The 57021-nt window shown below is 66.3% G+C and carries 55 protein-coding genes and 1 riboswitch (2 of these 56 only partly in view); of the genes, 18 read left to right on the top strand and 37 right to left on the bottom strand.

Annotated features, from left to right (window positions below; all coding sequences use genetic code 11):
* From HH800_RS03575 to HH800_RS03565, 3 genes are all read left to right on the top strand, one after another.
* Positions 1-133, top strand: partial view of a GntP family permease gene (locus HH800_RS03575; protein WP_169860207.1) — the end only. 1328 nt of this gene lie to the left of the window's left edge; only the last 133 of its 1461 coding nucleotides appear in the window; its start codon lies beyond the left edge, outside the window; its stop codon occupies positions 131-133.
* A 45-nt stretch (positions 134-178) separates the two neighbouring features.
* Positions 179-1081, top strand: a complete 903-nt coding sequence (locus HH800_RS03570; RefSeq protein ID WP_169863217.1) for a DMT family transporter — start codon at positions 179-181, stop codon at positions 1079-1081.
* A 72-nt stretch (positions 1082-1153) separates the two neighbouring features.
* Positions 1154-2128 (top strand): cupin-like domain-containing protein, encoded by a 975-nt coding sequence (locus HH800_RS03565; protein ID WP_169860206.1) that lies wholly within the window; start codon positions 1154-1156, stop codon positions 2126-2128.
* A 6-nt stretch (positions 2129-2134) separates the two neighbouring features.
* On the opposite strand, the gene HH800_RS03560 is transcribed toward HH800_RS03565, so the two are convergent.
* Positions 2135-2413: a chorismate mutase gene (locus tag HH800_RS03560; RefSeq protein ID WP_004207932.1), complete on the bottom strand. Its 279-nt coding sequence runs from the start codon at positions 2411-2413 to the stop codon at positions 2135-2137.
* 161 nt (positions 2414-2574) lie between these two features.
* Here HH800_RS03560 and HH800_RS03555 point away from each other — a divergent pair, with 161 nt between their 5' ends.
* The 8 genes from HH800_RS03555 (at position 2575) to HH800_RS03520 (ending at position 12884) form a co-directional block, all read left to right on the top strand.
* Positions 2575-3600 carry a polyprenyl synthetase family protein gene (locus HH800_RS03555; RefSeq protein WP_169860205.1) on the top strand — a complete coding sequence of 342 codons (1026 nt, stop codon included), beginning with the start codon at positions 2575-2577 and terminating at the stop codon, positions 3598-3600.
* A 100-nt stretch (positions 3601-3700) separates the two neighbouring features.
* Entirely contained in the window at positions 3701-4480 is a 780-nt protein-coding gene (locus HH800_RS03550; protein WP_010336303.1) for a TSUP family transporter, read from the top strand.
* Positions 4481-4601: 121 nt separating this feature from the next.
* The gene (locus tag HH800_RS03545; RefSeq protein ID WP_169860204.1) at positions 4602-6119 is read left to right on the top strand and encodes an arylsulfatase; all 1518 of its coding nucleotides are present in this window, start codon (positions 4602-4604) and stop codon (positions 6117-6119) included.
* Between the two features lie 118 nt (positions 6120-6237).
* Complete coding sequence (gene hrpB / locus HH800_RS03540) at positions 6238-8688, top strand: ATP-dependent helicase HrpB (RefSeq protein WP_169860203.1); 2451 nt, start codon at positions 6238-6240, stop codon at positions 8686-8688.
* Positions 8689-8744: 56 nt separating this feature from the next.
* Positions 8745-9023: an ETC complex I subunit gene (locus tag HH800_RS03535; protein WP_004207936.1), complete on the top strand. Its 279-nt coding sequence runs from the start codon at positions 8745-8747 to the stop codon at positions 9021-9023.
* Between the two features lie 164 nt (positions 9024-9187).
* Positions 9188-9430 (top strand): acyl carrier protein, encoded by a 243-nt coding sequence (locus HH800_RS03530; RefSeq protein ID WP_017501760.1) that lies wholly within the window; start codon positions 9188-9190, stop codon positions 9428-9430.
* A 107-nt stretch (positions 9431-9537) separates the two neighbouring features.
* Positions 9538-10770, top strand: a complete 1233-nt coding sequence (gene spt / locus HH800_RS03525; protein ID WP_004207938.1) for a serine palmitoyltransferase — start codon at positions 9538-9540, stop codon at positions 10768-10770.
* Between the two features lie 122 nt (positions 10771-10892).
* A complete protein-coding gene (locus HH800_RS03520; RefSeq protein ID WP_169860202.1) occupies positions 10893-12884 on the top strand; it encodes an ATP-binding protein in 1992 nt (663 codons plus the stop codon).
* Here the strand turns inward: HH800_RS03520 and HH800_RS03515 are convergent.
* From HH800_RS03515 to HH800_RS03475, 9 genes are all read right to left on the bottom strand, one after another.
* Complete coding sequence (locus tag HH800_RS03515; protein WP_169860201.1) at positions 12841-13722, bottom strand: hypothetical protein; 882 nt, start codon at positions 13720-13722, stop codon at positions 12841-12843. The two genes, HH800_RS03520 and HH800_RS03515, sit on opposite strands and share 44 nt — an antisense overlap.
* Before the next feature lie 76 nt (positions 13723-13798).
* On the bottom strand, positions 13799-14443 hold the full coding sequence (locus HH800_RS03510) for a DUF938 domain-containing protein (protein ID WP_169860200.1): 645 nt from the start codon (positions 14441-14443) through the stop codon (positions 13799-13801).
* A 73-nt stretch (positions 14444-14516) separates the two neighbouring features.
* Entirely contained in the window at positions 14517-16088 is a 1572-nt protein-coding gene (gene gcvPB / locus HH800_RS03505) for an aminomethyl-transferring glycine dehydrogenase subunit GcvPB (protein WP_169860199.1), read from the bottom strand.
* A complete protein-coding gene (gcvPA, locus tag HH800_RS03500) occupies positions 16085-17443 on the bottom strand; it encodes an aminomethyl-transferring glycine dehydrogenase subunit GcvPA (RefSeq protein WP_169860198.1) in 1359 nt (452 codons plus the stop codon). The genes gcvPB and gcvPA overlap by 4 nt, the downstream gene beginning before the upstream one ends.
* 114 nt (positions 17444-17557) lie before the next feature.
* Complete coding sequence (gene gcvH / locus HH800_RS03495) at positions 17558-17929, bottom strand: glycine cleavage system protein GcvH (protein ID WP_004207946.1); 372 nt, start codon at positions 17927-17929, stop codon at positions 17558-17560.
* Between the two features lie 26 nt (positions 17930-17955).
* Positions 17956-19119 (bottom strand): glycine cleavage system aminomethyltransferase GcvT, encoded by a 1164-nt coding sequence (gene gcvT, locus HH800_RS03490; protein WP_048937461.1) that lies wholly within the window; start codon positions 19117-19119, stop codon positions 17956-17958.
* Positions 19120-19295: 176 nt separating this feature from the next.
* Positions 19296-19396: riboswitch (glycine riboswitch) on the bottom strand.
* A gap of 99 nt (positions 19397-19495) precedes the next feature.
* Positions 19496-19780 (bottom strand): hypothetical protein, encoded by a 285-nt coding sequence (locus tag HH800_RS03485; protein ID WP_169860197.1) that lies wholly within the window; start codon positions 19778-19780, stop codon positions 19496-19498.
* Between the two features lie 131 nt (positions 19781-19911).
* On the bottom strand, positions 19912-20589 hold the full coding sequence (locus tag HH800_RS03480; RefSeq protein ID WP_017501752.1) for a FadR/GntR family transcriptional regulator: 678 nt from the start codon (positions 20587-20589) through the stop codon (positions 19912-19914).
* An 84-nt stretch (positions 20590-20673) separates the two neighbouring features.
* Entirely contained in the window at positions 20674-22020 is a 1347-nt protein-coding gene (locus HH800_RS03475; RefSeq protein ID WP_048936503.1) for a gluconate:H+ symporter, read from the bottom strand.
* A 296-nt stretch (positions 22021-22316) separates the two neighbouring features.
* Here HH800_RS03475 and HH800_RS03470 point away from each other — a divergent pair, with 296 nt between their 5' ends.
* Genes HH800_RS03470 through HH800_RS03460 form a run of 3 tightly spaced genes read left to right on the top strand, consistent with a single transcriptional unit; the run spans position 22317 to position 24725 of the window.
* Positions 22317-22586: a helix-turn-helix domain-containing protein gene (locus HH800_RS03470; RefSeq protein ID WP_004211034.1), complete on the top strand. Its 270-nt coding sequence runs from the start codon at positions 22317-22319 to the stop codon at positions 22584-22586.
* A 28-nt stretch (positions 22587-22614) separates the two neighbouring features.
* Entirely contained in the window at positions 22615-23718 is a 1104-nt protein-coding gene (locus HH800_RS03465) for a Gfo/Idh/MocA family protein (RefSeq protein WP_169860196.1), read from the top strand.
* A complete protein-coding gene (locus HH800_RS03460) occupies positions 23715-24725 on the top strand; it encodes an SMP-30/gluconolactonase/LRE family protein (protein ID WP_169860195.1) in 1011 nt (336 codons plus the stop codon). Before HH800_RS03465 ends, HH800_RS03460 begins: the two co-directional genes overlap by 4 nt.
* A gap of 18 nt (positions 24726-24743) precedes the next feature.
* Here the strand turns inward: HH800_RS03460 and HH800_RS03455 are convergent, their stop codons facing one another.
* The gene (locus HH800_RS03455) at positions 24744-25445 is read right to left on the bottom strand and encodes a glutamine amidotransferase (protein WP_169860194.1); all 702 of its coding nucleotides are present in this window, start codon (positions 25443-25445) and stop codon (positions 24744-24746) included.
* A 115-nt stretch (positions 25446-25560) separates the two neighbouring features.
* Here HH800_RS03455 and HH800_RS03450 point away from each other — a divergent pair, with 115 nt between their 5' ends.
* Together HH800_RS03450 and HH800_RS03445 are read left to right on the top strand one after the other, a co-directional pair.
* Positions 25561-27888, top strand: coding sequence for a GH92 family glycosyl hydrolase (locus HH800_RS03450; protein ID WP_169860193.1), 2328 nt, complete (start codon positions 25561-25563; stop codon positions 27886-27888).
* Entirely contained in the window at positions 27885-28115 is a 231-nt protein-coding gene (locus HH800_RS03445) for a hypothetical protein (protein ID WP_169860192.1), read from the top strand. The genes HH800_RS03450 and HH800_RS03445 overlap by 4 nt, the downstream gene beginning before the upstream one ends.
* 422 nt (positions 28116-28537) lie before the next feature.
* Here the strand turns inward: HH800_RS03445 and HH800_RS03440 are convergent, their stop codons facing one another.
* The 22 genes from HH800_RS03440 to HH800_RS03335 all read right to left on the bottom strand — a co-directional run bounded on the left by HH800_RS03440 (position 28538) and on the right by HH800_RS03335 (position 53627).
* On the bottom strand, positions 28538-29689 hold the full coding sequence (locus tag HH800_RS03440; RefSeq protein ID WP_169860191.1) for a deoxyguanosinetriphosphate triphosphohydrolase: 1152 nt from the start codon (positions 29687-29689) through the stop codon (positions 28538-28540).
* 9 nt (positions 29690-29698) lie between these two features.
* A complete protein-coding gene (locus tag HH800_RS03435; protein ID WP_169860190.1) occupies positions 29699-31675 on the bottom strand; it encodes a tetratricopeptide repeat protein in 1977 nt (658 codons plus the stop codon).
* A gap of 127 nt (positions 31676-31802) precedes the next feature.
* Positions 31803-33269 (bottom strand): cell division protein FtsZ, encoded by a 1467-nt coding sequence (ftsZ, locus tag HH800_RS03430; RefSeq protein ID WP_017501206.1) that lies wholly within the window; start codon positions 33267-33269, stop codon positions 31803-31805.
* 108 nt (positions 33270-33377) lie between these two features.
* Positions 33378-34661 carry a cell division protein FtsA gene (ftsA, locus tag HH800_RS03425; protein ID WP_004207952.1) on the bottom strand — a complete coding sequence of 428 codons (1284 nt, stop codon included), beginning with the start codon at positions 34659-34661 and terminating at the stop codon, positions 33378-33380.
* Positions 34662-34664: 3 nt separating this feature from the next.
* Positions 34665-35627 (bottom strand): cell division protein FtsQ/DivIB, encoded by a 963-nt coding sequence (locus HH800_RS03420; RefSeq protein WP_037510504.1) that lies wholly within the window; start codon positions 35625-35627, stop codon positions 34665-34667.
* Positions 35620-36576 carry a D-alanine--D-alanine ligase gene (locus tag HH800_RS03415; RefSeq protein WP_169860189.1) on the bottom strand — a complete coding sequence of 319 codons (957 nt, stop codon included), beginning with the start codon at positions 36574-36576 and terminating at the stop codon, positions 35620-35622. The genes HH800_RS03420 and HH800_RS03415 overlap by 8 nt, the downstream gene beginning before the upstream one ends.
* A gap of 121 nt (positions 36577-36697) precedes the next feature.
* On the bottom strand, positions 36698-37588 hold the full coding sequence (gene murB / locus HH800_RS03410) for a UDP-N-acetylmuramate dehydrogenase (protein ID WP_169860188.1): 891 nt from the start codon (positions 37586-37588) through the stop codon (positions 36698-36700).
* 5 nt (positions 37589-37593) lie between these two features.
* Positions 37594-37791, bottom strand: coding sequence for a hypothetical protein (locus HH800_RS03405; RefSeq protein WP_169860187.1), 198 nt, complete (start codon positions 37789-37791; stop codon positions 37594-37596).
* Complete coding sequence (gene murC / locus HH800_RS03400) at positions 37791-39218, bottom strand: UDP-N-acetylmuramate--L-alanine ligase (RefSeq protein WP_007711639.1); 1428 nt, start codon at positions 39216-39218, stop codon at positions 37791-37793. Before murC ends, HH800_RS03405 begins: the two co-directional genes overlap by 1 nt.
* Positions 39219-39357: 139 nt before the next feature.
* On the bottom strand, positions 39358-40524 hold the full coding sequence (murG, locus tag HH800_RS03395; RefSeq protein ID WP_004207959.1) for an undecaprenyldiphospho-muramoylpentapeptide beta-N-acetylglucosaminyltransferase: 1167 nt from the start codon (positions 40522-40524) through the stop codon (positions 39358-39360).
* Entirely contained in the window at positions 40521-41723 is a 1203-nt protein-coding gene (locus HH800_RS03390) for an FtsW/RodA/SpoVE family cell cycle protein (protein ID WP_010336276.1), read from the bottom strand. Before HH800_RS03390 ends, murG begins: the two co-directional genes overlap by 4 nt.
* A 62-nt stretch (positions 41724-41785) precedes the next feature.
* Positions 41786-43159, bottom strand: coding sequence for a UDP-N-acetylmuramoyl-L-alanine--D-glutamate ligase (gene murD, locus HH800_RS03385; protein ID WP_169860186.1), 1374 nt, complete (start codon positions 43157-43159; stop codon positions 41786-41788).
* A 4-nt stretch (positions 43160-43163) separates the two neighbouring features.
* Positions 43164-44237 carry a phospho-N-acetylmuramoyl-pentapeptide-transferase gene (gene mraY / locus HH800_RS03380; protein ID WP_017501213.1) on the bottom strand — a complete coding sequence of 358 codons (1074 nt, stop codon included), beginning with the start codon at positions 44235-44237 and terminating at the stop codon, positions 43164-43166.
* Positions 44237-45628 (bottom strand): UDP-N-acetylmuramoyl-tripeptide--D-alanyl-D-alanine ligase, encoded by a 1392-nt coding sequence (locus tag HH800_RS03375; RefSeq protein WP_069336258.1) that lies wholly within the window; start codon positions 45626-45628, stop codon positions 44237-44239. Before HH800_RS03375 ends, mraY begins: the two co-directional genes overlap by 1 nt.
* The gene (locus HH800_RS03370; RefSeq protein WP_169860185.1) at positions 45625-47067 is read right to left on the bottom strand and encodes a UDP-N-acetylmuramoyl-L-alanyl-D-glutamate--2,6-diaminopimelate ligase; all 1443 of its coding nucleotides are present in this window, start codon (positions 47065-47067) and stop codon (positions 45625-45627) included. Before HH800_RS03370 ends, HH800_RS03375 begins: the two co-directional genes overlap by 4 nt.
* Positions 47067-48770 carry a peptidoglycan D,D-transpeptidase FtsI family protein gene (locus tag HH800_RS03365; protein ID WP_169860184.1) on the bottom strand — a complete coding sequence of 568 codons (1704 nt, stop codon included), beginning with the start codon at positions 48768-48770 and terminating at the stop codon, positions 47067-47069. Before HH800_RS03365 ends, HH800_RS03370 begins: the two co-directional genes overlap by 1 nt.
* A complete protein-coding gene (locus HH800_RS03360) occupies positions 48770-49423 on the bottom strand; it encodes a hypothetical protein (RefSeq protein ID WP_004207966.1) in 654 nt (217 codons plus the stop codon). Before HH800_RS03360 ends, HH800_RS03365 begins: the two co-directional genes overlap by 1 nt.
* Positions 49420-50367 carry a 16S rRNA (cytosine(1402)-N(4))-methyltransferase RsmH gene (gene rsmH, locus HH800_RS03355; RefSeq protein WP_169860183.1) on the bottom strand — a complete coding sequence of 316 codons (948 nt, stop codon included), beginning with the start codon at positions 50365-50367 and terminating at the stop codon, positions 49420-49422. The genes HH800_RS03360 and rsmH overlap by 4 nt, the downstream gene beginning before the upstream one ends.
* Positions 50364-50861 (bottom strand): division/cell wall cluster transcriptional repressor MraZ, encoded by a 498-nt coding sequence (locus HH800_RS03350; RefSeq protein WP_004207968.1) that lies wholly within the window; start codon positions 50859-50861, stop codon positions 50364-50366. Before HH800_RS03350 ends, rsmH begins: the two co-directional genes overlap by 4 nt.
* 183 nt (positions 50862-51044) lie before the next feature.
* Entirely contained in the window at positions 51045-52268 is a 1224-nt protein-coding gene (locus HH800_RS03345; protein ID WP_169860182.1) for a Gldg family protein, read from the bottom strand.
* Between the two features lie 6 nt (positions 52269-52274).
* The gene (locus tag HH800_RS03340; RefSeq protein ID WP_004207970.1) at positions 52275-52592 is read right to left on the bottom strand and encodes a hypothetical protein; all 318 of its coding nucleotides are present in this window, start codon (positions 52590-52592) and stop codon (positions 52275-52277) included.
* Between the two features lie 42 nt (positions 52593-52634).
* Positions 52635-53627, bottom strand: coding sequence for a cysteine synthase A (locus tag HH800_RS03335; RefSeq protein ID WP_169860181.1), 993 nt, complete (start codon positions 53625-53627; stop codon positions 52635-52637).
* A 197-nt stretch (positions 53628-53824) separates the two neighbouring features.
* Between HH800_RS03335 and HH800_RS03330 the strand changes: the two genes are divergently transcribed.
* Complete coding sequence (locus HH800_RS03330) at positions 53825-54802, top strand: cell wall hydrolase (protein ID WP_169863215.1); 978 nt, start codon at positions 53825-53827, stop codon at positions 54800-54802.
* Between the two features lie 374 nt (positions 54803-55176).
* Positions 55177-55305: an entericidin A/B family lipoprotein gene (locus tag HH800_RS03325; RefSeq protein ID WP_004207973.1), complete on the top strand. Its 129-nt coding sequence runs from the start codon at positions 55177-55179 to the stop codon at positions 55303-55305.
* Between the two features lie 35 nt (positions 55306-55340).
* Here HH800_RS03325 and tatC read toward each other — a convergent pair whose 3' ends face one another.
* The 4 genes in view from tatC to scpB are tightly spaced (at most 28 nt apart) and all read right to left on the bottom strand, a layout consistent with a single transcriptional unit that may run on beyond the window.
* Positions 55341-56132, bottom strand: coding sequence for a twin-arginine translocase subunit TatC (gene tatC / locus HH800_RS03320; RefSeq protein WP_097384203.1), 792 nt, complete (start codon positions 56130-56132; stop codon positions 55341-55343).
* Positions 56129-56593, bottom strand: coding sequence for a hypothetical protein (locus tag HH800_RS03315; RefSeq protein WP_004207975.1), 465 nt, complete (start codon positions 56591-56593; stop codon positions 56129-56131). The genes tatC and HH800_RS03315 overlap by 4 nt, the downstream gene beginning before the upstream one ends.
* Before the next feature lie 26 nt (positions 56594-56619).
* Positions 56620-56859: a twin-arginine translocase TatA/TatE family subunit gene (locus HH800_RS03310; protein WP_004207976.1), complete on the bottom strand. Its 240-nt coding sequence runs from the start codon at positions 56857-56859 to the stop codon at positions 56620-56622.
* Between the two features lie 28 nt (positions 56860-56887).
* Positions 56888-57021, bottom strand: partial view of an SMC-Scp complex subunit ScpB gene (gene scpB / locus HH800_RS03305; RefSeq protein ID WP_010336265.1) — the 3' portion only. The gene runs 448 nt beyond the window's last position; 134 of the gene's 582 nt are visible here — the last part of the coding sequence; the start codon falls outside the window, past its right edge; the stop codon is at positions 56888-56890.

Genomic DNA, 57021 nt, shown 5'->3' with positions numbered 1-57021 from the left:
CGTCACCCTGCTGGCGCTGAGCGGCGTCACCCACCGCGAATCCTATCTGGATATCGCCATGGCCGGCATCGTCAGCTCGCTTGCGGCACTGGTCGCCGTCATCCTGATCGGATCGACGATCGGCAGCTTCTGATCCCTTCGCTCCTTGGCCGGGTCGACAGGCGCGCGCGCATCGGCCATGGGCTGCGCCATGTTCGGCATTATCGCATCCCTGTTGTTCGTCCTGATCTGGTCCACCGGCTTCATCGTCGCCCGCGCGATGGTGCCCCATGGCGCGCCGGAGCTGATCCTGGCCGCGCGCCTGTGCCTGACCGCGCTGCTGCTGGGCGCGCTGGCGCTGCATGGGCGCCAGCCCTGGCCGCGCGGCCGGCAATTGGGGCTGCATCTGGCGGCAGGCGCGATGCTGCATGGCCTTTACCTGACGCTCAGCTGGTGGGCGGTCAGCCATGGCATGCCGGCCGGCATCATGTCGCTGCTGGGCGCGACCCAGCCGCTGATGGTCGCGGTCGCCAGCGTCGCGATCCTGGGCGAGCGCTTGCCCGCGCGCGCCTGGACCGGCCTTGCCATCGCCATCCTGGGCGTCGGCTGCGTGCTGATGCCGGCGATCGCCAAATCAGGCGCGGGCGCGATCACCCTGATCCCCGCCGTTGCCGGCATCGTCGCGGTGCTGGCGATGACCGGCGGCACGCTGATCCAGCGCGGCACGATCGGCGGCGATCCGATCTGGGTGTCGGGCGCGGTGCAGAATGCCGGCGGCGCGCTGGTGGCGATCGCCGCCACCCTGATCGTGGGCGAATGGCGCTGGGACAACAGCCCGATGATGTGGATCGGCCTTGGCTGGTCGGTGCTGGGCCTGTCGGCGGCCGGCCTGTCGCTGCTGGTCTGGCTGGTGCGCACCCAGGGGCCGACGCGCATGTCGATGCTGTTGCTGCTGGTGCCGCCGCTCGCCGCGGTCGAGGCCTGGCTGCTGTTCGGCGAGAAGCTCGGCCCGGTGCAGATCGCCGGCTTCGCGCTGGCGTTGGGCGGCGTGCTACTGGGCCGGTCGCAGCCCAAGCGGACCGAGGTGGTGGAGCCAGCCTGAACCGCCACCGCGCCGTCACAGGTTCGTCACATCCTGCAACATGGCGGTCATGATCGCGCGCTAGGGCGGGTCATGAGCAAATCCGGCCGCACCCCGCCGCTTCCCTCGATCCTGTCGCAGGCGACGGACATGCAGATGCAGATGACCCTGCGCCAGGTCGGCTTTGGCGCGCCGTCCGCCAATGCCGTGCCCCATGTGCCGCCCAAGCCGGCTCCAGCGCCGCGCGACGACAGCGCGCTCGCGCTCAAACGGCGCGACTGGCTGCTGAATGTCATGGAGCAGCAGCGCGCCCTGTCCCCCTACGCCTCCGGCCTGCTGACCGCCGACGCGCTGTCGGGCGAGGATTTCCTGCATAATTTCTATGCGCCCGGCCGCCCGGTCCTGATCAGGGGGGCGATGGACGGCTGGCCCGCCCGCGCAAAATGGACGCCGGATTATCTGGCCGATGCCATTGGCGGGGCGGAAATCGAATATCAGGGCGGCCGCGCACAGGCCGCCGACTATGAGCTGGCCAAGGACCGGCACAAGCGCCGCGCGCCCTTTCGCCAGTTCATCGACCTGGTGCGCGACGGCGGCAATGACGCCTATCTGACCGCCTATAACAGCGCGGCGAACGGCCCGGCCCTTGCGTCGCTACAGGCCGACCTTGGCCATCCCGACGCCTATCTGGCGCCGACGCCCGGCATGTTGTGGATCGGCGGCGCGGGCGCCTTCACCCCGCTGCATTTCGACCTCACCAACAATCTGCTGGCGCAGGTGACGGGCACCAAGCATGTCATCCTGGTGCCGCCATCGCAGACCCATCGGCTGGCGCATAACCGCCATGTCTTCAGCGATGTCGGCGACCTCACCGATCCGGCGCGGCTGGCTCGATACCCGCGCGCCCGCGACGTTCTGCGCTACGAGGTGCGGCTGACGCCGGGCGACCTGCTCTTCATCCCGATCGGCTGGTGGCATCAGGTCCGGTCGGAAAGCTTCTCGACCATGCTGACCTACACGCATTTCCACTGGCCCAATGCGGGCCATGAAAATTATCCGAAGGATTAAAGCCTCTTATCCTTCCCGCAGCCGCTCATGATGGCGGATCACTTCATCGATGATGAAGCGCAGGAACTTCTCGGTGAAGTCGGGGTCGAGATTGGCGTCGAGCGCGAGCTGGCGCAGGCGCGAAATCTGGCGTTCCTCGCGGCCCGGATCGGCCGGCGGCAGATCGTGGGTCGCCTTATATTCGCCCACGGCCTGGGTGACCTTGAACCGTTCCGCCAGCATGAAGACAAGCGCCGCGTCGATATTGTCGATGCTCTCGCGATAGCGCTTCAAAGTCTCATCCACCTGGCATTCTCCACAGCGGCATCGCGGCGGGAAAAGGCGTGGCTTTTCCGTTACTGCGATGCGTCAATCAATCGTCCGGCGCGCTTTTTGCGCCATTGCGCCGCGCAGGCAAGCTATTCCCGCTTGCCATCTGCTTTTTGCCCCGCCAGAGGACGCTTGTCATGACTGCATCCTCCCCCGGCAACGTCCACCCGATCGGCCGCTCCAGCGCCCCTTCGCTCGCTCCCATCATGGCGCTCGTCGCCGATGGCATGAACCAGGTGAACAGCGTGATCCTGGACCGGATGCAGTCGCGCATCCCGCTGATCCCGGAACTGGCCGGTCATCTGATCGCCGGCGGCGGCAAGCGGCTGCGGCCGATGCTGACGCTCGCCTGCGCCGACCTGGTCGGCTATGCCGGATCGCGCCATTACAAGCTGGCCGCATCGGTCGAATTCATCCACACCGCCACGCTGCTGCATGACGATGTCGTCGACGGATCGGGCCTGCGCCGCGGCCGCAAGACCGCCAACATCATCTGGGGCAACAGCGCCTCGGTGCTGGTCGGCGACTTCCTCTTCTCCCGCTCGTTCGAGCTGATGGTCGAGGCCGAGTCGCTCAAGGTGCTCAAGATCCTGTCGGGCGCATCGGCGATCATCGCCGAGGGCGAGGTCAACCAGCTGACCGCCCAGCGCAAGATCGACACCAGCGAAGAACAATATCTCGACATCATCGGCGCCAAGACCGCCGCCCTGTTCGCCGCCGCCTGCCGCATTTCCGCCGTGGTCGCCGACCGCAGCGAAGCGGAGGAACATGCGCTCGACGTCTATGGCCGCAATCTTGGCATCGCCTTCCAGCTGATCGACGATGCGATCGACTATGAATCGGACGGCGCCACCATGGGCAAGGATGCCGGCGACGATTTCCGCGACGGCAAGGTCACGCTGCCGGTGATCCTGGCCTATGCGCGCGGGTCGGACGAGGACAAGGCCTTCTGGAAGGCCGCGATCTCGGGCCATCGCATCAGCGACGAGGATTTGGCCCACGCCACGCAGCTGCTGCGCCAGACCGGTGCGATTGCCGACACGCTGGCCCGCGCCCGCCATTATGGGCAGCGCGCGATCGATGCTCTGGGCATGTTCGATGCCGGCAAGGCCAAAGCGGCCCTTACCGAAGCGGTCGAATTCGCGATAGCACGGGCATACTGAGGAACGAGCGGACTCGCTCGTTCCTCCCATCATCGTCCCGGCCTGACCGCGAAGTCCTTTCGCATCCTTTCGGCTGCGGAAATTTAGGGCTGTTGCGCGCGTGATCCTCTCCCCCGAAACCATCGCCTTCCTCATGGCCGCCGCCTTCATGGCCGGCTGCATCGACGCGATGGCGGGCGGGGGTGGCCTCATTGCCCTGCCCGCGCTGCTTGCCGCCGGCGTGCCGCCGGTGCCGGCGGTCGCCACCAACAAGCTGCAAAGCTGCCTCGGCACCTTCGGCGCCTGCGTCGCCTATGCCCGGCGCGGACATATGGACCTTGCGACCTACAAGGGGCCGGTGATCGCCGCCTTCATCGGGTCGATCGGCGGGGCCTGGCTGCTGCAACGGGTCGATCCGTCGATCCTGGCCGGACTGATGCCCGCGCTGCTGATCGCCATGGCGGCCTATTTCACCTTCTCGCCCAAGCTCAGCGATGCCGATCGCCATGCCCGCGTCGGCATGTGGGGCCTGTCCGGCATGATCGGCGTGGTCGGCTTCTATGACGGCTTCTTCGGACCCGGCGCCGGCGCCTTCTACACCACCATCTTCATCGCGCTGGGCGGCCTGTCGCTGCTGCGCGCCACCGCCCAGACCAAGGCCGCCAATTTCGCCTCCAATGTCGCGGGATTGCTGACCATGGTGGCGGGCGGCCATGTCATCTGGATCGCCGGCCTCGCCATGGCGGTCGGATCAATCACGGGCGGCCAGATCGGATCGCACCTTGCCATGCGGTTCGGCTCGAAGCTGATCAAGCCATTGCTCATCATCATGTCGCTGGCGCTGACGACCAAGATGCTGCTCGATCCGAAAAACCCGATCCACATCTATCTGTTCGGCTAGGCCCCCGCCCCTTCGCCGGGCATAGGGGATGTCCCCGTCGCTTCTCGGGATTATCCCCATGCAGCGTCGCGGCCCGCCCACCATTAGCCTTCCGCCGATCCATCATGGTCGGAGACTCGGCATGGCAAAGAAGAAACCCAATATCCTGGTCATCTGGGGTGACGATATCGGCTGGCAGAATGTCAGTGCTTATGGCCTGGGCACGATGGGCTATACCACGCCCAATATCGACAGCATCGGCTATGGCGGCATCCGCTTCACCGATCATTATGCGCAGCAGTCCTGCACCGCCGGCCGCGCCGCCTTCATCACCGGCCAATATCCGATCCGCTCGGGCATGGTGACGGTGGGCCAGCCCGGCGATCTGCTCGGGCTCCAGCCGGCCTCTCCCTGCCTCGCCGAAGTCATGAAAGGCGCGGGCTATCGCACCGGCCATTTCGGCAAGAGCCATCTGGGCGATCGCAACGAGCATCTGCCGACCAACCATGGTTTCGACGAGTTTTTCGGCAATCTCTACCATCTCAACGTGTCGGAAGAGGAAGAGCAGCGCGATTACCAGAATTTCGCCAAGGCCCATTCGGGCAGCGTCGAAGCCTATATGAAGAAATTCGGGCCGCGCGGCGTGATCCACAGCTGGGCCACCGATGTCGACGACCCGACCGAGGATCCGCGCTACGGCAAGGTCGGCAAGCAGAAGATCATCGACACCGGCCCGCTGCACCAGGAACGGATGCACGAGGTGGACGAAAAGGAATTCATCCCGCCCGCGCTCGATTTCATGCAGAAGGCCAAGGATGCCGACGAACCCTTCTTCGTCTGGCTCAACACCAGCCGCATGCATCTCTACACCCGGCTCAACGACAAATGGCGCTATGCGGCGGAGAAATACACGTCGGATGCGGACCTGCACGGCTCGGGCATGCTGCAGCATGACCATGACATCGGCATCGTGCTCGACTGGCTCAAGGAAAGCGGCCTGGAGGAGGATACCATCGTCTGGTATTCGACCGACAATGGCCCGGAACATTCCTCCTGGCCGCATGGCGCGACCACGCCCTGGCGCGGCGAGAAGATGACCACCTATGAAGGCGGCGTCCGTGTCATCTCGATGCTGAAATGGCCCGGCGTGATCGAGCCGATGCAACTCAAGAACGGTATCCAGTGCCATCAGGACATGTTCACCACCCTGGCCGTCGCCGCCGGCGTCACGGACGTGAACGAGAAGGTTCTCAAGGAGAAGAGCCAATATATCGATGGCGTCAACAACCTCGACTATTGGACGGGCAAGGCCGAGGATTCGGCGCGGAACCATGTGTTCCACTATAATGAATCGAAGCTCACAGCGTTGCGCATGGGGCCGTGGAAATGGCATTTCTCGACCAACGAGGATTATTACGGCACCATGGTCGGCCGCTCCAAGCCGATGGTCTTCAACATCCGCATGGATCCGTTCGAAAGCTATGACAACAGCGACTCCTACGGCCATCTGATCCAGAAGGTGGCGTGGCAGAACGGGCCGCTGGGCGAATTGATGAAGGAACATCTGACGACGCTCGCCCAATATCCGCCGGTCCAAGGCGGCAAGAGCTTCGACATGTCCAACGTCGTCGAACAGTTCATGAGCAAGGGCCACGACTAACCGTCGCACGCCAGCGCCGGAATAGACGCAATGCCCGGAGCCGCACGGCTTCGGGCATTGCCGTTTCTGCCCGGCGCGCCTTGCGCTCTGCCTGGATTGGCGCGAGAGGGGGCGGATCATGACTGCCCCTGCTTTGCCGATCCATGCCGTCCTGCCCGACCTGCTCGCTGCGCTGCGCGCCGGCAGCAATACCGTGCTGGTGGCGCCGCCGGGTGCGGGCAAGACGACGGCGGTGGCCCCCGCCCTGCTCGACCAGTCCTGGTGCGAGGGGCAGGTGCTGCTGCTCTCCCCCCGCCGCCTCGCCGCCCGCGCCGCGGCCGAGCGCATTGCCGAGATGCTGGGCGAGCAGCCGGGCGGCACGGTCGGCTATGCGACGCGGATGGACAGCAAGGTCAGCGCGAAGACGCGGCTGCTGGTACTGACCGAGGGCATTTTCGTCCGCCGCATTCAGGATGATCCCGAACTGGCGGGCGTGTCGGCGGTACTGTTCGATGAGGTGCATGAGCGCAGCCTGGACAGCGATTTCGGCCTTGCCCTGGCGCTCGATGCGCAAGCGGCGCTGCGCCCGGACCTGCGTATCCTGCCGATGTCGGCGACGCTCGACGGCGCGCGTTTCTCGACGCTGCTCGATGGCGCGCCCGTCATCGAGAGCGAGGGCAAGATCCAGCCGCTCGAACTACGCCATATCGGCCGCCATGCCGAAAAGCGGATCGAGGATGAGATGGCCGCCGCCATCCGCCGCGCGCTGGAGGAAGAAACGCAGGGCGACCTGCTCGCCTTCCTGCCCGGCGTCCGGGAAATCGAGCGCACCGCCGAACGGATCGAGGGTGGCGCGTTCGAGGTCCACATGTTGCACGGCTCGCTCGATCCGGCGGCTCAGCGCGCCGCCATCCGCCCGTCGCGCGAAGGGCGGCGCAAGGTGATCCTCGCCACCTCGATCGCCGAAACCAGCCTGACCATCGACGGCGTCCGCATCGTCGTCGACAGCGGCCTTGCCCGCCGCCCGCGCTATGACCGCGCCGCCGGCGTCACCCGCCTCGTCACCGAGCGCGCCAGCCAGGCGTCGGCCACCCAGCGCGCCGGCCGTGCCGCGCGCCAGCGCCCCGGCGTCGCCTATCGTCTGTGGGAAGCGGCGGCGACCGCGGGCATGCCCCCCTTCGACCCGCCCGAAATATTGGAAAGCGATCTTTCCAGCCTGCTGCTCGACTGCGCGCTTTGGGGCGTCAGCGACCCGGCCAGCCTGCGCTGGCTCGACGCGCCGCCCGCCGCTGCCGTGGTCGAGGCGCGCAAGCGCCTGACCGCCCTGGAGGCGCTCGACGCCGATGGCCGCATCACGGCCCATGGCAAGGCGCTGGCCACCCTGCCGCTGGCGCCGCGCATCGCCCATATGCTGGTGCGCGCCGGTGAGCGCGGCCTCGCCCGCACCGCCGCCGAGATCGCCGTATTGCTGGGCGAACGCGGCCTGGGCGGGCAGGACACCGACCTTACTCTGCGGCTGCAGCGCTGGCGCCGCGAGGGTGGCAAGCGGGCCGAGGCCGGACGGGGATTGGCGAAACGCTGGGCCAGGCTGGTCGATGGCCGCCCGCCCGCAGAGGGTGGACTGCACGATGTCGGCCTCTGCCTTGCCCTCGCCTTTCCCGATCGCGTCGCCAAGCGCCGCTCCGCTGATGGCGCCGACTGGGCCAGCGTGGGCGGACGCGGCTTCCGGCTCGATCCGCTCTCGCCGCTGGCCAGCGAAGCCTGGCTGGCGGTGGGCGAAGTGCAGGGCAGCGCCGCCGGCGCGCGCATCCTGTCGGCCGCCCCCATCGGCGAGGCGGAGGTGATCGCTCTGTTCGGCGAGCGCATCGCCGAGCATCGCACGGTGAAGTTCCGCCCCGCCAATGGCGGGATCGAGGCGCTGCGGGAGCGGCGGCTGGGCGCGGTGCGCCTGTCCTCCGGCTCCGATGACCGGCCCGACCCCGACGCGGTGGCTGCCGCACTGGCCGATGGCGTGCGGCAGGGCGGCCTTGCCCTCCTCCCCTGGTCGGAGGCGGCGCAATCGCTGCGGATGCGGGCGGACTTCGCCGGGATCGACGCATTGTCCGACGCCGCCCTGATCGACACGCTGGACGACTGGCTGCCGCCGCTGCTGGCGGGCAAGCGCCGCCTGTCCGACATCGACCGGTCGCAGCTTTCGGGCGTCCTAGAAACGCTGATCGGCTGGGACGGCAAGCAGCAGCTCGACCGGCTCGCCCCGCCCGATTTCCGTTCGCCCGCCGGCTCCACCCATGCGATCGACTATGCGGCCGAAGGTGGCCCGCGCGTGGAATTGCGGGTGCAGGCGCTGTTCGGCCTGTCGCAGCATCCGACCGTCGGCAACCAGCGCATCCCGCTGATCCTCTCGCTCACATCGCCCGCCGGCCGGCCGATCCAGACGACGCGCGACCTGCCCGGCTTCTGGGCCGGCAACTGGCGCGACGTGGCCAAGGAAATGCGCGGCCGCTATCCCCGCCACCCCTGGCCCGACGATCCGGCAAGCGCCAATGCCACATTGCGCACCAAAAATGCGGACGCGCGCCGGAACTCTTGACTTCACGGCGACCGCTGGTGCAACGCACAATGACGATTTTACGGAGTTCCATCGCGATGACCGCGCGCATTTACCAGATCCAGAAGAACGCCCTCCAGTCCGGCAAGGCGCTGACTCACAAGTGGGTGCTGGAATATGCGCCCGCCGAAGCGAAGAAGGCCGATCCGCTGACCGGCTGGGCCGGCTCGGGCGACACCAAGCAGCAGCTGAAGCTCAGCTTCTCCTCGCAGGACGCCGCCGTCGCCTATGCCGAGCGCGAGAAGATCGCCTACACCGTCATCGCGACCCCGCCCAAGACGCTGAAAATTCAGGCCTACGCCGACAATTTCCGCTGATCCTTCAGCCCGTTGGAGGCTGGAATAGCAGAGCGCGGCGCGACACGGCGCGCCGCGAACAAGGCATTTTGCCCCAGATGCTGCCCGATTGACGCCTTATTCGCTTGCCAAAGAGCAAGCCAAGGCGGCAAAAGCCGTGCTTTCATGGAAAGATTGAAGAGATAATGACCGATCGCAGCGAGATTTTCGACAGCGTCGCAGCGCAGATCGCCCCCTTCAACAAGAAGGGCGTCGAGCTGACCGAAGCCACCACCTTTGCCGGCGACCTGGAATGGGACAGCCTGACCGTGATGGATTTCGTCGCCGCCATCGAGGACGAGTTCGACATCATCATCACCATGAACATGCAGGCCGAGATCGAGACCGTGGGCCAGCTGGTCGACGCGGTCGCCAAGCTCAAGGGCTGATAGGCTCTTACTCCCCCCGTTCGGTTCGAGCTTGTCGAGAACCATGTGCTGATGGTTCTCGACAAGCTCGAACCGAACGGCGGTTTTGACTTGAACGGAATTTTTCTATGACCGACGCCGCCATCGCCACCGAAACCCGCGATCTCTTCTCCAAGTTCGATCCGCTGATCAACGAGCGCGAGGCGCTGCTGGCGACGGGCGTGCGCGATCCCTATGCGATCGTCATGGACCAGGTGCTCTCGCCCACCCGCGCGATCATCAAGGGCAAGGAAACCATCCTGCTCGGCACCTATAATTATATGGGCATGACCTTCGACCCCGACGTGGTGGAAGCCGGCAAGAAGGCGCTGGACGAGTTCGGCGCCGGCACCACCGGCAGCCGCGTCCTCAACGGCACCTATCAGGGCCACAAGGAAGTCGAGGACGCGCTCAAGGAATTTTACGGCACGAGCGGAGCCATGGTCTTTTCGACCGGCTATCAGGCGAACCTGGGCATCATTTCCACACTCGCGGGCAAGGGCGACTATGTCGTGCTCGACGCCGACAGCCACGCCTCCATCTATGATGGCTGCGCCATGGGCAATGCCGAGATCGTCCGTTTCCGCCACAACAGCGTCGAGGATCTGGACAAGCGCCTGGGCCGCCTGCCCGCCGACGCGCTGAAACTGGTCGTGCTGGAAGGCGTCTATTCGATGCTGGGCGACGTCGCGCCGCTGCCCGAGATGGTCGCCGCCATCCGCAAGCACCCCAATTGCATGATCCTGTGCGACGAAGCCCATGGCATGGGCTTCTTCGGCCCCAATGGCCGTGGCGCCTATGAGGAACAGGGCGTCGAGGGCGAGATCGACTTCGTGGTCGGCACCTTCTCCAAGTCGGTCGGGACGGTCGGCGGCTTCTGCGTCTCGAACCATCCCAAGTTCGAGATCCTGCGCCTCGTCTGCCGTCCCTATGTCTTCACCGCCTCGCTGCCGCCCAGCGTCGTCGCCACCGCCGCGACCAGCATCCGCAAGCTGATGCATGCCGGCGAGAAGCGCGCGCATCTGTGGAAGAACAGCCAGCGCCTGCACCAGGGCCTCACCGACCTCGGCTTCAAGCTGGGCAGCGCCACGCCGCAGTCGGCGATCATCGCCGTCATCCTGACCGACCAGATGCAGGCGGTGGCGATGTGGCAGACGCTGCTGGAGCTGGGTCTCTACGTCAACATGGCGCGCCCGCCGGCAACCCCGGCCGGCACCTTCCTGCTGCGCTGCTCGCTCTGCGCCGAACATAGCGACGAGCAGGTCGAACAGATCATCGCCATGTTCGAGACCGCCGGCAAGGCCACCGGCGCGATCAACTGATCGCGCTTTTCGACACTCCGACGATCGACCGGGTATTTCCTGCGATAGAATCTGCTACAGCAGCGGAACCATCTAACCTGCATATTCGCGCGGTTAACATAGTTCGGTTAGTGTAACGGTATATGGCGGAACGCGACGTGATCGATGAACAGGACCGGGGCTGGCGCGCCGCGGCGCGGCGCTACATGCCCCTGGTCCTTGGCATATTGCTGATCGGATCGCTCGGCGCCCTGCTCTACAGCGCCAGCAGCGCCTCGCGCGATCATCAGCGCGCCCTTGCCGAACAGCAGCGCAGTTGGGAAATCATGGCGCTCGCCCGCGCCTTCGAGGCCAAGACCGCCCGCGCCGAAGTGACGCTGGCCCGCTATGTCATCAGCCTCGATCCCGACACCGGCCGCCTGTTCCAGGACCAGTGGCGTACCGCCGCCAGCCAACTCAAGTCGCTGACCTATGCCACCCGCAAGTCCGACTGGCAGCGCGGCAATGTCCGCGCGCTCCAGTTCGCCTTCGAACAGCGCGGCAAGACGCTGAGCGAAATCGGCCTGCGCACCACCTATGACCAGAAGATGGGCGCGCTGGCGCAATTCCATCAGGCCGGGCGATCGCAGGATATCAAGCGACTGACGGCGCTGATCGATCTGGTCATCCAGGCCGAAAATGCGCGGCTGCGCGAACGCAGCCTGGCCGTCAGCCTGGCGGGCGATCGCACCGAATTTGTTGGCAAGACCTCGCGCATGGTCGGCCTCGCCCTGCTGGTCTGCGTGCTGTTCGCGCTGTGGCTGGTCAATGCGGCCTATACCGAACGGCGCAACGCACGCCGGATGGCGGATATGGAGGCCGAACGCGCCGACCGGCTGGAAGAGGCCGTTTCCGCCCGCACCAGCGAATTGTCGGACGCCTATGAGCAGTTGAAGCGCGAATCCGCCGAGCGCGCCGCCGCCGAGGATAATCTGCGCCAGATGCAGAAGATGGACGCGGTCGGCCAGTTGACCGGTGGCATCGCCCATGACTTCAACAATATGCTGGCGGTCGTCGTCGGCGGGCTGGAACTGGCCAAGCGCAAGCTGCGGCTGAAACCGGCCGAGGCCGGCCATCATCTCGACAATGCGATGGAGGGCGCCAACCGCGCCGCCGCGCTGACCCGCCGCCTGCTCGCCTTTGCCCGTTCCGAACCGCTGCTGCCCAATGCGGTCGATCCCGACAGCCTGCTGCGCGGCATGGCCGATCTGGTCGATCGCACGATCGGCGACCAGATCATCGTCAGCTTCGCCCACAAGGCGAGCGGCTGGCGCATCTTCGTCGACCAGCATCAGATGGAAAATGCCCTCCTCAACCTGTGCGTCAACGCCCGCGACGCGATGGAGGGCCGGGGCAAGCTGACCATCTCGACCGGCCAGGCCCAGCTTGCCGCCAACCAGATCGGCGAATGCCCGGCCGGCGACTATGTCACCGTCAGCGTCACCGACAATGGCTGTGGCATGACGGCCGAGGTCGCCGCCCGCGTTTTCGAGCCCTTCTTCACCACCAAGCCGGTCGGCAAGGGCACCGGCCTTGGCCTCAGCCAGATTTTCGGCTTCGTACGCCAGAGCCAGGGCGAAATCCGCATCGAATCCGAACTGGGCACCGGCACCAGCGTCCATATTTACCTGCCGCGCCGCATCCTGACCGAGCAGGAGGCCGCCGCAGAGGCCCCGGCGAGCGAGCAGCTGCATACGCTCCATCCCCCGACCCGCATCCTGGTGGTGGAGGATGATCCGCGCGTGCTCAACCAGACCATGGCGGCGCTGGCCGAACTCGGCCATCTGCCGATCGCCTGCGACCATCCCAGCAAGGCGGCCAAGCTGCTCAGCAACAATGCCGATATCGGCCTGATCATGAGCGACGTGCTGATGCCCGACATGACCGGGCCGGAAATGATCCGCACCCTGCCCGCCCATATGCGCCATCTGCCGGTGCTGTTCGTCACCGGCTTCACCGGCGACGCGACCGACAGCGACGATTTCCGGGGGCATGAAGTGCTGCGCAAGCCCTATACGCTCAATGCCCTGGGCCTTGCGCTGTCGAACGCGCTCAGCGGATCGAACCACCCAGGAACAGCCGCGGCAGCAGAGTGACCGCGCCCAGCAGCGGCCAGCGCCGCTGCCAGGGCTTGATCTCGATTGCGGTGCCGGCATGGCGGTTGATCTTCCACGCCAGATAATCGATCCCGCCGGCATAGGTGAAGCTCGCCTTGGCGAGGCGCACCACCGAGAGATATTTGCCGCGCCGCTGCAGCCCGCGCCACAGCTTGTCCGCATGGTCGGGCGACGGCGGCAGCCCCTCGGCCAGCGCCGCCGCGCCGAAACGGCGATAGCGCTCAGGATCGGCATCGACGATCGAGAGCGAACGCCCCGTCTTCTCCGCCCGCAATTCGGCATTATAGGTGAGGGTGAAGCCGGTCTTCCACAGCTGGATCGGGTCATCCCCCTGCCCGTCCACCATCGGCCGGGCCAGCGACAACAGCGTCGGCGCGGCCTGCGCCACCGCCGCCAGCGCGCGCTGGCGCGCCAGATCGTCCGCCGACCACAGCAGCCGCGAGGGCTGGGCAAAGCGCGCCCAGACCGAGACATTGTCCGCCTTCATGCTGTTCAGCCGGGCAAAGTCGGCCTCCGACAGCACGGCATATTTGGCGATCAGGCCACCATGTTCGAACGGAAACACATTGGGCGGGATCGCCCGGTTGGCGCGCGCCAGCCAGCCCTTGCCATAGGCCGCCTCATAATCGGAGACGATCAGGTAGAAATCGAGCATGAGCCCGTCGAGGTTGGCCTCGCGCAGGCAGGAGCCGTAGAAGAGCACCGCCCGCGCCGCGCCGGGATATTTCGCCGCCAGCGCCCCCGCCATGGCGGCCGCGCGCGGATCGGCCGGCGCGGACAGTTCGGCAGCGACGAGCGAGAACAGGCTGTTGGTCATCGCCAAGCGCTTTAGAGCCTGATCCCGCCCGGTGGAAGCGTCTTGCGCGGATCATGCGCGGACGACCATATGCACCCTATCCCCGACGATAGACCAGCATCAGATTATTGGCCGGCATCGCCACCCGCCGGGTGCGGCCGAACCCGACATCGGCCGCCGCCCGGTCGACATCGTTCAGGGTCCGAAGGCCCCATTGCGGGTTGCGATCCTTCAGCGATCGGTCGAACGCCAGATTGGAGGGGGCGGTCGGCACATCATCCTCGACATAGGGGCCGTAGAGGATCAGCGGCGCGCCCAGCGCCAGCAATTGCGCGCCACGCGCCAGCAGCCCCAGCGTCGCGCCCCAGGGGCTGATATGCACCATGTTGATGCACAGGAGCGCGTCGGCCGCATCGATCGGCCAGTCGGCGCCCGCCGCGTCGATCAGCAGCGGCGTGCGCAAATTAGGCAGATTAGCGTCGCCGCGCAGCGCCGCGATCGAGGCCAGCGCGGCGGGATCGGGATCACTGGGCTGCCAATCGAGCGCGGGGAAGGTGACGGCGAAGTGGACGACATGTTCGCCACTGCCGCTCGCCACTTCCAGCACCAGCCCGGCATCGGGCAGTTCGTCCCGCAGGACAGCCGCGATCGCATCGCGGTTGCGCAGCGTCGCGGGGGCATGGCGGCGCGGATCGGGGCCGTCGCCCTGCGGCGTCCAGGGTGCGGGGGCATCCTGTGTCATGGACAAATCCTTGTCTGTGGCCGGCCGATGCAAAAAGGGCGGTGGAGATCCTCCACCGCCCTTTGCTTCCGGCTTATTCGGCGGCGACCGCCAGATCCGGTTCGGACCAGGTCAGCACCGGCTTGCGCGCCGCCAGCGTCTCGTCGAGGCGACGACGCGGGGCGTGATAGGGCGCGCCCTTCAGCGCCTCGTCACCCGCCTTGGCCCGCTCGGCGAGGCTGCGCAGCGCCATGATGAACTGGTCGAGCGCGGCCTTGCTCTCGGTCTCGGTCGGTTCGACCAGCATCGCGCCATGGACGACCAGCGGGAAATACATGGTCATCGGGTGGAAGCCCTCGTCGATCAGGCCCTTGGCGATGTCGAGCGTGGTGAAGCCTTCGGCCAGCCCCTTGTCGCTGAACAGCGCCTCATGCATGCACGGACCAGCACCGCCGAAGGGCGCGTCGAGCACGTCATCCAGGCTGCGCAGGATATAGTTGGCGTTCAGCACCGCGTCGCTCGCGACCTGGCGCAGGCCATCGGCACCGTGGCTGAGGATATAGGTCAGCGCGCGGGTGAACATGCCCATCTGGCCATGGAAGGCGACCATGCGGCCAAAGGTCTGGGCGTGGTGATCCTCCGCCGTTTCTTCCTCGACCAGAACGAACTTGTCGCCCTGCTTTTCCACGAAGGGCAGCGGCGCGAAGGGCGTGAGCGCTTCGGACAGCACCACCGGACCCGAACCCGGACCACCGCCGCCATGGGGCGTCGAGAAGGTCTTGTGCAGGTTGATGTGCATCGCGTCGACGCCCAGGTCACCGGGACGGACCCGGCCGACAATGGCGTTGAAGTTCGCGCCGTCGCAATAGACGAAGGCCCCGGCGGCATGGACCGCGTCGGAGATCGTCTTCATGTCGCGCTCGAACAGGCCGCAGGTGTTGGGGTTGGTGATCATCACCGCCGCAACGTCCGGGCCCAGACGGGCCTTCAAGGCTTCCAGATCGACGCGGCCATCCGGGGTCGCGGGAATATCCTCGACCTTGTAGCCGCAGAAGGCGGCGGTGGCGGGATTGGTGCCATGGGCGCTTTCGGGCACCAGGATGACGCTGCGGGCGTCACCACGGGCTTCGAGCGCGGCGCGGATCGCCAGCAGGCCGCACAGTTCGCCATGGGCGCCCGCCTTGGGCGACATGGCGACCGAGTGCATGCCGGTCAGCGTCACCAGCCAGGCGGCCAGTTCATGGATGACAGCCAGTGCGCCCTGCACCGTCGACTGCGGCTGCAGCGGGTGGATGTCGGCGAAACCGGGCATCCGCGCGACCTTTTCGTTGAGGCGCGGGTTGTGCTTCATGGTGCAGCTGCCAAGCGGGAACAGGCCAAGATCGATGGCGTAATTCTGGCGCGACAGGCGGGTGTAATGGCGCACCGTTCCCTGTTCCGACAGGCCGGGCAGGCCGATGCTGTCGGTGCGGGCGAGCGAACCCAGACGGCTGGCCACCTTGGGCGCCGGCGCGAAATCGACGCCGGTGGTGTGGCAAGAGCCGATCTCGAAGATCAGCTTTTCTTCCAGCATCAGCGCGCGGTTGCCGGTGGCGGTTTCCGGGGTCATATGCTCCTGCGCGACGGCCTGCGGGGTGGTCGGGCGACCTTCCTTCAACATGGTCATGCCAGTTCCTCCTCAAGCGCTGCGGCAAGCGTTTCGATATCCTCCGCCGTGACGGTTTCCGTCACGGCGACGACCAGGCCGTTGCCGATCTCCGGCGCGTCCGGGAACAGGCGGCCGAGCGAAACGCCCGCCAGCACGCCCTTGTCGGCGAGGTTGCGGACGACGTCGCGCGCATCCTTGGTCAGGACCAGCGTGAATTCGTTGAAGAAGCCGTCGTTGAGCAGGGTCACGCCCGGCACCTTGGCGAGGCGATCTGCAGCCTGCACGGCCAGGCCGTGGTTCAGGGTCGCCAGCTCGCGCAGCCCCTTCTCGCCCAGCAGGGTCATGTGAATGCTGAACGCCAGCGCGCACAGGCCCGAGTTGGTGCAGATGTTCGACGTCGCCTTCTCGCGGCGGATATGCTGCTCGCGGGTGGAAAGCGTCAGCACGAAGCCGCGCTTGCCGGCCGCATCGACCGTCTCGCCGCACAGGCGGCCCGGCATCTGGCGGACATATTTCTGCTTGCAGCCGAACAGGCCGAGATAAGGACCGCCAAACTGCAGGCCGACGCCGATCGACTGGCCTTCGCCCACGACGATGTCCGCGCCCATATGGCCCGGCGCCTTGATCGCACCCAGCGCGACCGGCTCGGTGACGACCGCGACCAGCAGCGCGCCGGCGGCGTGCGCCGCTTCGGCCAGCGGGGTCAGGTCGGCGATGCGGCCGAGGATGTCGGGATATTGGACGACGACGCAGGACGTGTCCTTGTCGATCGATGCGATCAGCGCGTCGATGTCGGTCGCGGCGTCCAGCGTGGGCGCCTGATGCACCAGCGCGTCGCCGGTGAACTTCGCCATGGTGTTGGCGACCGAGACATAATGGGGGTGCAGGCCGGACGACAGCAGCGCCTTGCCGCGCTTGGTGATGCGGCGGGCCATGCCGATCGCTTCCCAGCAGGCGGTCGAGCCGTCATACATGGAGGCGTTGGCGACATCGACGCCCAGCAGGCGGGCGACCTGGGTCTGGAACTCGAACAGCACCTGCAGCGTGCCCTGCGCGATTTCCGGCTGATAGGGCGTGTAGGCGGTCAGGAACTCGCCGCGCTGGATCAGATGATCGACGCTGGCGGGAACATGATGCTTGTAGGCGCCGGCGCCCAGGAAGAAGGGCGCTTCCCCTGCCGACAGATTTTTGCGAGCGAGCGCGCCCATATGGCGCTCGACCGCCAGTTCGCTGGCATGATCGGGCAGGCCGGCGATGGTGCCGCTCAGGCGGGCTTCGGCGGGCACGTCGATGAACAGGTCATCGATCGTCTCCGCGCCGATGACGGACAGCATTTCCTGCCGGTCGGTGTCGGTAAGGGGTAGGTAGCGCATGATATTTTCCTGCGGCGTCGTTCCCGCGGAGGCGGGAACCCATCTCCGGACCTTGCACCACGCGGGACGCTGGAGAGATGGATCCCCGCTTTCGCGGGGATGACGATGATAAGATTAAAGCGAGGCCACGAACTTCTTGTAGGCGGCTTCGTTCATCAGGCCTTCCAGCTCGCTCGCATCAGCAATGCGCAGCTTGAAGAACCAGCCATCTTCCTCGGCATCGCTGTTGACCAGCGCCGGCTCGTCTTCCAGCGCGCCATTGGCTTCGACGACTTCGCCCGAGATCGGGGCATAGACGTCGGACGCGGCCTTGACCGATTCCACCACAGCGGCGTCGTCGCCCTTTTCGAAGGTCGTGCCTTCGGCGGGCAATTCTACGAACACGATGTCGCCCAGCTGTTCCTGCGCATAGTCGGTGATGCCGACGGTGGCGATGTCGCCTGCAACGTCGATCCATTCATGTTCGTCGGTGAAATAGCGGCTCATGCTTGCTCTCCTCGAAAAGCGGTAATTCAGGCCTTGCGGCGATAACGATGCGGAACGAACGGCATCGGCGCAACCGCCGCTGCAATCCGCTTGCCGCGCACCTCGATCTCCAGCGCGGTGTCCAGCGCGGAATAAGGCAGGCTGACCCAGCCCATGGCGATCGGCGCGCCCACGCTCGGCGCGAAGCCGCCCGAGGTGACTTCGCCTACCAGCACATCGCCGGCATAGATTTGTGCGCCCTCGCGGGCCGGCAGGCGGCCTTCGATCTTCAGGCCGACGCGCTTGGAACCGGGGCCTTCGGCCAGTTCCTTCATCACGCGGGCATGGCCGATGAAGCCGCCTTCCTCGCGGCGGCGCTTCTGGATGGCAAAGCCCAGGTCCGCGCCGATCGTGCTGACGGCGGGCGACAGGTCATGGCCATAGAGCGGCAGGCCGGCTTCCAGACGCAGCGAGTCACGCGCGCCAAGGCCGATCGGCTTGACCTGCGGCAGGGCGCACAGCGCATCGGCCAGCAGCGCCACGGAATCGCCCGGCACGCTGATTTCAAAGCCATCCTCGCCGGTATAGCCCGAACGGCTGATCCACAGCGGCACGCCGCGCCAGGTGAAGGGACCGGACTGCATGAAGATGAGGTCGGCGGTTTCCGGGATCAGCGCGGCCATCGCCTCGCCCGCTTCGGGGCCCTGCAGCGCCAGCAGCGCCTGGTCGGCCATATGGTTCATGGTGACGTCGTCGGGCAGATGCTCGATCATCCAGCCGATATCGTCATATTTCGTCGCGCCATTGACGACCATGTAGATCGCCGCGCCTTCGAACGCGCCGTCGCCGGGACGCGAGACCATCAGGTCGTCGAGGATGCCGCCTTCCGCGTCCAGCAGCATCGAATAGCGCTGGCGGAAGGGTTTCAGCCCCTTGATGTCGCTGGGCAGCAGGGTTTCGAGCGCCGCGTCGACGCTGGCGCCGCCGGTCTCGTCGGAAAAGGTCAGCTGGCCCATATGGCTGACGTCGAACAGGCCGGCATGTTCGCGGGTCCAGCTATGTTCGGCCATGATGCCTTCATACTGGATCGGCATGTGATAGCCGGCGAAGCCGACCATGCGCGCGCCCTTGGCACGGTGCCAGGCGTCCAGCGGCAGGGCTTCGAGGGGCAGTTCCGCTTCGAGGGCGGCGACGTCGTCAGTGGCGGTCATGGCAAGACCTTTCCGTAGGAGGGATGCGGCGACAGGCCAGCGCGGCCGACGAATCGGCGCTTCCGGCATGCCACCCCCTCTGTCACGGAACCTGAGAGCTTTGACCAGCGGCCTGGGGCCGGCTGGCTTACCCCTTCGGTGGGACGGCACGGGGCCATCCGCTTTCCAGAGTATCTACGCGCGATGCGGTCCTTTGGCCTGAGAGATTCCGGGGCGGTTGCTCCTTCGGCGACGGGCTCGAGCCTGAAAGGCGCCCATGCTCTCCCGCATCGTGCCCGCTGCCGAATCCTCGGCACCGGAGACGCCCCACGCATTTGCTCAAAGCGCGGGCGGCGTCAATCGGGCAAATGTCGCAGGGACGCAGGTTATGGCCGGATCAGCCTTCCTCGCGCGCCAGCCGCTGCGCCATCGCCAACGCCGCCGCCCGGCATTCGGAGAGCGCCGCATCGGCCGCTTCGTCCGAAAGGGTCAGGTCGGCAAAGCCGCTCTCCCCCTCGAACATGTCCAGGAAGCGCGTGACGCCAGCATAATTGGAGTCCGCGACGGCGCGCTGGATGAGGTCGACCCGATCCGCCCAGGGTCGCGCGCCCTGCGCCCGCAACAGGCGGGAAAGATCGTCAAGCTGGGCAGCAAAGGCCGCAATCTGGGGATGCAGTGTCATGGGCAGAGAGATAAAGTCCGCGCGACGACCGGACCAGCCGGCGGAACGCCAACGCAGCGTTTCCGTTGGGGTGGTTTGGGGGAGCTTGCTCCCTTCCTGTCCCGTCATCGTGCGCCGCTATCCGCCTGCCCTCACGGCATCAGCCGTCGCCGCCCCTCCCACAAATGCCAGCGCATCGCGAGGGCCGCGCCTTCGGCGTCCTGTGCGCGGATGGCGGCGACGATCTGTTCATGTTCGCGCAGCATGGTCGCGATCACTTCGGGCGGGCGCGATCGGCTGATGTCGACGCCGGCGCGCATCACCTTGTCGACATCGGCATGGAGCGCGTCGAAGGCGATCAGGAAGGCCGGGTTGCCGGTCGCCTCGGCAATGCGGCGGTGCAGTTCCATATCCTCGGCATGGGCGGGCTCGCTCGACAGCAGGGCGGTGCGCAGCATCTCCATCCCTTCCTCGACATGGGCCATTTCGATCGGGCTGCGGCGGGTGGCGGCGAGGCGCGCGGCCTCCGCCTCCAGCACGAAGCGGACCTCGTAACTGCCGAGCGTCGCGGGCAGTTCGGTCGCCGGCATGAAGGCGGCGAGGCGCTGCGACGGGCGGCTTTTCACGAAGGAGCCGGCACCCCGGCGCGCCTCGGTAATGCCGTCCGAGGCGAGGCGGACCAGCGCCTCGCGCACGATCGCGCGGGAGACGCCGAACCGCTCCGCCAGCGCGGCTTCCGACGGCAGGCGATCGCCGACCGCCAGATCCTGGTCGTTGATGATCTCGACAATGCCGGCATAGGCATGGTCGGACAATCGGGCCTGGTTCATCGGCGCACCTGTGGATCGCTGGGCAACATCCTGTGCCTCCTAGTCATGAGAGGCTGCCGACGACAAGCGTCAGCAGCGCTCTGGTCAGAAGATGCTGCTGGCGACCAGCACCAGCAGCAGGCCGACCACCGCGACCACGGTTTCCATGATCGACCAGGTCTTGAACGTGCCCGGCATGTCGGTGCCGAGATAGGATTTGACCAGCCAGAAGCCGGGATCATTGACGTGGGAGAAGAAAAGCGAGCCCGCGCCGATCGCCAGCACCATCCATTCGGGTTCCACGCCCGATGCCGCGACGAGGCCCTGCATCACGCCGGCGGTGGTGATCGTCGCGACGGTGGCCGATCCGGTGGCGAGGCGGATGCAGACCGACACGCCCCAGGCGAGCAGGATCGGCGAAATGGCGCCGCCGGCGGCAAAGCGGACCAGCAGATCGGAAAGGCCGGCCGTGACCAGCACCTGCTTGAGTGCGCCGCCCGCGCCGATCGCCAGGATGATGCCGCCGGCCGGGATCATCGCTTCGGTCCAGATCGCGTTCTGGATCTTGGCATCGGTAATACGGCGGCCGAACAGCAGCGGCAGCGCCACCAGCACCGCGATCAGCAGCGCGACGACTGGATCGCTGACCCAGCCAAGCCAGTGGAAATGCGGCGCGACCGATGCCGGCAGCAGCGCCACCGCCTGTCCCGCGGCGATCAGCACCACCGGCAGCAGCACGGCGGCCAGCGCACGGCCGACCGAGGGGGTTGCGACATCGACCTTGACCGGATCGAGCAGCGGCGGGTTCAATTTCACGCCGGGGGCGGTGAAGCGGGCCAGCAGCGGGCCGGCGATGATCGCGGTCGGGATGCCGACGATCAGGCCATAGAGAAGGGTGAGGCCGAGATTGGCGCCGAGCGCGTTGACGGCGAGCAGCGGCCCCGGATGCGGCGGCACCAGCGCATGGACGACCGACAGGCCCGACAGCGCGGGCAGCATCAGCTTGAGCTTGGCGGTATCGCCATTCTGCCCGGCGGGCAGCGCGGCGGCGGCCGACGCGACGATCGGCAGCAGCAGGACGAGGCCGGTCTCGAAGAAGAGCGGCAGGCCGATGACGATGGCGGTGAACAGGCTGGCCCAGGGCGCACCCTTCACGCCGGAGATGCGCAGCGCCGAGCGCGCAAGGCCGCCGGCGCCGTCCGACAATTGCAGCATCGCGCCGAGGCCCAGGCCCAGCGCCACGACCAGGCCGGTGCCGCCCAATATGGTGCCCGCGCCCTTTTCGACCGCCTTGGCAGTTTCCTCCATCGGCAGGCCGGCGATCAGGCCGACGGTGAAGGCGCCGCACAGCAGGCCGACAAAGGGATGGAGCCGGCCGCGGATGATGAGCGCGATGGAAAGGGCGATGCCGATGACGGCGGCGATCAGCAGGCGATAGTCGGCGGGGGTCATCGGATCATGCCTCCCTGTAGTCCGCCCTGGCTGAACGCCCGGCCACATGGCACCGATCGACGATATGGTAACGCCATCCCCACCCTCTCTTTCCTATGCGTAGCCGGTCATCCGCAGGGCGAATCCCGAAAATCTGTTAGACAGATTATAGCCGCATTTCGGCCATGCGCTAGGTTATTTCCCGAATATTGCAAATTTTCGCTTGAACCTGTCTGACTGATTCCAGTATCGTTAGCGCTAACGAATCCTTGGGCCGGTCCAGGCCCCAACGCGGATCAATCAGAGGGAGAGGCAGGATGCAGGATCTGCATATTCTCGATCGCCAGGACCAGATGGTCCCCGAAGCTCCACATCTCACGCCGACCCAGATGAAGGTGATGCGCTGCGTCCATTCGGGCCTGCTCAACAAGCAGATCGCCTATGAGCTGGGCATGGCCGAGGCGACGGTGAAGGTCCATATGACCGCGCTGATGCGCAAGCTCAACGTCCGCAACCGCACCCAGGTCGCCATCGCCGCCAGCCATTTCGGCTGGATGCGCCCGGCGCTGAGCCGCGCCGCCGACTGAACACCACCCTCTTGGCGGGAGACGCCGCATGGATCGATCGCGACGGGAGTTGATGGGGGGCATCGGCGCCGGGCTGGTGCTGGCCGGCATGGGCAGCACGGCCGCCTGCGCCGCGCCACAGCGCAAGCTGGGCTATGCCATTGTGGGCCTGGGCTATTATGCCACGCAGCAGTTCATGCCCAATTTCGCCGGCTGCGAGCATGCGAAGCTGGTCGCGCTGGTCAGCGGCACGCCGGCCAAGCTGGCGCAATATGGCGACCAGTACGGCATCCCCAAGACGCATCGCTACAGCTATGCCGAGTTCGACCGCATCCGCGACAATCCCGATATCGACATCGTCTATATCGTCCTGCCCAACAGCCTCCATGCCGAATACAGCATCCGCGCCGCGCAGGCGGGCAAGCATGTGATGTGCGAGAAGCCGATGGCGGTGTCGGTGGCCGAATGCCAGGCGATGATCGCCGCCTGCGCCAAGGCCGGCCGCAAGCTGATGATCGGCTATCGCTCCCGCTTCGAGCCTTATAACCGCCTGGCGATCGAGCTGGCGCGGAGCGGCCATGTCGGGCCGACGCGGATCGTTACCGCCGAACATGGCTTCCCGATCAAGGCCGGGCAATGGCGGCTCGACAAGCCCCTGTCGGGTGGCGGATCGATGATGGACATCGGCATCTATAGCCTCAACGCCGCGCGCTACCTGAGCGGCGAGGAGCCGGTGGAGGTGAGCGCGATCGCCAGCACCGACCGCAGCGATCCGCGCTTCGCCACCGTCGAGGACCGGATAAACTTCATGCTGCGCTTTCCGTCGGGCATCATCGCCAATTGCGTGTCGAGCTACAGCTCGGCCCATAATGGCTATCGGGTGATCGGCACCCAGGGCTGGATCGATATGGAACCCGCGACCCAATATAGCGGCCAGACGATGATGATCCGCAAGGATGGCGTGACCACGCCGCGCAGCCTGCCGGCGCCGGCGAAGAACCAGTTTGCCGCGCAGTTGGACCATCTGCCCGAGTGCATCGCGAACGGCACCGCGCCGATCGTCGCGGGTGAGGAGGGGCTGGCCGATCTGCGCGTGATCGAGGCGATCTATCGCTCGGCTGCGGAGCATCGCTCGGTTAGCCTCACCGCATGATCGATCGTCGCACCCTGCTGGCCGGGATGGCCGCCCTGCCGCTCACCCACGCCTTCGCACATGCTGCCGACCTGCCGGCCGCGCGGATCGACCGGATCGACCCGGCGCTGGACCGCATCATCGCGCCCGGCGCGCAGGTGGAGATATTGGCGCAGGGCTATCGCTGGGCAGAGGGGCCGACCTGGGCCGCGCCGATCGACGCGTTGCTGTTCGGCGATCCGCCGTCCAACATCGTCTATCGCTGGACCCGCAAGGATGGCGTGTCGTCCTTCCTCTCGCCCTCGGGCCTGCAGACCGCGATCCCCAAGGAGATACGCGAAGCCGGCCTCAACGGCATCGCGATCGACAGGGACGGCCATCTGGTCGGCGCCGACAGCGGCACGCGCGCGATCGTGCGTGTAGACCTCAAGACAAAGGCGCGGACCATCCTCGCCGACCGCTATCAGGGCAAGCGCTTCAACAGCCCCAATGACCTGACGATCGCGGGCGATGGCAGCATCTATTTCAGCGACCCGCCCTATGGCCTGACCGATGGCGACACGTCATCGCTGCGCGAGATCGGCTTCAACGGCCTCTACCGGCTGACGCCCGACGGCATGGTGACGCTGATCGACGGCAGCCATCGCCGGCCCAATGGCGTGACCCTCTCGCCCGACGGCCGCACCCTCTATCTGGCGCTGTCGGACGAGAAACGACCGCAGGTGCTGGCCTACAGCCTGGGCGCGGACGGCCTGCCCACGGGGCAGCGCCTGTTCCGCGACATGGCCAGGGAACTGGCGGCCGGCGAGCCGGGCCTGCCCGACGGGATCAAGACCGCGGCCGACGGCACGGTCTTTGCCACCGGCCCCGGCGGCGTCCATGTCTGCGCGCCCGACGGCAGGCTACTCGGCAAGATCCGCACCGGCAAGGCAATCGCCAATTGCTGCATCGGCGAGGGCGGCAAGACATTTTTCCTGACGTCGGCCGACCGGCTGGCCGCAGTGCCGCTGATAGCCCGCAGTGGCTAGCGAAAGGAGGTGGGTTCCTTACGCCTCGATTCCCACCAGCCATTCGCCGATCATCGCCCGGCCCGCCGCCACCGCGCCCGGCCCATGATCGTCATGATCCTTCCGCAGCGCGATGCCGCATTTTCCGGCCACGTCCAGATCGGCCCAGAAATGGGTCAGCCAGTCCTCGAAGCGCGGATCCTCGCCCATTTCGGCGTGGAATTGCAGCGCCAACAGATTGGCCCCGCGTCGGAACGCCTGATGCGCATAGCGATCGGTCGATCCCAGCAGCTCGACATGGTCGGGCAGGTCGAACGTGTCGCTATGCCAGTGCAGCACTGGCACGCCGTCGATATGGCGCAGCGGTGATCCCGCCCCCGCCGCATTGACGCTGACCGGCGCAAAGCCCAGTTCCATATGCCCGCCCGGATAAACCCGCGCGCCCAGCGCCGCCGCGATCATCTGGCTGCCCAGGCACACGCCCAGCGTCGGCCGGTCCGCCGCCAGCCGCGCGGAAAGCTTGCCGATCTGCACCGGGATCCAGGGATGCACATCTTGCTCATAGACGCCCATCGGCCCGCCCATCATGATGAGCAGATCCGGTTCGGTCAGGTCGATATCGGCGAAATCGGGGCTGGCCACATCGATCCGCTCGATCTGATAGCCGGCCGCCTCGATCGGCTGGAGATAGCCTGCCGCACCCTCGCGCGGCACATGTCGGACGATCAACGCTCTTTTCATTACCTGCGATAGCTAGCCAGCCAAACCCGCCGACGCCAGCCCAGCCTTTCTTGGGGACAGAAAATTGCCGCTATCGGCTTGGCCCGGCCGCCCGGCCATGATTTAACCCAGCGCCATGATCCTGACCCGCATCGCTCGCCCCGTCCTGCTGGCCGCCCTGCTCACCGGCACCGCCCTTTCCGCCCAGACCAGCGAAGCGCCTTCCGCGCCGGTCGATGCGGTCGACCCCTTCATCGGCACCTCGGGTGAAGGCCACACCTTCCCCGGCGCCGTCGCCCCCTTCGGCATGGTCCAGCTCTCGCCCGACACCCATGTCGGCCCGGCCCGCCAGACCTATAATTGGGCCGCCGGCTATCGCCACGAAGACCCGGTGATCCTCGGCTTTTCCCACACCCATTTCTCGGGCGCAGGCCATAGCGATCTGGGCGATTTCCTGGTGATGCCGGTCAGCGGCGACAGCGTCCCGCTGGAGGCCGGCGACGACAAGACCCCCGGCTTCCGCTCGCACAAGGCCGATGAGGTCGCCTCGGCCGGCTATTATGCCGTCACCCTGACCGATCCGGGCGTGCGTGCGGAAATGACCGCCGGCACCCGTGTCGGTGTCCACCGCTATGCCTTCCCCACCGGCAAGGCCGCGCATCTGCTACTCGACCTGCGCTCGATCATCTATGATTATCCCGGCAAGATCCTCTGGTCCTCCATCCGCATCCGCCCCGACGGCACGATTACCGGATCGCGCGAGGTGCGCGGTTGGGCGACGCCCCGGCGCATCTTCTTCGCCATCCGCTTTTCCGCGCCGCTGACCAGCCACCGCTTCGTCAGCACCGAAAAGGACATCTTGTACAAAGGCTTCAAGGGCCCCGGTCGCGGCCCCGAGACGCTGGATTCCCTCTCCGGCCGCGCGCTGGTGGCCCAGCTCGACTTTGGCACGCTGACGAAACCGCTGGAGGCGAAGGTCGCGCTGTCGGGCGTGGACGAGGATGGCGCGATCGCCAACCTCGCCAGCGAGCCGGGCGATTTCGACGCGATCCGGGCGAAGACCCGCACCGCCTGGAACGATGCGCTTGGGGCCGTGAAGATCGATGCGCCCAAGCCGATGCGCACCAATGTCTACACCGCCCTATATCACAGCCTGATGGCGCCCAGCGTCTGGAGCGATACCGACGGCCGCTGGCGCGGGCCGGACGATCAGGTCCATGCCGGAACCGGCTTCACCATGCATTCCACCTTCTCGCTGTGGGATACGTTCCGCGCCGAACATCCGCTGCTGACGCTGATCCAGCCCGAAGCGAAAAATGCCGATTTCGTGAACTCGCTGGTCGCGGGGCAGAAGACCAGCCCGTTCGGCATCCTGCCCGTCTGGCAGTTTGGCGGCAAGGAGACCTGGACGATGATCGGCTATCATGCCGTCCCGGTCATCGCCGACGCCTGCCTGAAAGGGATCAGGGGCATCGATTGCGCCGGCGCGCTGAAAGCCATGGTCGCCAGCGCCGACTATGCGCCCTATGGCGGCCTCGGCGACTATATGAAGCTTGGCTATGTCCCCATCGACCGCGAACCCGAAGCCGCGTCCAAGACGGTCGAATATGCCTATGACGACTGGACCATCGCCCGCCTCGCCCGCCAGCTGGGCGACACCGCCACGGCAGAGCGCTTCGAGAAGCGCGCCCAATACTGGCGCAACAGCTTCGACGCCAAGACCGGTTTCCTGCGCGCGCGCCAGGCGGATGGCAGCTTCCGCACCCCCTTCGATCCGACCGCGATCAACTATGGCAGCGACTATACGGAGGGCAATGCCTGGCAATATAGCTGGTTCATGCCGCACGATCAGGGCGGGCTGTTCCGCCTGCTGGGCGGCGACGCGAAGACCGTCGCCAAGCTCGACGCCATGTTCGACTATGACAATAGCAAGATCGACTATAGCCATGCCGAAGACATATCCGGCCTGATCGGCCAATATATCCATGGCAACGAACCCAGCCACCATGTCGCCTATCTCTACAGCTATGCGGGCCAGCCCTGGCGCACGCAGGAGCGCCTGAAGCAGATCGTCGACAGCCAGTATAAGCCCACGCCCGAAGGCCTGGCCGGCAATGACGATCTGGGCCAGATGTCCGCCTGGCTGGTCTTCACCGCCCTGGGCTTCTATCCCGTGGCGCCGGGCAGCAACCAATATGTGATCGGCCGCCCCTTCGTCGACCGCGCCGAGATGACCTTGCCCAGCGGCCACCGCTTCACCGTGATTGCCGACGGCCTGACCGACGCCAACCGCTATGTCGGCCAGGTGACGCTGAACGGCAAGCCGCTCGATCGCGGCTATATCACCGACGCGGAAATCCGCGCTGGCGGCGAACTGCGCTTCACCATGCAGGCCAGCCCCAACAAGACATGGGCGACCGGCGTAAAGGCCCGCCCCTTCTCCATGACCGGCTATGGTAAGTGAAGGCGCGGGACCGGCATTATCTCTTCGTCTGCAGCCAGAACAAGCTGCGCAGCCCGACCGCCGAACAGATTTTCGCTGACCATCCCGGCATCGAAACCCTGTCGGCGGGCACCAACCATGACGCGGAAACGCCGCTGGACGATGAGATGCTGCGCTGGGCCGACACCATCTTCGTGATGGAAAAGACCCATCGCAGCAAGATCCTGCAGTGCTTCCGCGCCGCGTAGGCGGCAGGCCAGATCGCATTTCCAGATTGCGGTCGCCCCGGCGCAGGATCATAGTCGCCCGACGGCTGCTGACGCTCCGATGGAGGATCCATGCTGATCGCGATGATGATGGCCGCGCACACTGGCGCTGCCCTGCCCGCCTTCACGCGGCCGACAATCATGGCATCCATGACCGTCTCTCGCCCTTCGACGCCCCCTGCACCGCGCCGGCCGACAACAGGGGTAGCGAGACTTGCGCGCGCAGCGCGTTAGTCGCAGCGGGGTGGGCTTTGGCGACGTCCTTCCTACCCCCTAACCCCCTCCCGTTTACGGGAGGGGGAACAGTCTGGAATTGGTCGTTAAGCGTCACAGCCCGATGCCACCATCGCCCCCCCTTTTTCCAATCCGGTATTTTGTATTGAACCCCGACCGGCGGCTCGCGCCTAGACCAGTGCCCCGCAAATTTCGGCATGGCATTTTTCGGCATAGCGGTCGGTCATGCCGGCGATGAAGTCGGCGATGTGGCGGCTGCGGGTCGGTTCCTCCAGCGCGCATTCGTCGCGCCATTCGGGCGGCATCAGCGCGGGGTCGGCCAGATAGGCGCGGAACAGGTCGATCACGATCACCCGTGCCCGGTCGGCGGCGGCGAGCTGGTCGGGATGATGATAGAGGGTCGCATACATGAAGCGCTTCAGCTCGCGTTCCTGCGCCGCCAGTTCGGGCGAGAAAGCGACCAGCGTGCGGCCCAGCGCGCGGACATCGGCGACCGTCTCAACCCCGGCGGCCGCGATATTGGCGCGGGTGGTGGTGAGCAGGTCATTGGCCATCACGCCAATCTGTTCGCGCACCAGTTCGCGCAGCAGCCGATCCTGCGGCACATCGGGATAGCGGGCCGTCACCCGATCCCAGCAATGGCGCACCAGCGGCACGGTCAAAAGCTGCTCCAGGCTCAGCAGCCCGGCGCGCAGGCCATCGTCAATGTCGTGATTGTCATAGGCGATATCGTCCGACAGCGCTGCCAGCTGCGCCTCCAGCGAGGCATGGCTGACAAGGTCGAGCGGAAACAGCGCGTCCAGTTCGCGCATCGCCCAGCCGGGCCTGGTCACCGGTCCATTATGCTTGGCCAGCCCCTCCAGCATTTCCCAGCTGAGGTTCAGGCCGCGAAAGCGCGGATAGGGCGAATCCAGCAGCATCAGCGTGCGCAGCGTATGCGCATTATGATCGAAGCCGCCATGATCCTCCAGCGCCGCCTCCAGCGCATCCTCGCCGGCATGGCCGAAGGGCGGATGGCCGATATCATGGGCCAGGCACAGCGCCTCGGTCAGATCCTCGTTGAGGGCAAGCGTGCGGGCGATGGCGCGGCCGATCTGCGCCACCTCCAGACTGTGGGTCATGCGCACGCGATAATGATCGCCGTCGGGCGACACGAACACCTGCGTCTTGTGCCGCAGCCGGCGGAAGGAGATCGAATGGATGATGCGGTCGCGGTCGCGCTGAAACACGTCGCGCGGGCCGCGCATCTCGCCGCCCGGTTCGGCATGGAGCCGCCCCCGGCTCTGGTCGGGCTGAGAGGCGTAGGATGCGAGCATCGTCATGCGAACCTCTTATTTGCTGCCCAGCTTTTCGACCACCTCGCCCGCATCGCTCTGCCAGGCAAAGGCGTCGGCGCCGGCCTTTTTGAGGTCCGCCTCGACCGTCCTGGCGCGGGTGAAGCTGGCAAAGGGACCGATCAACAGGCGGGACGTCTGGCCCCAGCTTGCGCTCCAGCCATCCTGCGGCGCGACCGCGTCATATTTGCCCTGCAAGCGCTTGAAGGTGAAGGCCAGCGCGCTCTTCTGCCCGGTGCCGATCTGCACCCAGTTGCGCGCGGGGTTGGCGGCCAGCCGCTTCTTTTCCTCGGCTTCCTTCTTCGCCTTGGCGTCGGCTTCCGCCTTGGCCTTGGCGGCGGCCGCCTTCTTCGCCTTGTCGGCCTCCGCCTGGCGGGCGGCGGCCCGGCGGGCGGCCTGCAGCTTCTCGACCTCGGCCAGGTCGACCGCGACCACGTTCGAGCGGCGCTCGCTGTCGGGCACGTCGATGGCGTGAATGATGTCGGCCAGACTGCGCGTCGCCTCCGGCGCCGGCTGCGGCGCAGCGCTGTCGGCCGGCGGCGTAAATTGGGTGGCGACCGGCGCCGATGCCGTCTCCGCGGGCGGCGTGCCCTGCGGCGCGGGCGGGGTCACGCTCGACGCCTGGGCAAGGGCGCTCGAATTGAGCTGCGAAGCGGCGCTTGGCTGGCCGGTGGTCGGCGCCGGTGCGGTGGAGCGCGGGGCGCCGCCGTCCAGCGCGTCGAGGCCCGGCGCAGGCGGCCCCTGCACATCGGCCGATGCGCTGCGGACCGGGGCGGGAGTTGGTGCCGGGGTTGGCGCGGGCGCTGGCGTCTGGGTGGTCGCCTGACCGGGCACCGGCTGCACCATCTCCGAACGGGCGCTCTGGCTCGGCGTCGGCTGGACGACCGGCTGGCGTCCGCGCGTGTCGGCGGGCAGCGGCTGGACCGTTGCGGGCGCAGGCGTCGGCGTGGGGGCAGCAGGCTGCGTGGCTTGTGCGGCAACCTGCGTCCGGCTCTGGGTCGACGCGGGCTGGCTGGCGGCAGGCTGGCGGGCGCGGGACTGGCTAGAGGGGGGCGTGCCGAGCGGCGCGCGGGCCAGCGACGTGCCGCGCTGCCGGCCACTGCCGTTGCGGGTCGTGCGGCGATCCCCCTGGGCCGGCGCGGTCGACGCGGCGGCGGCAGGTGCGGCGTCGCGCGACGCCAGTTGGACACCCGGCGCCGGCGGGGTCGGCACGATCGGCGTGATGCTGGTCGCGACCACCTGCGGGAAATGACCGAAATGGACCGCAGCCGCCTTCTGCGCCGCCGTCAGATAGGGCATTTTCTGCATATAGGGGGTGATGGCGCTCGCCAGCTGGGCCGGCATGGTCTGGTCGACCACCTTCTTGGCCTCGGCCTGGCGGTTGTTCATCGCCAGGATGAAGGCATTATAGCGCCAGGCGGCCCGGTCGCTCTTGTAGAGCAGCGGCTGCAACACCTTGTCGGCGGCATCCACCTGCCCCGAAATACCAAGCGAGGCAGCGTAGCGGCGCACCAGTTCGGCATCGTCCGGGGTGCGCTGCAGGGCGGCATGATAATCGCGCTGCGCCCCGGCCTGGTCGCCGGTCATGTCGCGCGCAAGGCCACGGTCGCCCTGGATGGTCGCTTCGGGATAGCCGGCACGGGTCGCCTGGTCGAACAGGCGCAGCGCTTCGGCCGGGTTCTGCATCTTCAGCATGACCCGCCCCAGGCCCGCCTTGGTGCGTCCATTATTGGGCTGGATCGCGTCGGCGCGGGCAAAGAAACCGGCGGCCGCGCGGGCATCGTCCAGCTCCAGCGCGGCTTCGCCCGCCCCCACCAACGCGTTGAAATCACGCGGATTGGTGGCCAGTTTCGCCAGATTATTGTTGAGGTCTGCGGCGCCCGAGGGCCGGACCAGATCGGCCTGGTCGGTTTGCGCCTGCGCAGCCGTGGCAAGAAGCAGGCTGCCGAGAATCCATAGATGAGATCGTGTCACATGGCTGCCTTAGCGGATCGCGGAAGCAATGGGAAATGACCTGCACAAAAAAGCGCGCCGGGTCGCCCGAAGCGACCGACGGCGCGCCTTTGGCAGGCCGGTGCGGGCCTATGCCCGCACGCTGGCCTTACTGGTTGTTCTGGCGGTTGAGGAAACGCGGGATATCCAGACCCTGCGTGCCTTCTTCGGCGCCCGGTGCCTTTTCGCTGCCACGGGTCAGGCCGGCCATACGCTCGAACAGCGTGCCACCGGTCGCGACGCGCGGCGCCGGCTGGGCGGGCTTGGGCGCGGCTTCCGGTGCGGTCGGTTCGGCTGCTTCGGCGCCGAGCAGCAGTTCATCCTGCGAGGGATCCTCGTCGGAGAAGACGGCGGCGGGACGCGCAGGCGCGAAGGCCGGCGGTGCCTTTTCGGCGGCAGGCGCCGCGATCGGCGCGGGCGCCGGGGCTTCGGGCACGTCCAGTTCCAGCGCTTCGGGCTCGGGCGCGGCGACCGGGGCCGGCGCAGCAGCGACCGGCGCGGCCGGCGCGGGCGCGGCCACCGGTGCCGGACGCGGTGCCTGCGGCACGGCGACGGCCGGACGGCTGGCAAAGCTGAACGGCTGGGTCAGCGGCGCGGCCTGGCTGCCGACTTCATTGTCGATGCCGGTCGCGACGACCGATACGCGGATCTTGCCGTTCAGATTGTCGTTGAAGGCGCTGCCCCAGATGATGTTCGCATCGGGATCGACCAGTTCGCGGATATGGTTGGCGGCTTCGTCGACTTCCATGAGGCGCATGTCGTCGCCACCGACGATCGACACGATCACGCCCTTGGCGCCGCGCATCGACACGCCGTCGAGCAGCGGGTTGGCGATCGCCTTTTCCGCCGCCTGAAGCGCACGGCCGTCGCCTTCCGCTTCGCCGGTGCCCATCATCGCCTTGCCCATTTCGCCCATCACCGAACGGACGTCGGCAAAGTCGAGGTTGATGAGGCCCGGCATGATCATCAGGTCGGTGATCGAGCGCACGCCCTGCTGCAGCACCTCGTCCGCCATCTGGAACGCTTCCTTGAAGGTCGTGTTCGGGTTGGCGATCAGGAACAGATTCTGGTTCGGGATGACGATCAGCGTGTCGACATGCTTCTGCAGCTCGTCGATGCCGCTTTCCGCCGACTTCATGCGGCGATTGCCCTCGAAGGTGAAGGGCTTGGTCACGACGCCGACGGTCAGGATGCCCTTTTCACGCGCCGCCTTGGCGATGACCGGGGCCGCACCGGTGCCGGTGCCGCCGCCCATGCCGGCGGTGATGAAGCACATATGGGCGCCTTCCAGCGCCTGTTCGACGGTGATGATCGTTTCCTCGGCCGCCGCGCGACCGATTTCGGGGCGCGAACCGGCGCCCAGACCCTCGGTGATCTGCGGGCCAAGCTGGATGCGCCGTTCGGCCGGCGAGGCGTTCAGCGCCTGCGCGTCGGTATTGGCGACGATGAAGTCGACGCCCTCGACGCTGGCCGCGATCATGTTCGCGATGGCGTTACCGCCTGCACCGCCAACGCCTATCACCGCAATGCGTGGCTTCAATTCATCCACATGCGGCGGGCTGATCTCGATGCTCATATACTTTGCTCCCTCAGCTTCCTCGTCAGGAAGTGACAACCGTCATCAATTGTTAACACCAGAAAATAGAGTATTTCACCTGCTATTTTCGTTTTCGTTCAAATTCGCTCAGTAATTCGTCCGCATCGCCCGCATCATGCGCTGCCACCATTGCGGGGCGCCCAGACGATGCACGGTTTGCGGCGCAGGCGCCATCGCCCTAAGATCAACCGGGTTTGAAGCGCCGTAAAGCGCCAATCCGGCCAAAGTGGCGAAGGCCGGGCCACTATGCGCTTCGGGCATGGCTGACAAGCCGCGCGGGCGACCGACCCGCACCGCACGCCCCAATGCACCTTGCGCATAGTCGGCAATGCCCTTCATCTCCGCGCCGCCACCGGTCAGCACGACCTGGCGCCCGGTGCTGTTGAAGCCCATGCCGGCCAGCGCCGCATTCACTTCCGCCATGATCTGGTTCAGCCGTTCGCAAATGACGCCGACCAGCGCTGCGCGGGTGATCTTGCCGCCTTCCGCATTGGGGCCGGCGCTCTGCCCCGGAATGGCGACATCGCCATGGGGCGTCGCGATCTCGATCATCTCGCGGAAGTCGCGGCGGTTCTGCATCGCCGAACCATAGAAGCATTTGATCCGCTCCGCCTGGCTGCGGCGAATGCCAAAGGCCGAAGCGATATCATCGGTGATGTCGGACGCGCCCATCGGGATCGAATGCAGCCCCACCAGCATGCCGCCGGCATAGAGCGAGACATTGGTGACCCCTGCCCCCATCTCGACCAGCGCCACGCCCAGGTCGCGCTCCTCTTCCGACAAGCAGGCAAGCCCGGTCGCGATCGGCGAAGCGACGATCGAATTGACGTTCAGATAGGCGCCACGCACGCACAGGTCGAGATTGGCGAGCGGCGCGCCATCCGCCAGCACGACATGGATGTCGACGCCCAGCAGATCGGCATGCATGCCCAGCGGCTTCTTCACCGGCACCTTGCCATTGATGGTGAAGCAGGTCGGCTGCGCGTGAAGGATGATGCGGCCATCGGGGTCGATACCCTGCTGGCCGGTGGTCAGCAGATCGTCGATGTCCGGCTGCTCGACGCGATAGCCGCCCATGTCGCGCTCGACCGTGACGACGTCGCTCACCAGGCTGCCGCCCGAGAAGCTGACCCAGACATCCTCGATATTGGTGCCGGCGACACGCTCGGCCTGTTCCACCGTCTCGCGCACGGCCAGTTCGGTGCGCTCCATGTCGGCGATGAAACCGCGGCGCACGCCCCGGCTCTCGCGCTGGCCGGTGCCCAGGATCGCCAGCTCACCCGTATCGGTGCGCCCCGCGATCAGCGCGGACACCTTCCACGATCCGATATCGATCGCGGTGATGAGCTTTTCGACCTTGGGCTGTGCCATGACTTAGCCTTCCTCGCCCGCGGCAGGCGCACTTGCGGTCTTTTCCGCCTTGGCGTCCGCCGCTGCCGGCTTATCGCTGGTCTGGCCCTGCGGCAGACGCAGCACGAAACGATCGGGATCGCGCATGTCGAACTTGACGATGCCCCGGCCGAGCAGCCGGTTGACGCCATCCATGCGCGCGAAATTCACCAGCGCTGCCGCCGATGTCTGTTCGCCTTCAGGCAGCGACAGCGTCTCCCCAGACTGAAAGCGCAGATCCCAGCGACGGTTCCCGACCCAGGTTGCGCCAGCCAGCATCGGCTTCAAGGCAGGCGCGCTTTCCATCAGTTTGTTGAGGCCGGCGGTCTGGAGATTGGCGTTGGGGCCGACCACAAGTGGCAGGTCCGGCATCGCCCCGGCCGACACCGATTGCAGCACCACGCCGGCCACGTCGATCAGATGCAATTGCCCGTCATGCTGCCACACCGCGACCGGATCACGCTCGACGATATCGACAACCAGCGTGTCGGGCAGGCGACGGGAAATGCGCGCATCCTTGACCCAACCAAGCTTCAGCATTTCCTGCCGCACCTTGGGCAGGTCGAGCGAGAGCATCGAGCGATCGACCTGGCCAAGCGCGATATTATAGACCGGCATCTCGTCCATGCGCTCGACGCCGCGCACCTCGACCTTCTCCACCTCGAAACCAGCGCGCGCGGCCAGGCTTGCCGCCTGCTGGCGCGCCATGTCGGGCAGACCGGCATAGATGGCGATGGCGATCAATATGCCACCGAAGATCGCGAAGATGGCCCAGGTGGCCAGCTTCTGCAGCGTATCCTCGCTGATCGGCAGCAGTTCGAGCAGCCGATCGAACGAGGATTGGCGCTTGAGCTGGCGGCCACGGCCCGATCCGGCCTTGGCGCGCACCTTGCCCCGCGCCGTGCTCAGCCGCGCCGTGCCGCCGCGCCGGATCCGTGCCTCAGCCATTGCCAGCCCCCATGTTCGGCCCCCTCGTCAATGCTTCCTCGCAGATCCGCTCGACCAGCTCGGCATATTCGATGCCCAGCTTTTTCGCCTGTTCCGGCACCAGGCTCAAGGGGGTCATGCCCGGCTGGGTATTGACCTCCAGCAGGTAAAGCCCCTCGACGCCCTGGCTGTCGTCCCAGCGGAAGTCGGAGCGCGACGCGCCCTTGCAGCCAAGCAGCTGGTGCGCCTTGAGCGCGATCGCCTTGCATGCTTCGGTAATGTCGTCCGGTATCTCCGCCGGGCAGACATGTTCGGTCATGCCGTCGGTATATTTGGCGTCGAAATCATAGAAGCCGCTCTTGGGGCGCAGCTCGGTGACGAGCAGCGCCTCATCGCCCAGCACGGCGGTGGTCAGCTCGCGCCCGCGAATATAGGGTTCGGCCAGAAGCTCGGGAAATTCCTGCCAGGGGCCGACGCTGTCACGGGCGATGGGATTGCCATAATTGCCCTCGGCCGTGACGATCGCGACGCCGACCGAGCTGCCCTCATTGACGGGCTTCAGAACATAGGGGCGCGGCAGCGGGTCGCCGGCGTACAGGCTCTCGCTCGTCACGATATGGCCGCCGGGCATAGGGATGCCGTGCGGCACCAGCGCCTGCTTGGTCAGCTGCTTGTCGATCGCGATGACCGAGGTGGCGAGGCCGCTATGGGTGTAGGTGAGGCCCATCAGGTCCATCATGCCCTGCACCGTGCCATCCTCGCCCGGCACGCCATGCAGCGCGTTGAACACCACATCCGCCCCGGTTTCGGCCAGGCGCGCGGCGACGTCGCGATCCATGTCAATCCGCGTGACCCGATGCCCGCGCGATTCCAGCGCCTTGGCAACACCCTCGCCGCTCGACAGCGACACCGGCCGCTCCGCAGACCAGCCGCCCATCAATACGGCGACATGCCAGGGACCACGGCTCATGCGTAACACTCCAGATACATCGTCATGCCAGCGAAGGCTGGCATCTCACTGCCTTTGAACGCAGCGAAGGAAGAAAAGAGGGATCCCAGCCTTCGCTGGGATGACGGATTGGGAGCACAAATCACTTCGCCAACCCCACACGCTGGATTTCCCATTCCAGCTCGACGCCGCTCTTTTCCTTGACGCGGCGGCGGACTTCCTCGCCCAGCGCTTCGATGTCGGCGCTGGTGGCGTCGCCGGTGTTGAGCAGGAAGTTGGTGTGCTTCTCGCTCACCTGCGCGCCGCCCAGCGCGAGGCCGCGACAGCCCGCTTCATCGACCAGCGCCCAGGCCTTGTGCCCGTCCGGGTTCTTGAAGGTCGATCCGCCGGTCTTGCTGCGCAGCGGCTGGCTTTCCTCGCGCGCGGTGGCGATGCGGTCCATTTCCGCCTGGATTGCGGCCGGTTCGCCCGGTTCGCCGCGGAAGGTCGCCGATACCACGACCGCGCCATCGACCATGTTGGAATGGCGATAGCTGTAATGAAGATCGCGGTTGAGCAAGGTCACCTGCTCGCCCGAGCGCAGCACCACCTCGCATTCCACCAATATGTCCGCGGTCTCGCGGCCATAGGCGCCGCCATTCATCCGCACGAAGCCGCCGACCGTGCCGGGGATGGAGCGGAGAAATTCGAGACCGGCAATGCCTGCGTCCCGCGCGGTCGAGGATACGAGGATGCCCGACGCACCACCGCCGCAGACCAGGGTGGTGGCGTCCAGCGCCTCCACCTTGGCGAAGGGCTTGCCCAGACGCACCACCACGCCCGGCACGCCGCCATCGCGAACGATCAGGTTGGAGCCGAGGCCGAGCGCCATCACCGGCATCGCCGGGTCGAGCATGGCAAGGAAATCGGACAGGTCGTCGGCGTCCTTGGGCTCGAACAGCCATTGCGCCGCCCCGCCCGCCTTGAACCAGACGAGCGGTGCCAGCGGCGCATCGGCCTTGAGCGCGCCGCGAACGGCCGGGAGAGCAACCATTGTCGTCAACCGCGCACGCCCCAGAGATTCATCCAGCTCTTCATCGCCTTCATGCCCGCCTCGCCGGCCTGATGCGCCGCCATGCCGGTCTGCACCTGCTTATGTGCCGCCTCGACCATGTCGCGCGCGACCTCCACGCCCTGCATCTGCATGTCGATCATGCGCTTCTGCATTTCCAGGCCGACATTGAAGAGCTCGAACATCAGGCGGTTTCCTTGACCTTGGCGGTGACCGCAGCGGACAGGCCCGCCGCCCATTTGGTGATGTCGCCGGCCCCCAGGCAGATGATCATGTCGTCGGCCTGGACATCGGCGGCGATGACGCGGGCAAGATCGTCCGCATCGGCGACGGTGGCGGCGTTGCGATGGCCACGGCGCTTGAGCCCGGCGACCAGCGCTGCGCTATCGACATCCTCGATCGGCTGCTCGCCAGCGGTATAGACCGGGGCGGCATAGACGATGTCGGCGTCGTTGAAGGCCTGCTGGAAATCATCCATCAGGTCGCGCAGGCGAGTGAAGCGATGCGGCTGAACCACGGCGATCACCCGGCCCTTGGCGCCTTCGCGGGCGGCGGCGAGCACCGCCTTGATCTCGACCGGATGGTGGCCATAATCGTCGATGACGGTGGCCACGCCTGCCCCCGCCGGGATTTCCCCGACCTTGGTGAAGCGGCGCTTCACGCCGCCGAACTTGGCGAAGCCGGTCTGGATGGTCGCGTCATCAATGCCCATCTGCAACGCCACGCCGATCGCGGCCATGGCGTTCAGCACATTGTGGCGGCCGGGCATCGGCAGTTCGATGCCCTCGATCCGGCGGGTCGCGCCATCGCGCTCGCGGATCTGGACATCGAAGCGATTGCCGCCGGGCACCGGCTGGACATTCTCGCCGCGAATATCGGCCTGGGCGGAGAAGCCATAGGTGACGATGCGACGGTCCTGCACGCGCGGCAGGATAGCCTGCACCTCGGGATGGTCGAGGCAGAGCATCGCCGCGCCATAGAAGGGCACATTCTCGACAAACTCGACAAAGGCGTCCTTCACCGCGTCGAAGCTGCCATAATGGTCGAGATGTTCGGGATCGATATTGGTCACGACCGCGATCGTGCCATCGAGGCGCAGGAAGCTGCCATCGCTCTCATCGGCTTCCACGACCATCCAGTCGCTGTTGCCCAGGCGCGCGTTGGAGCCATAACTGTTGATGATGCCGCCGTTGATGACGGTCGGATCGACCCCGCCCGCGTCCAGCAGCGCCGCGACCATCGAGGTGGTCGTGGTCTTGCCATGGGTGCCGGCGATGGCGACCGTGGATTTGAGGCGCATCAGTTCGGCCAGCATTTCCGCGCGGCGGATTACCGGCACGCGATTTTCCAGCGCCAGCTCGACTTCCGGATTGCCCCGCTTGATCGCGGTCGAGGTGACGACCACGGCGGCATCGCCCAGATTTTCAGCCTTGTGGCCGATCATCACCTTGATGCCTTTGGCGCGCAGCCCTTCCACGACATAGCCTTCGGCGACGTCGGATCCTTGAACCTTGTAACCCAGATTATGCATGACTTCGGCGATGCCGGACATGCCGATGCCGCCAATGCCGATGAAATGGATCGTGCCGATGTCGGTGCCGACACCCTTCATGCCTGATATTCCTTGTTCCAATATCCGTTCGCCCTGAGCGAAGTCGAAGGGCCCAGCAGAGCCGCAGGCGAAGCGGCTTCGCTCCGCTCAGCAGAGGGCTTCGACAGGCTCAGCCCGAACGGGGAGAGATATGTGCGGATCATGCAGGGACGCCCTGCAAATTGAGCGTGGTCGGCGTGGGGCCGACGCGAAGCGGGTCATTCATGATCGGCGCGGGGCCGATGCTTTCGAGCAGGTCTGCCATGTCGCGCGCCGCATCCGGGCGGCCACAGGCACGGGCGCGCTTGGCGGCATTTTGCAGGGCGCCGGGTTCCAGCGCCATCTTCTGCATCTGCTTGGCCAGTTCCACCGCGGTGAAGCGCGACTGGGGGATGGTGCGGGCGCCGCCGGCTTCTGTCATCTCGCGCGCATTGGCGGTCTGGTGATCGTCCATGGCGCTGGGCAGCGGCACCAGGATGGCGGGACGGCCGGCACAGGTCAGCTCGGCCAGGGTCGATGCCCCTGCCCGCGCGATCATCAGGTGCGACCAGCCCAGCTTTTCGGGCACGTCGTTGAAATAGGTGGCGAGATCGGCCGGGATCTCCATCTCGGCATAGGTAGCGCGGACGCGCTCGATATCCTCGGCGCGGCACTGCTGCGTCACCTGAAGGCGGCGGCGCAGCGCGATCGGCAGCATCGACAGCCCTTCAGGCACGACGCTCGACAGGATGCTTGCCCCCTGGCTGCCGCCGATCACCAGCACGCGGAACACGCTCTCGTCGGTCAGCGCGGGAAATTCCTCGTCGCGCAGCGCCTTCACTTCCTCGCGCACCGGATTGCCGACCAGATGCACCTTGCCGGCATATTTGTCCTTGAGGCGCTCGACCACCGGATAGGCGGTGGCGATCGCGTCGACCCGGCCGGCGAGCAGGCGGTTGACCCGGCCCAGCACCGCATTCTGTTCGTGGATCGCGGTCGGGATGCCGTCGGCCAGCGCGCCCAGCAAAGCGGGCATGGCGGGATAGCCGCCAAAGCCGACCACGGCAGTCGGCTTGAACGTGTCGTTGAGACGGCGAGCCATCGCACGGCCGGCCAGGATCGCCTTCAGGGCGCCGGGCCAGCTCGCCGGATTCTTGGTCATGCGGCCCGCCGGCATGACATGGACCTGCGCCTTATCGAAGATGCCGGGGATCTTCGCGCCCCGCTCATCGGTGACGAGGGCGACATGATGGCCGCGCGCCATCAGTTCCTCTGCCACCGCATGCGCGGGAATCATGTGACCACCCGTCCCGCCGGCGGCGAGGACGAAGTGACGGGAAATGCTCATCGACCACTCCATTTGACGACCGTGTGCCGACCCATGAAGGGGTTGCGCCGCGTGAATGCGAGCAGCAGGCCGACGCCGATACAAAGCGCGAGCATAGAGGAGCCACCGTAGCTGATAAAGGGCAGCGTCATGCCCTTTGACGGAAAAATCTGCGCATTGACGCCCATATTGATGATCGCCTGCAGCCCGAACTGGGTGGTGAGGCCGGCGGCGGCGAGGATGGTAAAATTATCCTCCTCGTCCAGCAGGCGCAGCAGCACGCGCACGACGATCGCCAGATAGACGCAGGCGATGGCGATGCAGGCGAGCAGGCCGAACTCCTCGCCGATCACCGAGAAGATATAGTCGGTATGGGCTTCGGGCAGGCGGAACTTGTTCTGGCCGCCGCCCGGCCCGACGCCGGTGAAGCCGCCATGGGTGATGGTGCGGAAGGCCAGGTCCGTCTGGTCCGGGCCGGTATCCATCTGGACACCGATGCCCAGGAAGTCGTTGATGCGCTGGCGGCCATTTTCATAGAACATGTAGACCGCGACCAGCCCCGCCAGCGCCAGCCCGCCCAGCATGGCGATCCAGCGCATTTCGAGGCCCGAGAGCATCAGCAGCACGCCCCAGCAGGCCAGGAAGATGACCGTCTGGCCAAAGTCCGGCTGCTTCATCAGGATCGCGGCGATCAGCAGCGTCATGGCGCCGGTGAGCGGCATCACCGGCAGGCTCTGATCCTTGGCGCGCAGCGACAGCAGCCAGGCCAGCGTCACGACATAGACGGGCTTCAGAAATTCCGAGGGCTGAAAGCGGAAGCCCGGCAGGTCGATCCAGCGCTTGGCGCCGTTCACGGTGGAACCCAGCAACGGCACGAACAGCAACATCAGGAAGAAGAAGACGGCCAGGAAGATCGCCAGTCGCCGCGCCTGTGGCCGGGGCAGCATGGAGATGACCAGCATGATCGGCAGGCCGATGAACACCCACATCAGCTGGCGATAGAAATAGATCAACGGATTGACCGCCACCTGCGCGGTCGAACGGTCGATCGCGGCCACCGGCGATGCGGCGGCCACGGCGACCAGCCCGATCGCCATCAGCGCGACGATCAGCGACAGCAGCACCCGGTCGATTTCCCAGAACCAGATGGCCAGCGCGGTACGCTCGCGCGGCACGGTGCGGGTCTTGAAGCCCTTCACCAGTTCGCCCGCCCTGAACATGCCCTTACGTCCCTCGCTATCCATCCCGTTGCCCCCGATCGCCCTGCCTATTCCAGTGCGTTCTATTCCAGCGCGTTCACGGCCGCGGCAAAGGCATCGCCGCGCGCCTCGAAATCCCGGAACTGGTCGAAACTGGCGCAGGCCGGCGACAGCAGCACGACATCGCCCGGCTGGGCGATGCGCGCGGCGCGACGGACGGCGGCGCTCAGCATCTCGCTGTCATCGACCGCCATGTGCGGCCGCAACAGGTCGGCAAACATGTGGCCCGCCTCACCGATGGTGTAGGCATGGGCGATATTGCCATAATAGGGCGCGCATTCGTCCAGATTGTCGGACTTGGCGACGCCGCCCAAAATCCAGTGGATGCGCGGCTTGCCATCCCTGGCCGGCCAGGCGCCCAGTGCCGGCGCGGTCGAGGCGGCATTGGTCGCCTTGCTGTCATTGACATAGAGCACGCCATTATGTGTGCCCACCGCCTGCATCCGGTGCGGCAGGCTGGCATAGCTGGCGAGCGCGGCCATGATGGTCGCGTCGTCGATGTCCAATGCCCGGCCGACCGCGATCGCGACCGCGGCATTCTGGGCATTGTGCGGCCCCTGCAGCGACGGCCAGCCAAGCTGAGCCTCCGGATCGATATCGGCGGCCTTCACTTCGCGCAGTTGCGCCGGGGCCGATGCGGCGATGCCACGGCTCGGCTCATCCTCGGTCGCGATGACCGCGACATGGTCGGCCGACTGCATGGCGAACAGCCGCGCCTTCGACGCGACATAGCCGGCAAAGCCGTTGTAGCGATCAAGATGGTCGGGCGTGATGTTGAGCAGCACAGCGACATCGCAGTCGAGGCTGTGGGTGAGGTCGATCTGGTAGCTGGACAGTTCCAGCACATAGACGCCCACGCCGTGCAGGTTCGGCTCCAGCGGCTCCTGCCCCAGGATCGGCAGGCCGATATTGCCGCCCATCCGCGCCGGGAAGCCCGCCTGCTCGATGATGTGATGGATCAGCGCCGTGGTGGTCGACTTGCCGTTGGTGCCGGTGATGCCGACGACCTTGTGCGGCGGCAGCGTCGGCCGGGCGAGCGCGAACAGTTCGATGTCGCCGATGATCGGCACGCCGGCGATCTTCGCACGCATCGCGATCGGATGCTTGTTGAGCGGCACGCCCGGCGACACGACGATGCCGTCGAAACCGGCCAGGTCGATCTCCATCGGGTCGCCGAATTCCAGCGTCGCACCAGTTGCCGGAAACGCGATGCGGTCGATTGACTCATCTGTAGCGCGGTTGAAGCTCCCGCGAACTGCCTCAATGCTAGCTGGATTGGAATCCCAAGCAGTGACCCGCGCGCCGCTTTCGATGAGACATGCGACGGTGGCAATACCCGACCGCGCCAACCCCAGCACGGCATAGCGTTTCCCGCGAAAGACGTCTGAAACGATCATCCGCTTACCTCAGCTTCAGCGTGGCGAGGCCGGCGAGTGCCAGCACGAAGGAGATGATCCAGAAGCGGATCACCACGGTCGGCTCGGCCCAGCCAAGCTGTTCGAAATGATGGTGGATCGGCGCCATCTTGAACACGCGCTTGCCGGTCCGCTTGTAGAAGAAGACCTGGATGATGACCGACAGTGCCTCGACCACGAACAGGCCGCCGACGACGCCCAGAACGATTTCATGATGGGCGGTGACCGCAATCACGCCAATCGTGCCACCCAGCGCCAGACTGCCGGTATCGCCCATGAAGACGGCGGCCGGCGGCGCATTGAACCAGAGGAACGCCAGCCCCGCGCCGATGATCGCCCCGCACAATATGGTGAGGTTGCCCGCGCCCGGCACATGCGGGATGCCCAGATAGGTGGCGAAGTCCGCGCGGCCGACCAGATAGACGATCGCCATGAACGCCATGCAGGCGATGATGACCGGCATGGTGGCGAGGCCATCGAGCCCGTCGGTCAGGTTCACCGCATTGCCGAAGGCAACGATGACGAAGGCGGCGAACAGGAAATAGAAAGGCCCAAGCTCGATCGCAGGCCCATTGTAGAAGGGCACATAGAGCGCGGTGTTGCCATGCTGATTGACGATCATCCAGGCGGCGAAACCGGCGATCAGGAACTCGAAGGCCAGGCGCATCTTGGCCGACAGCCCCTTGTGGCTGGCCTTGGTCACCTTGTCATAATCGTCGAGGAAGCCGATCGCGCCGAAACCCAGGGTCACGAACAGGCAGGCCCAGACATAGGTGGAGGACAGGTCCATCCACAGCAGCACCGATACGACCATGGAGGTCAGGATCATCAGGCCGCCCATGGTCGGCGTGCCGCGCTTGGCCAGATGGCTCTGCGGCCCGTCGCTGCGGATCGGCTGCCCCTTGCCCTGGCGCACGCGCAGCCAGCCGATGAACTTGGGGCCGATGACGAGGCCGATGATCAGCGCGGTCGCAATCGCCGCGCCCGCCCGGAAGGACAGGTAGCGGATGAGGTTGAAGGCCCCCGCAAAATCCAGGGTCTGGGCAAGCCAGTAGAGCATCAGTCTTTATCTCCGTCGCGGGCGGCATCGCCAAGGGCGGCGACCAGGCGGGACAGCCCGATGCCATTGGAGCCCTTGACCAGGATCGCGTCACCCGCACGCATTTCCTTGTTGATCAGATCGGTGGCCGACGCGGCGTCCGGCACATGGTCGAAGGCGACGAGGCCGCCAAGAGCGTCGGCCAGCGGCGCCATCTCCTCGCCCACCAATATCGCATAGTCGACGCCATTCTCGCTCAACGGTTGCGAGAGTGCGGCGTGCAGTTCGGTGCTGCGGCTGCCCAGTTCGCGCATGCCGCCCAGCACGGCGATGCGGCGGTCGGCCTGCTCGCGCCCCAATTGCTTGAGCGTCGCCGCCATGCTCAAGGGGTTGGCGTTATAGCTTTCGTCGATCAGCAGCGCCTCGCCCCCCGCCACCGGCAGAATGCGGCGCGCGCCGCGTCCGGGTAGGCCCGGCATTTCCGCCAGCGCCAGGCCCGCAGCGGCCAGATCGCCGCCCAGCGCCTCGACCGCGGCCAGCACGGCGAGCGAATTGGACACCCAATGGTCGCCCGGCGCGCCGACGGTGAAGCAAAGCTCCACCCCCGGCAGCGCCGCGGTCACCAGCGTGCCGCCCCCCGGCGCCGGCACGGTATCGCGCACGAAAATATCCGCCTCCGGGCTGAAGCCAAAGGTCAGGATATGATCGGCATGACGCTCCGCCTTGCCATAGAGGGTCGCGACATGCGGGCTGTCATAGGGAATGACAGCGGTGCCGCCCGGCTCCAGCCCCTCGAAAATCTCGGCCTTGGCTTCGGCGATCTTTTCCTCGGTCCCGAAAAATTCGATATGGGCCGGCGCGATGGCGGTGACGATCGCCACGTTCGGGCGCACCTGCCGCGTCAGCGCAGCCAGTTCGCCGGCATGGTTCATGCCCATTTCGAACACGCCATAGGCCGCATCGCGCGGCATCCGCGCCAGACTCAGCGGCACGCCGACATGGTTGTTATAGCTTTTGACCGAACGATGGACGCCGCCCGGACAGGCCCGTTCAAGGGCATGGAACAGCGCTTCCTTGGTGCCGGTCTTGCCGACAGAGCCGGTCACGCCGATGATCTTCGCGTTGCTGCGCTTGCGTGATGCACGGCCCAGCGCCTCCAGCGCGGCGGCACTGTCGGCCACCAGCACATGGGGATAGTCGACCGGCTCGCTGACGATTGCGCCGGCCGCGCCCTGGGCGAAGGCCTTGTCGATGAATTTGTGGCCGTCGGTCGTTTCGCCCTTCATCGCGACGAACAGGTCGCCCGCGCCCACCTCGCGACTGTCGAAGGCAACGCCAGAAACGGCGAACGGCGCCGACACGGCGCCGCCCGTAGCGTCTGCGATCTCGGCCGAGGTCCAGAGATCGCTCAACCCGCGCACTCCCGTGCCACGGTGACATCGTCAAAGGGTAGCACCCGGTCGCCGATGATCTGGCCCTGCTCATGCCCCTTGCCGGCGAGCAGGACGATGTCATCGCCCCCCGCCTGGCCGATGGCGGCGGCGATCGCCGCGCGGCGGCCGCCAATTTCCTCCGCCCCCGGCGCGCCCGCCATCACGGCGGCACGGATCGCGGAGGGTTCTTCCGAACGGGGATTGTCGTCGGTGACGATGACATGGTCGGCCAGTTCGGCGGCGACCTTGCCCATCAGCGGGCGCTTGCCGGCATCGCGATCACCGCCCGCGCCGAACAGCGCGATCAGCTTGCCCCGTGTATGGGGACGCAGCGCCTCGATCGCGGCGCGCAGGCCGTCGGGCGTATGGGCATAGTCGACATAGACGGGCGCGCCCGCCTTGCTGATGACCGCGCGTTCCAGGCGGCCGCGCACCGGCTGGACCCGACCCAGCAATTCCAGCACCTTGGCGGTATCGCCGCCGGTCGCGATGACCAGACCGGCCGCCGTCAGCGCATTGGCCGCCTGATAGGCGCCGATCAGCGGCAGATTGACCTTGTAGAGCTTGCCATCGGCTTCGATCTCCAGCGTTTGGCCCAACTGGGTCGGGGTGCGGTTGGCAAGACGCAATGCCTGCCCCTGCACCCCGACGCTCAGCACACGAAGCCCCCGCTTCGTAGCCCGCTGGATCGCCTTGTCCGACCATTCATCGTCGGCCCAGATAACGGCCGCGCCGCCATCGCCCACGACTTCGTCGAACAGGCGCATCTTGGCGTCGAAATAGCTGTCCATGTCGCCATGATAATCGAGATGATCGCGCGACAGGTTGGTGAAGGCGCCGGCCGCAACCGGCAGCCCCTCGGTGCGATACTGGTCAAGGCCATGGCTCGACGCCTCGAACGCGGCATGGGTGATGCCCTCGCGCTTGAGGCCCGACATGTTGGCGAGGAAGGTGACGATGTCCGGCGTGGTGAGGCCGGTCGACACCTGATCGACCGAGGTGGTGACGCCCAGCGTCCCGATCGAGGCCGACTTGTGGCCCAGCATGCGCCACAGCTGGCGCGCCAGCTCGACCGTGCTGGTCTTGCCATTGGTGCCGGTGACGGCGACGGTCACATCAGGGAAAGGCGCGAAATAGCGCGCGGCCAGTTGCGCGAACAGGCGGCGGGGATTGGCGTCGGCGATATGCACCGCGCCCTCGACCTTCGCCTCCGGCCGGGCGACGATCGCGACCGCGCCCGCCTTCACCGCATCGGCAATAAAATCCTCACCATTGACGCGCAGGCCCTGAAAGGCACCGAAGATGGTGCCCGGCGCGACCTTGCGATTGTCGATGGCAAAACCCGTCACGGACGTGTCGAGGCCGGTGTTGCCACCGACCTCGACGCCCAGCTCCTCGATTAGCGACCCGAGGCGCATCACTCTGTCTCCTTGTCGCCGTGCAACAGCGGCATCAAATCCGAAATATCCACGTCCCGCCGCTCGTCCGGCATCACCCCAAGCATCGGCCCGGTGCGCTCCACCACCCGCTTCACCACCGGCGCCGCCGTCCATGCAGCGGTGCGCAGGCCATATTGGCCCGTCGCCTCGTCCATCGTAACGAGAACCACATAGCGGGGATTGTCCATCGGGAAGGCGGAAGCGAAAGTCGTCACCAGCGAAGTCTTGTTGTAGCGCCCTTCCTGGGGCTTTTCAGCGGAACCCGTCTTGCCGCCCACCCGGAATCCCTTGGCGTCGGCGCTACGCCCTGTACCCGCCGACACGATCATCCGCAACAGCTGGCGCATGCGCGCGCTGGTCGCGGCGGAAAAGACGCGGCGCCCCTCGGGCACTTCATCGGCCTTGAGCTTGCGGATCGTCGCCGGGCGCCAGATGCCGCCATTGACCAGTGCGGCATAGGCCGCCGCCAGATGCAGCGGCGTCACCGCGATGCCATGGCCGTAGGAGGTGGTCATGCTGGTGATCCGGCCCCAATTGGTCGGCCACAGGCCACCGGCACGCTCATTGAACTCGATCGGCGCACGCTGGTCGAAATCCAGACTGCGGAACAGCTTCTGCAGCGGCGCGGCGCCCATTTCGTCGGCGATCCGGGCGGTGCCGATGTTGGAGCTGTGGACCAGGATTTCCGGCACGTTGATCCAGCGGCCGAGCGAATGGTCGTCCTTGATGCGGAAGCCGCCAACGGCCAGCGGCGCGGTCGCGTCATAGCGCTTGCTCATCGAGGTCACGACGCCCGCATCCATGGCCGCCGCGATCGACAGCGGCTTGAACGCCGAACCCAGCTCATAGCGGGCCTGGACCATATGGTTGCAGAGCGGCGATTCGGAACAGCGCTTGCCGGCATAATTTTGCAGCTTGTTGGGATCGAACACCGGGATCGATGCCATGGCGATCACTTCGCCGGTATTGACGTCCAGGATGATGCCGCCGGCACCCTTGGCCCGCGTCTGGACCAGCTGGGCATAAAGCTCGCTTTCCAGCGCGCCCTGCACCCGGCTGTCGATCGACATGGCGAAGGGCCGGCTACGCTGCGCCGGATCGATCATCCGATCGTTGAACGCGGCCTCCACGCCCATGCCGCCCTTGCCCTCAGCATTGGGGGCAAAGCCGAGAATATGCGCGGCCAGCGTGCGCTGGGGATAGAGGCGCTCCTTCTCGCGCGGAAATTCGATGCCGATCTCGCCCAGCGCGTTCACCGCGGCCACTTCCTCGGGCAGCGCGCGCCGGCGCAGATAGGCCCAGCCGCGCCCGGTCAGCTTCTTGGCGAAGACTGTCTCGGATTCGTCCGGGAAGATTTCGTGCAGCTTGCGCGCCAGTTCGTCGGGATCGCCGATCAGCTTGGACGGGCGCACCGCGATCGAATAGGCGTCCATGGTCCGCGCCAGCGGCACGCCATTGCGGTCCACAATGTCCGCGCGCGCCGGGGTGAAGCCCGACAATCCATCGCCATTGCCGTTGCCGCTCGCGAAAATGCCGACCCAGGTCAGTCGCAGGATCAGCACGGCCGTGATCATCATGAACAGGATCAACAGCAACATCAGGCGATTATGCGCGATCGCCGTCAGGTTGACCCGCTGCCGCCCGGCACGGGCGCCGCCCGGCTGGACGATGATCGTGGCCATTAGCGACCTCCCTTTCGCTCGCGCGCCGCACGGGCGCTGAGGTCACCCATGGTGCTGTCGTCCAGCAGCTTGGCATCCAGCATCGCCATGCGCTCGGCCCGGCGCGCGACCGGATTGGGCCGCGACACGTCGGCGTCGGCCTTGGCGCGCTGTTCGGCGAGCTTTACCGGCGCGGCGGGCTTGGCCAGCTTCTCGACATTGTCGGCGGCATGCGCCTCGCGGATCACGGCGATATCGCTGCGGATCTGGCTGGCGGCGGGGCTGGCCGGCGCGGCCTGCGGCGCGGACGGCAGATCGGCCGGCGTCTCGACCATCGCCACCATCACCGGCGGCGCGACATAGTCCGGGCCGTTGGGCTGGACGCCATCCAGATGCGCCAGCGCCTGTTCGCCCGCCAGATACTGGCCAGCGGTCGGCGTCGCATACATGAAGTCGTCCTGGTTCCACCGCTCCAGCTGGCGCATGCTGGCGCGCGCGCTGAACTCGGTTTCCAGATAGCGGATATCGCCGCGCGCCTGCGCGATCTGCATCCGCACCCGCATCACATCATTGCGCTCGGTCGCGACCTTCAAGGAGACGAGATAGGCGCCAAGCGCACCAAGCGCGACCAGCAACACCCAGATCAGGCTCTGCAATCTCTTGACCGCGATCATGGCCGGGCACTCCGATGGGCATTGGCAACAGGGGCGCCGGTCCGCACGGCGCTGCGCAGGGTGGCGGAACGGGCACGCGGATTGCGCGCCAGTTCCGTTTCGCCGGGCTTTACGGCCTTGGCGGGCTTTTCGAATGCAGGCGCGACCTCGACCTTCTTCTCGGGCAGGTGGCGCGATCCGCCCGCCTCGCTGCCGCTGCGCTTGCGCAGGAACTGCTTGACGATGCGGTCCTCCAGACTGTGGAAGGTCACGATCGCAAGGCGGCCGCCCGGCTCCAGCAGCGCTTCCGCCGCTTCGAGCGCACGCTCCAGCTCCTCCAGTTCGCGATTCACATGGATGCGGATCGCCTGGAAGGTGCGGGTCGAGGGATCCTTCTTGTCATGCGGCTTGTAGCCCAGCGCCCGGCGCACGACGGCAGCAAGCTGCCCGGTCCGCTCCAGCGGCCGCGCATCGACAATCGCGCGGGCAACCCGGCGCGACCGCGGCTCCTCGCCATAGCGATAGATGACGTCGGCAATATCCTCTTCCGCGGCGGTGTTGAGGAAATCGGCCGCGCTCATGCCGCCCTGGCTCATCGTCATGTCGAGCGGGCCGTCCGCCTGGAAGGAAAAGCCACGTTCGGGCCGGTCGAGCTGCATCGACGACACGCCGATATCCAGCGTGATGCCCGACACGCTGCTGACGCCGCGCTCGGCCAACAGCTCCTCCATCCGCGAAAATTCGCCGGGGATCAGCGTGATACCCTTTTCATCGGCCAGCGCCTGCCCTTCCCGGATCGCATCGGGGTCGCGATCGAAGGCAAAGACCTGCGCGCCAGCCGCCGCCATGGCGCTGGAATAGCCGCCCGCGCCGAAGGTGCCGTCGACATGCCGCTCGCCTGGGGTAATGGCGAGCGCATCGAGCACTTCGGTCAGGAGGACAGGGATATGCGGCGCAGCGCTCACTTGCCACCCTCCGCTGCGCGCTGTTCCAGCCAGCGGCGCACCTTGTTGCGGATCAGCGCCGGGCGATCCGGGCTTTCGACCAGCGCCTCGGGCTTCCAGATCTGGAAATAACGGCCAACGCCATAGAAGAACACGACGTCGGTGATACCGGCCTCTTCCTTGATATCGGGGTGCAGGAAGAAGCGGCCACCCTCGTCGAAATTCACGTCCTCGATCGTGCCCAGGCGATTCTCGCGCTCCAGATCACCATTGAACGGGCGATTGGCGGCGCGCGCCTCGCGCTCCAGCTCATTCACTTCCTCGAACAGGAACAGCTTGTGGGACAGGCCGAAGCCGGTGGCGCAACCATTGTCCATATGGACCGACAGGCACAGACGGTTCTCGCCGCCGCTCGCCAGCTTCACCTGGCGGCGCATCTCCAGGGGCAGCACGAAACGGCCCTTGCCGTCCGCGACGCTGAACGCGTTGCCCGAATAGAGAATGACGTCCGACACGCTGGAAATTCGCCCCTTTTAAGCAGGGCGCAGGCTTCCCGTCCCCGGAATCGCGTTTTCGAATCCCGGCGCAAGACTCTCGCAAAGCCTGACTAACCCCAATGTTGGAATATCTACCAAGCATGAGGCGGCCTGCAAAGGGAAATGTTGGGTGAAGTTGGGAAAAGCCGGTCAGAAACGGGATTAACCGTTTTTTCCTCCTTTCACCAGCTTATTTTCACTTTTTGTTCTCATGTCATTCCGCCCGGAACGACGGCGCAGCAGCATCAGACCCAGTATCGCCCACCCTGTCCCAGCCAGAAGCGCCGATCGCAGCCCCAGCCGGACATCCACGACATCGCGCATCCAGCGGCGACCATCCGGCATCTCCGCCCCCAGCCATTGCGCCACCAGCGCCGGCGTATCGGCGCTCCAGGCGCGCGGATCGAGCGGCCGCGCCGGATCGGCCAGCCACAGCCGGTCGTCGATCAGGTCCGCGTCACCCAGCAGCAGCACCTCCCCGCGCCCGATCCGCAGCCGCAGTGGAGCCACCTCCTGCTGTCCGCCCGATGACAGAGGCTGCATCCCGGCCATCGTCAAAAGCCGCCCATCCGGCAAGAAATGGCGTATTTCCCGGTCACGCACCGCCCCACCCCGCACGCCCCAATGCGCCAGCAGAGGGCCAAGCGTGCCGACCATCGGCGCCCGGCGCCGGTCGCCCAGCGGCAGACCGGAGGGCCAGCGCAGACGCGGATCGGTGAGCAGCAGCAGCCGGCCGCCATCCCGGACCCAGCGGTCAAGCGCGACCAGCGCCTGCGGCGTCATCGATCGGGGCTGCGCCAGCAGCAGCACGGGCGCGCCGGATGCGGCCAGGGCCCGCACATCATCGATCGGCCGCACGTCGAACCGGCTGCGCAGCAGCGTGACGATCGGCGCGTCCCGCCTTATCCCTGCCCCCCCCTCTTCCCAGAAAAGCGGCAGCGCGGTGATGACGGCGAGCAGCGGACGATCAGGCTGGGAGGAAATGGGACGGGCCGGCCCGAAGCCAAGCAACAGCAGCGCCGCGGCCAATGCGACACATGCCGGCAGCCAGCGCCGCTGCCACAGCAACGCACCACCGCCGGCCGCCGCCAGCGCCAGCAGCAGCAAGCCGATCATGGCCCAGGGGTCGGGCATGCGTGCAGCAGCCAGGGCGCAGAAGAGCAGCACCATCCCGGCGCCACCCAGCCCCACCCACAGCGCATGCAGAAAGTCCCGCCGCGCCAGCCACCACCCCGTTGGCACGAGCAACAGCAGCGCCGGCCAGCCCCAGCACCATGGGTCCGCCTGCCCGGTGCGCCAGGCAGCCGCCAGACCGGCGAGCAGCATCAGCGTCGCCGGTAGCAACAGGGTAAGCAATCGCGAAAGACAGCGAACGAACGACATCATCGCCCGTCAGGGCGTCTGCGGCGTGGGTTCCTGGTCCATCGGCTTGCGGATCTTGGGATCAGGCTGCAGATCGGGGACGATCGGCGCCATTTCCGGTGCGGGCTGCACACCCAGTTCGGCGAGCGGCTCCTTGGGCGTGGTGGCGGCGACAGCGGCATTGACGTCGATCGTCGGCACGGCCGGCGGCGCGGACGCAATATCGTCCACCCGCGCCTTGTCGATGACGATGTTCGCCAGTCCGACCAGCAGGACAACACCTGCCAGGCCGGTCAGCCCTATCTGAACGCGCTGCAACCCCTCCTGTCGGCGGGAATGATCAGCCATGAACATGCTCTATTTTATGCCGCCGCGACCCGTGTCGGCCCGTCAATTGTGCGCGAGCCAGGGGAATATCGTCAAGCCCTTCGATTCGAGCCACTGCCGGTTGTAGAGGGTCGACAGATAGCGGAAGCCGGTATCGCACAGGATTGTCACGATTTTCTTGCCCGGCCCAAGCTGTTTCGCAAGCGCCACGGTACCCGCGACATTGATGCCCGACGACAGACCCAGGCACAGCCCCTCCTCGGCCAGCAGGCGGCGGACCCACTCCAGCCCTTCCTCGTCGGAAATGCGGAACTGGGTGTCGATCGGCGCGCCTTCCAGATTGGCGGTGATGCGCCCCTGACCGATGCCTTCGGCGACCGAATTGCCCTCGGCCTTCAATTCGCCATGGGCATAATAATTATAGAGCGCCGCGCCATGCGGATCGGCGAGGCCGATGACGATATTCTCGTCATGCGCCTTGAGGCCCAGGCCCACGCCCGCGATCGTGCCGCCGGTGCCCGCCGCACAGATGAAGCCGTCGATCCGGCCTTCCATCTGGGTCCAGATTTCCTCGGCCGTGCCGACGATATGCGCCTTGCGATTGGCGATATTGTCGAACTGGTTGGCCCAGATCGCGCCCTCCGTCTCCTCCGCCAGGCGGCGCGAGGTGTGGACGAAATGACCGGGGTTGGAATAGGGCGCCGCCGGCACCGTCACCAGTTCCGCGCCCAGCGCGCGCAGCGTGTCCATCTTTTCCCGGCTCTGCGTCTCGGGCATGACGATGATCGACTTATAGCCCTTGGCATTGGCGACCAGCGCCAGGCCGATGCCGGTATTGCCGGCCGTCCCCTCGACGATCGTGCCGCCGGGCTTCAGCAGCCCCTTCTCCTCGGCATCATTGACGATGAACAGGGCGGCGCGATCCTTCACCGACGCGCCGGGATTGGCGAATTCGCACTTGGCGTAGATATCGCATCCGGTGGCTTCGGACGGACCGGCGAGACGCACCATCGGGGTATTACCGATCAGGGCGAGGCTATCTTTTTGGAGCAGCATGCACCCCGCATAGCGGAGCCGATACGTGCTTGCCAAGCAAGGGAATGCTGCGCCACGAAAAGAGCCGGTTTGCCCCGACTTCGCGCGCCGGTTGCCGGCCCCCGATCCGGGCCCGGCCCGATTCCGTGGAGGAATTGGAAAGGAAAATCGGCTATGTCAGGGCCGCGCGGCAATCGGGCCCGCTCGATACCGGCTGGATGATGCGGCTTTCGCGACAACAGGAACGATGGATCTGGCATGGTGGCCTGGGCGCACTGGCGCTTGCGGTGCTGGTCGTGCCGCATCTCATCACCGCCGCGCCGCTGGACATGCTGGCCGAGGATCATCATGGCCCTGACCCAGCCGAGCAGGCGGGCGCCAATTTCCCCGGCTCCGCCTTCTTCTATGCCGAAGGCGCCTTCGATCCGGCGCCCGGCGCGCTCACCATCCAGAGCCCGCACGTCATGGGCCTGGCCGAGGTCAAGGCGGCGCCGGCCGCCACCTTCCGTGGCCTCACCGCGACCGACAGCTATCGCGCGCTCAACTGCCTGACGTCGGCCATCTATTATGAAGCCGGGAACGAGCCGGAGGAGGGGCAGCGCGCCGTGGCACAGGTGGTATTGAACCGCGTGCGCAGCCCGCTCTGGCCCAACAGCGTCTGCGGCGTCGTCTATCAGGGGTCGGAACGCACCGACTTCCACTGCCAGTTCACCTTCAGCTGCGATGGCGCCATGGCCCGCCTGCCCAACGCCGTCGCCTGGGTCCGCGCGCGCGGCATCGCCCAGCAGGCCCTGTCGGGCAAAGCCTATGCCCCGGTGGGCCTTGCCACCCATTATCATACGCTCGCCGTCCGCCCGGCCTGGTCCGCGACGCTGCAGCCGGTTGCCGTGATCGGCGCCCATATCTTCTATCGCGGCATGGGCTTCAACGGCACGCCCGCCGCCTTCAGCGACGCCTATCCGGGGCGCGAACTGATATCCGGCCCTGCCCGCCGGATCTGGCCGGTCCAGCCGGTGACGCCCATCGAACTGATGAGCGCCGGACCGGCAACCGCCTACGTGCCCCTGCCGACGGCCGCGCCCTCCACGCCGGCGACGCAGCCAGCCCCCGCGCCCGCCCTCACTGCACCGATCGACAATCTGCCGGAATCGACGATCCGTCCCGAATATCGCAACAGCGGCCGGCCGCTCGGTTGAACCGCACCATCTTTTTGCGCTCGCCTGGCGAGATTATTTTAGGTTAGCATCCAATCAACCAGCGAAATGCCTGAAAACAAGGGCAATTAAAATTCGCGATCAGGAGCGGAAATCGGGAACCACCCGCTTTGCCGCTCGTTCTGCATTTCGGATAGCAAATCTTTTGCCCCCCGCTCTTGCTATCCAAAAAATATGAGCCCGGAACGCATCATCCCCCCCCCCCGACGCGTTCCGGGCTCAGACTTTTTCGGGCCACCCTCCCTCATCGTCGAACCAGCGTCAGCCGGCGGAACCCTTCCCGTCCAGGCGTGTTCTCCAGCGGTCACCGATATGGCTTGCCATGCGGTCGGCCGATATTTCGGAAGGAGAAACCGATGACCAAGACAATCGTCACCGCCCTGCTGCTCACCGGCTCGCTGCTGGTATCCGCCTGCAACACGGTGGAAGGCGCTGGCAGGGACGTGCAGAGCGCCGGCAAGGCCGTCGAGAAGTCGGCCAACTGATCAGATAAAAAGGCCCGCGTTTCGCGGGCCTTTTCTTATGCGGAAACTTCCTCTGCCGCCGCTTCTGCGGCGGCCCGTTTCGCCTGGCTGCGATCGGTGAACCAGATTGCGACCAGCGTGATTTCGTAGAGCAGCAGCAGCGGGATCGCGAGCATCAGCTGCGACACGACATCCGGCGGGGTCAGCACCGCGGCCAGGATGAAGGCGCCGACGATCATGTAGCGACGCATGCCCTTGAGCTGCTCGCGCGACACGAAGCCGGCCCGATTGAGCAGCATCAGCAGTACCGGCAGCAGGAAACAGATGCCGAAAGCCAGGATGAACTGCATCACCAGGCCCAGATAGCTGTCCGCGCTCGGCAGCGCCTCGACCTGCAACCCGCTGCCATTGCCCTGATAGCCCAGGAAGAAATGGAAGGCGGTCGGCATCACCACGAAATAGGCGAGGCTCGCGCCCAGTGCGAACAGGAAGGGGGTTGCGATGATGAAAGGCAGCAGCGCCTTCTTTTCCTTCGCATATAGCCCCGGCGCGACGAACGCCCAGAGCTGGTTGGCGATGATCGGGAAGGACAGGCAGAAGGCGCCGAACAGCGCGATCTTGATCTGCACGAAAAAGGCTTCGTAGAGCTTGGTATAGACCAGCTTGCCGCCGGCATCGCCAAAGGCTTCCTTGAGCGGATGCACCAGAATGGCGAAGAGCTGCTCCGAAAAATAGAAGCAGATCGCCCCGGTAATGGCGAGCGCGTAGACGCATTTGAGCAAGCGGCTGCGCAGCTCGATCAGATGGTCCAGCAAGGGCGCCTTGCTGTCGTCAATATCGCCGATCATGCCGCCGCATCCCCCTGCTTGGGTGCAGCGGGCTCTTCCGCGACATAGGGCGGCTTGTCCGCAACCGGCGGCGGCGCGGCCTCCGCCACATAGGGCGGCGCATCGACAGCGGGGGCCGCCGGCGCTTCCGCCACATAAGGCGGCTTGTCGTCTACAGCCGAAGCAGCGGGCGCATCGCTGGCCGAACCATGCTCGATGACCTGGGTTTCGGGAACCTGGGTCTCGGGCGGATGCTCGGCCATGATACGCTTATTCTGCTCGGCCCATTTCTTTTCCAGCTCTTCCAGCTCGACTTCCCGCACCATGGCATCAATGCCGGTGCGGAAATGCCGGGCCATGCCCTGGGCCTTCCCCACGATCTGCCCCACCTTGTAGAGCGCGCGCGGAAGATCCTTCGGGCCGATCACGATCACCGCAATGATCACGATCACCAGAAATTCGGTCGAATCGATGCCAAACATGCGCGACTACCAGCCTGCGTTAGAGATCAGGCCTTGGTCTTTTCTTCAGTTGCGCTCGGCGCATCCTGCTCGGGCACGCGATGACCCTCGATCCGGGTCGCGGGCTTTGCCGGCGTCGCGTCATCCTCGTCGTCGGCCATGCCCTTCTTGAAGCTCTTGATGCCCTTGGCCACGTCACCCATCAGGCCGGAAATCCGGCCGCCACCGAACAGCAGCATGACGACCAGGAGCACGATCACCCAGTGCATCAGCGAGAAAGAACCCATTTTCACATACTCCTGAAAGGAGGCCTTTCTAGGCCTCTTCCTCATCCTTTTCCAGAACGGATTGACCGCCCAGACCCTCCAGCGCCAAATCCACCGGATCCAGCAACCCCGCAGCCCGCAAATCGTCCAGACCCGGCAAGTCCCGGCGGCTGCTAAGGCCAA

The sequence above is a fragment of the Sphingobium yanoikuyae genome (assembly GCF_013001025.1).
In the GTDB taxonomy this organism is placed as follows: domain Bacteria; phylum Pseudomonadota; class Alphaproteobacteria; order Sphingomonadales; family Sphingomonadaceae; genus Sphingobium; species Sphingobium yanoikuyae_A.
Note: the sequence above shows the minus strand (reverse complement) of the source record. Positions and strands in the feature narration are given on the sequence as shown.

Bases quoted from the DNA above. Each gene is read 5' to 3' on its own strand.
- murC (WP_007711639.1), bottom strand. From the start codon at position 39,218: ATGAAGGGTGTCGGCACCGACATCGGCACGATCCATTTCATCGGCATT.
- murD (WP_169860186.1), bottom strand. From the start codon at position 43,159: ATGATCGTTTCAGACGTCTTTCGCGGGAAACGCTATGCCGTGCTGGGG.
- HH800_RS03345 (WP_169860182.1), bottom strand. From the start codon at position 52,268: ATGATGTCGTTCGTTCGCTGTCTTTCGCGATTGCTTACCCTGTTGCTA.
- gcvPA (WP_169860198.1), bottom strand. From the start codon at position 17,443: ATGCGCTACCTACCCCTTACCGACACCGACCGGCAGGAAATGCTGTCC.
- HH800_RS03465 (WP_169860196.1), top strand. From the start codon at position 22,615: ATGGATCGATCGCGACGGGAGTTGATGGGGGGCATCGGCGCCGGGCTG.
- HH800_RS03565 (WP_169860206.1), top strand. From the start codon at position 1,154: ATGAGCAAATCCGGCCGCACCCCGCCGCTTCCCTCGATCCTGTCGCAG.
- mraY (WP_017501213.1), bottom strand. From the start codon at position 44,237: ATGCTCTACTGGCTTGCCCAGACCCTGGATTTTGCGGGGGCCTTCAAC.
- HH800_RS03520 (WP_169860202.1), top strand. From the start codon at position 10,893: ATGGCGGAACGCGACGTGATCGATGAACAGGACCGGGGCTGGCGCGCC.
- ftsZ (WP_017501206.1), bottom strand. From the start codon at position 33,269: ATGAGCATCGAGATCAGCCCGCCGCATGTGGATGAATTGAAGCCACGC.
- HH800_RS03310 (WP_004207976.1), bottom strand. From the start codon at position 56,859: ATGGGTTCTTTCTCGCTGATGCACTGGGTGATCGTGCTCCTGGTCGTC.
- HH800_RS03515 (WP_169860201.1), bottom strand. From the start codon at position 13,722: ATGACCAACAGCCTGTTCTCGCTCGTCGCTGCCGAACTGTCCGCGCCG.
- HH800_RS03545 (WP_169860204.1), top strand. From the start codon at position 4,602: ATGGCAAAGAAGAAACCCAATATCCTGGTCATCTGGGGTGACGATATC.
- HH800_RS03440 (WP_169860191.1), bottom strand. From the start codon at position 29,689: ATGACGATGCTCGCATCCTACGCCTCTCAGCCCGACCAGAGCCGGGGG.
- tatC (WP_097384203.1), bottom strand. From the start codon at position 56,132: ATGATCGGCGATATTGACGACAGCAAGGCGCCCTTGCTGGACCATCTG.
- murG (WP_004207959.1), bottom strand. From the start codon at position 40,524: ATGAGCATTTCCCGTCACTTCGTCCTCGCCGCCGGCGGGACGGGTGGT.
- gcvT (WP_048937461.1), bottom strand. From the start codon at position 19,119: ATGACCGCCACTGACGACGTCGCCGCCCTCGAAGCGGAACTGCCCCTC.
- HH800_RS03325 (WP_004207973.1), top strand. From the start codon at position 55,177: ATGACCAAGACAATCGTCACCGCCCTGCTGCTCACCGGCTCGCTGCTG.
- HH800_RS03510 (WP_169860200.1), bottom strand. From the start codon at position 14,443: ATGACACAGGATGCCCCCGCACCCTGGACGCCGCAGGGCGACGGCCCC.
- gcvPB (WP_169860199.1), bottom strand. From the start codon at position 16,088: ATGACCATGTTGAAGGAAGGTCGCCCGACCACCCCGCAGGCCGTCGCG.
- HH800_RS03460 (WP_169860195.1), top strand. From the start codon at position 23,715: ATGATCGATCGTCGCACCCTGCTGGCCGGGATGGCCGCCCTGCCGCTC.
- HH800_RS03365 (WP_169860184.1), bottom strand. From the start codon at position 48,770: ATGGCCACGATCATCGTCCAGCCGGGCGGCGCCCGTGCCGGGCGGCAG.
- HH800_RS03415 (WP_169860189.1), bottom strand. From the start codon at position 36,576: ATGAGCCGTGGTCCCTGGCATGTCGCCGTATTGATGGGCGGCTGGTCT.
- HH800_RS03335 (WP_169860181.1), bottom strand. From the start codon at position 53,627: ATGCTGCTCCAAAAAGATAGCCTCGCCCTGATCGGTAATACCCCGATG.
- HH800_RS03475 (WP_048936503.1), bottom strand. From the start codon at position 22,020: ATGACCCCCGCCGACTATCGCCTGCTGATCGCCGCCGTCATCGGCATC.
- hrpB (WP_169860203.1), top strand. From the start codon at position 6,238: ATGACTGCCCCTGCTTTGCCGATCCATGCCGTCCTGCCCGACCTGCTC.
- HH800_RS03555 (WP_169860205.1), top strand. From the start codon at position 2,575: ATGACTGCATCCTCCCCCGGCAACGTCCACCCGATCGGCCGCTCCAGC.
- HH800_RS03530 (WP_017501760.1), top strand. From the start codon at position 9,188: ATGACCGATCGCAGCGAGATTTTCGACAGCGTCGCAGCGCAGATCGCC.
- spt (WP_004207938.1), top strand. From the start codon at position 9,538: ATGACCGACGCCGCCATCGCCACCGAAACCCGCGATCTCTTCTCCAAG.
- HH800_RS03470 (WP_004211034.1), top strand. From the start codon at position 22,317: ATGCAGGATCTGCATATTCTCGATCGCCAGGACCAGATGGTCCCCGAA.
- HH800_RS03390 (WP_010336276.1), bottom strand. From the start codon at position 41,723: ATGTTCAGGGCGGGCGAACTGGTGAAGGGCTTCAAGACCCGCACCGTG.
- HH800_RS03330 (WP_169863215.1), top strand. From the start codon at position 53,825: ATGATGCGGCTTTCGCGACAACAGGAACGATGGATCTGGCATGGTGGC.
- ftsA (WP_004207952.1), bottom strand. From the start codon at position 34,661: ATGGCACAGCCCAAGGTCGAAAAGCTCATCACCGCGATCGATATCGGA.
- HH800_RS03360 (WP_004207966.1), bottom strand. From the start codon at position 49,423: ATGATCGCGGTCAAGAGATTGCAGAGCCTGATCTGGGTGTTGCTGGTC.
- gcvH (WP_004207946.1), bottom strand. From the start codon at position 17,929: ATGAGCCGCTATTTCACCGACGAACATGAATGGATCGACGTTGCAGGC.
- HH800_RS03570 (WP_169863217.1), top strand. From the start codon at position 179: ATGGGCTGCGCCATGTTCGGCATTATCGCATCCCTGTTGTTCGTCCTG.
- HH800_RS03315 (WP_004207975.1), bottom strand. From the start codon at position 56,593: ATGTTTGGCATCGATTCGACCGAATTTCTGGTGATCGTGATCATTGCG.
- HH800_RS03370 (WP_169860185.1), bottom strand. From the start codon at position 47,067: ATGCGCCTCGGGTCGCTAATCGAGGAGCTGGGCGTCGAGGTCGGTGGC.
- HH800_RS03485 (WP_169860197.1), bottom strand. From the start codon at position 19,780: ATGACACTGCATCCCCAGATTGCGGCCTTTGCTGCCCAGCTTGACGAT.
- HH800_RS03405 (WP_169860187.1), bottom strand. From the start codon at position 37,791: ATGTTCGAGCTCTTCAATGTCGGCCTGGAAATGCAGAAGCGCATGATC.
- HH800_RS03420 (WP_037510504.1), bottom strand. From the start codon at position 35,627: ATGGCTGAGGCACGGATCCGGCGCGGCGGCACGGCGCGGCTGAGCACG.
- HH800_RS03535 (WP_004207936.1), top strand. From the start codon at position 8,745: ATGACCGCGCGCATTTACCAGATCCAGAAGAACGCCCTCCAGTCCGGC.
- HH800_RS03480 (WP_017501752.1), bottom strand. From the start codon at position 20,589: ATGAACCAGGCCCGATTGTCCGACCATGCCTATGCCGGCATTGTCGAG.
- murB (WP_169860188.1), bottom strand. From the start codon at position 37,588: ATGGTTGCTCTCCCGGCCGTTCGCGGCGCGCTCAAGGCCGATGCGCCG.
- HH800_RS03450 (WP_169860193.1), top strand. From the start codon at position 25,561: ATGATCCTGACCCGCATCGCTCGCCCCGTCCTGCTGGCCGCCCTGCTC.
- HH800_RS03455 (WP_169860194.1), bottom strand. From the start codon at position 25,445: ATGAAAAGAGCGTTGATCGTCCGACATGTGCCGCGCGAGGGTGCGGCA.
- HH800_RS03340 (WP_004207970.1), bottom strand. From the start codon at position 52,592: ATGGCTGATCATTCCCGCCGACAGGAGGGGTTGCAGCGCGTTCAGATA.